Here is a 56,686-nt window from a genome sequence, read left to right as displayed (position 1 = left end):
CGCGCGATCTCCGGCAAGGTGGTCGACGCGCGCACCCTCGGCGAGAACCGGCTGCGGTTGCGCCCCTACCTCGACACCTACACCGTCTTCGGTTACATGCCCGAAGTCGGGCCCGACATCGCACAGTTCCTCCACGCCAACCAGTCGTGGAAATCGTTTGCCTACGTGTCGAAGAAGCTCCTCAAGACGTGGGTCGAGACGGTCCTCTGCCGCCGATCGTTCGACCGGACCAACGGCAATTCGCTCATGGTGCGGATGGTGTCGTCCGCCGCGAAGCTCGGCATCCGGATGTGGACCGAGACGCCCGTGACGAAGATTCTGCAGTCGGAGAACGGCGTCGTCACCGGGGCGGTACTCGGGGGAGTGCACGCGGGAACGGTCGAGGCACGGCTCGGCGTCGTCATCGCGGCCGGCGGCTACTCCTCGGATCCGGCGCTGCGAGCCGAGTACTGGGGTCACGATCCGCACGGCGACAACCACTTCACTCCCACGGTCGGGCACGACGGCGACAACGTGCGACTGGCCGCGCCGCTCGGCGGGCACGTCGACACAGACGTCCACGAGCCGGCCGCGTGGGCCCCGGTGACGGTGTTCACCGGCCTGCGCGGGCAACAGCGGATCTTCCCGCACCTGCGGGCATTCGGCCTTCCCGGACTGATCGCCGTGAACCGCAAGGGTGAACGTTTCGCCAACGAGTCGAGCTCCTACCACGACTTCGGCATGGCGATGATTCAGGACAACGCCGGTCAGGACGAGACATTCGGCTACATCATCGCCGACTCGAAAGCCATGAACAAGTACGGCATCGGCTACGCCAAGCCGTGGCCGATCCCGCAGGGCTATTTCAAGAAGACCGGTTTCCTCCACAAGGCCGACACGGTCGAGGAACTCGCCCGCGAGATCGGTGTCGACGCCGCCGGGCTGAAGAAGACCCTGGCCGAGTTCAACGCGGGAGCGGCCAAGGGCGAGGACCCGAAGTTCAACCGCGGGTCGAACTGGTTCCACCACTTCAAGGGCGACATGGAACACCAGCCCAACCCGAACCTCGAGCCACTCGACAAGGGACCGTACTACGCCGCGAAGATCGAGATGGGCGACCTCGGAGCCTATTCCGGTCTGGCCGTCGACCGGCACAGCCAGGTCCTCGACGACGACAACCAGCCGATCCCCGGCCTGTTCGCCGCCGGTTCCGCGGCGGTGAGCATCTTCGGCGGCGGCTACCCGGGTTACGGCGCCAACATCGGGCCCGCCCTCGTCTTCGGATACACCATCGGCCGGGACGCCGAGATCCTCGCGTCGCTGCGCAGTGAATCCGTCGAGCCGACCGTCCTGGAAGAGGTCTGACGTGCCGTTCTTCCTCGTCCGCTACGTATACACCGGCGACACGGCCGGCCGGGACGAGCACCGTCCCGAACACAAGATCCACCTGCAAGCCGCCGCCGACCGCGGACTGATCCTCGCGTCCGGACCGTTCGCGGCAGGAGAAGAACCCGGCGCGGCGATGATCTACGAGGCCGCGGGCAAGCGGGACGTCGTCGACGTCGTCGAGGGCGACCCGTTCCGGACGCGCGGGTTCGTCGCGTCGTACGACATCACCGAATGGAATCCGATGATCGGCCCGTGGGCCGTCGCTGCAGTGGGAGGCAGGTCGTGACGGGTCGAGTGGCAGGGAAGGTCGCCGTCGTCACGGGGGCGAACGGTGACCTGGGTGGCGCGACCGCGCGGATGCTCGCACGAGAGGGCGCGCTGGTCGCGGCCCTCGACCTCAAAGTGCCTGATGTGCCGTGGGATTCGACGGCGATCACGTCGTTCGCGGTCGACGTCACCGACGAGGCCGGCGTCGCCGAGGCCGTCGCAGCGGTGGTGGAGACTGTGGGTGTTCCCGACATCCTGGTCAACTGCGCCGGCATCATCGGGCGGCCCGCGCCGTCGCACGAGGCGTCGGTCGCCGAGTTCGACCAGATCTTCGACGTCAACGTCAAGGGTGTCTGGTTGACCACCAAGCACGTGCTGCCCCACATGATCGGCCGGAAGAAGGGCAGCATCGTGAACTTCTCGTCGATCCACGGGCTGACCGGAGGCTCCAACGTCCCGCTGTACCACGCGTCGAAGGGTGCTGTGCGACTGCTGAGCAAGGCGGACGCCGTCACGTACGGGCCGCACGGAATTCGCGTCAACTCGATCCACCCCGGGTCGATGCGGACGGCAATGAGTCAGCGGTCCGCCGAGGGCAGCGCGATCGGACCGGAGGAGTACTACCGTCAACTCGTCTCGGGCAACCCTCTCCCGCGGCAGGGGGAACCCGACGAGATCGCGTACGGGGTGCTCTACCTCGCCTCGGACGAGTCCGGCTTCACCACCGGCACCGAACTCGTCGTCGACGGTGGGTACACGGCGCACTGACCCGGTTGTCGCGCCCAATGTCACACTGGTTCAGTCCGACTGCACCGGTGTGACATTGGGCGCGGATGTCAGTCGAAGTGTCGCACCAGACGGCGGTGCCGGTGGGCGAAGAACGCGCGGAGGACGCGGGCGAGCACCGGCGTCAGCGGCACCAGCGGCAGCCTCGGCTCGAACGTGATCCGGTCGTGGACGCCGGTGCTCCCGTCGTCGAAGGGCCGCAGCGTCCGTTCGTGCTCCCACCGGCGCATGCTCAGCATCGTCGACTTCTCGTGGAACCGCCGACACGGTTCGAGTTCGGCGATGGTCAGATCGTCGTAGTCGAACGGGACCAGCCCGAACAGCCGCAGCCACGCCCGCCCGAGCGGTTCGCCGACCGGGACCGAGTCGATGGTGAGCGACTCCCGACCCCGCGGGATGCTCATCGTCATCCACGGACGCATTTCGTCGTTGATCCCCTCCGGGTCGACGACCCTCGCCCACACCTGCCCGATCGGTGCGCCGACGACCGAGCTGCGTTCGATGATCACCGTTCCATCTTCGTTCGACCTCGCATGGGTGTGCAAGCCGCCCTGAAGCCAGGTCCGGTCCTCGGCGCGGGCGCCGGACCGGACCGGTCTATGCCGGCGACTGGCGGGCTTCTGGGCTGGGGTGAGACGCGCGGGCGCAGTGCGTTGCCGTCGCAGCCGGTCTCGCGTCGCCGCCGACGTGGCCTATGCCGCCGACACCGTCGACAGAGAGGGAGCGCGCTATTCGCCGTCCACGTTGAGTCGGTGGGTGTGGGTGATCGGGCACTACGACGCGGACCGCGTGCCTGCAGAGTCCGGCAGCGGAAGCTTGGTTTCCTCGAACCTGTCCGGGGATCCGACGGCACTGAACCGCCGCGGCCGATCCAGGACGCCGCGGGCTGCGTTGCGGGTGGAGGACATCGTCGCCCTTGTGTCCACTCTGCCCGGCAGGCTGTTACTGGCTGGGCGGTGGGGTCCACGAATGGATCTCACTGTGCGAACGACGATACGGTCGACGATTATGGCAGCAAACTCCCATTAAGGATTCTCCCACTCTCACTATATGGCGGAGAGTGGGGCTTGCGGCAAGGCCCCTGACGTGCTGCACAATCGTCCGACGAGAACAACGGATGGGGTTGTTGTGACGAAACCTTTCGAAGTGCACGAGTCGGGCGCGCTCCTTCACGGCACCAAGGCAGACCTTTCGGTGGGTGATGTGCTGGTGCCCGGGTACCTGTCGAACTACGGGGTCGGGCGCCTCGCGAACCACGTTTATGTGACGCAAACATTGGATGCCGCAGTGTGGGGAGCGGAGTTGGCTCTAGGCGAGGGCAGGGGGCGCATCTACATCGTGGAACCGGAAGGCGCATTGGAGGACGACCCCAACGTGACGGACAAGAAGTTTCCCGGAAATCCGACCCGCTCCTACCGCACACGGGAGCCCGTGAGAATAGTCGGCGAGATCACGGACTGGGTGGGGCATTCACCCGAACAGCTCCAAACCATGCGGGACGGTTTGGCCGACCTCGAGCGCCGGGGACTTGCCGTCATCTACGACTAGCTCCCGGACGCGCCGATCGAGTCGGCGCCGCGGGCCCAGGGGAGGGTGTGGAGTTTGGTGTTTGTCCTATGAGCGCCAGGTGATGATGATTAGGCGCCCCTGTCCGGGGTAAACAGGGCTTACGCACCCCGCCGGGAACGGTTCCGTGATGTATCTCGCCGCCCACCGACGCCGAGGTGCGGGGTGACAACTCGGCAACTGCGGGTGAGGGTGATGAAAACCAAAGGTCGTTTGGTGGTGGCGGTCGGGGCCGGCTTTCTACTGAGGGGCTGGACCGCGAAGCTCGCGAGTTCCCCGGAGGTCGCCAAGCTGACCGAGTCTATTCGGGTAGAGCTGATGAACGCCGCGAAAGCCGCGGCGGTCACTGCGACCAGCTCGCGCATCGATTCGCTGAACAACCGGCTCCAGTCGAGCGCCGGACACCTCGTGGGTGACGTGGCCGAGGAGGCCGGAACCAAGCGGAGGTCGGGCGAGAACCGCGACCTCCGCGTAGTCGAGGCGGGAAAGGGCGAGGAGGAACCTGCGGGTGACGAGTCCGCGGAGGACGAACAGGTGTGGGACGGCGGAGAGTTGCCGGAGGACGAAGGAGACGAGCAGCCCGAGGTGACGGGCGAGAACGACGAGGGCGAAGAGACCGAGCAGCCCGAGGAGGAGGAACGGCCGACGCGCCGTTCCCGCACTCGACGGCCCCGGGGCGGGGGCACGGCCAAGGAAGTCCGGGAATGGGCAGTCCAGCAGGGCTACGAGATCTCCTCGCGCGGCCGGATACCCGCGGACATCGAGCAGGCTTTCCTCGATGCCCACTGACGACCGAGCGGACCTCACCGGACTCGACCTCACGGTGGGCGCGCATCGTCTCGAACTGCACATCGGTCTGGTGCTCGGCAGATTCCTCGGACTGTTCCCTAGTTTCCTGAGCCTTTAATTCTGGCGCAGTAGTGTGCGATGGAGTCGAGGATCTGGTCGGCGGTCTTGACCCAGACGTAAGGTCTGGGGTTGTCGTTCCAGGTCTCGATCCATGCTCGGATGTCTTTGTTGAGCTGTTGGACCGAGGTATGCGTGGAGCGTTGGAGCTTCTTGGTGGTCAGTTCGGCGAACCAGCGTTCGACGAGGTTCATCCACGATGAGCTGGTCGGTGTGAAGTGGATGACGAAGCGCGGGTGCGCGAGAAGCCATCGTTTGACCGCGGGAGTCTTGTGCGTCGATGCATTGTCCATCACGAGGTGGACATCGAGATCGTCGGGCAACTGAGCGTCGATCTTGCGAAGAAATGCGATGAATTCTTTTGCGCGGTGGCGTGAATGGAGTGATCCGATCACCTTCCCCGAGGCGATTTCGAGAGCGGCATACAGGCTCGAGGTGCCATTGCGGACGTAGTCGTGACTGGCGCGTTGCGGGGTGGTGGGAAGTATCGGGAATATCGGTTGGGTCCGGTCCAGTGCTTGGAACTGAGTCTTCGCCCCCGCAAGCGGGAGGGACCCCCAGTCGACGCAGAGCACCAGAGCCCGCTCGGGCGGGTTCATGTACAGGCCGACGACGTCACGGACCTTCTCCGTGAACAGTGGATCCTTCGACAGTTTCCATGAGTCCTGTTTGTGCGGGGCCAAACCGAACGCGCGCCACACCCTCGAGACCGTCGATTGCGAGATATCGAGATGCTCCGCCATCGATCGTGTGGACCAGTGTGTGGCATTCTTCGGTGTCGTTTCGAGGGTCGAGGTAATCAGATCCTTGATCTTGTCGTCGTCGATCGTCCGCGGACGGCCCGGGCGTGGTTCGTCGAGCAACCCGTCGCATCGGTCCTCGACGAACCTGTCGCGCCACCGCCGCACCGTGCCTCGGTTCAACCCCAGCCTCTGCGCCACTTCGGTATTGGATCCACCATCGGCAGCAGCGAGGATGATTCGCGACCGTACCGCCAGACCTGCAGCGGTCTTGCGTCGCCGCGACCACCCCTCGAGTTCTACGCGTTCGGTCTCGGTCAGCACAATGTCCGCCGGTCGCGGACCGCGAGTTGCCATGACCAATCTTAACAACCGATGGCTTATTTATGACTCAGGAAACTAGTCTCTGACGCCCGCAGTACAACCGAGACCTTCGGTTGCAGCGGCAGTCGTTTCCCTGTGCGACAGGGCGCGAAACTCGTTGCATTCCGGTCGAATCGGTCCGAGCGTCGGTGTCACCGAGAGTTCACGAGCACGGTAAAGGAGGAGTGTTGTTGTGAGAGCGACCAAGTCGAGCGGAAGTGCCACCGCGGCGGGGCTGTTGGCGATTGTGTTGTGGAGTTCGATGGTCGGAATGATCCGTCTGGTCACCGATAGCCTGGGGGCGATCGGCGGCGCTGCGATGATTTACTCGTGCTGCGCGATTCTGTTGTCGGTGACTGTCGGATGGCCCAAGTTCAAAGACTTCAGTCGGACGTATCTCGTCACCGGTGCCGTGATGTTTGCCGCGTACGAGGTGTGCTTTGCCCTCGCGATCGGACTGGCGGACACTCGAGGCAGGCAATCGAAGTCGGAATCGTGAACTATCTGTGGCCGAGCCTGACGGTGGTGTTCGCGATCGTGTTCGCCGGACAGAAGGCTTCGCGCCTGATCCTGCCCGGCATCGTGCTGTCGGTAGTCGGCATTGCCGTCGTTCTCGGCGGTGACGCCGGACTGGACGTCGCAGGCACCGTCGACAACGTGCGCTCGAATCCTCTGAGCTATGGGCTCGCGTTCGCCGGCGCAGTGATCTGGTCGGGCTACTGCACCGTCACCAAGATGTTCGCGAACGGGAACAACGGCATCACCCCGTTCTTCGTGCTGACGGCTGTGGCGTTCTGGTGCATGTACCTGTCGTCCGATCGCGAGCCGATGCACCTGAGCTTCACCGCGATCGCGGCGACGGTGGTGGCGGCGTGCGCGATCGGCTTCGGCTACGCCTTGTGGAATGTCGGAATCCTCCGCGGAAACATGACCTTGCTCGCCGCTGCCTCGTACTTCACGCCTGTACTGTCCGCCGCATTCTCGTCGTCGATGTTGGCCACGGCACTCGGCCTCACGTTCTGGGTGGGAACCGCTGTGGTGTGCCTCGGGGCAATCCTGTGCTGGTGGGCGACGCGCGGACCGAAGGCGCCCGTCGAAGTTTCCGAAGAGGTCGGGTCGCTCGACGAGCAGAGCATCGAGGAGCAGTTTCTCGACGAGAAGACCATCGACGAGCTCACCGGCGTTCGTTCACTTCTCGGTACGCGAGTGGAATGCGTGGTAACCATCGCCAGTGATCACCGTTCGGCGCCTCGTGTGCCGATCGACGTCGGGTCGGGAAGCTAGCGAGGCTGCGAATATGGCCGCTGTTCCAAGTGATTTCACCGGGACAATCGATTCCTCCGTCGATGATCGGTCGGCTCGACGTACACGGTGCGGGTAGAGCGGCACCTCAGACCGCGCGAGCCGAGCGTTCGACTCTGCACGATCGTAAGTAGTGCCCCCACGTGGCCCGTTCGCCCATCGTGGTGTCGACATAGTCGACGCACCGAGGAGCAGGCACGTGAGCAGTTCAACGATCGAGGCCGAGGCAGTGACCGACCGCGAACTCGAAGACCGGTTCCATCCGATCTTCGACCGGATCGCCGAGGGCGCGCTGGGCCGGGAACGGGATCGCCGGTTGCCGTTCGACGAGGTGGGTCTGCTTCGCGACGCGCGGTTCGGTGCCCTGCGCGTCCCCGTCGAGTTCGGCGGGTTCGGCGCGTCGGTCCGACAGCTGTTCGGTCTGCTGATCGACCTGGCTGCCGCGGAATCCAATCTGCCCCAGGCGCTTCGGGTGCACTGGAGCTTCGTCGAGGACCAGCGCCTCGCCGCCCCGACGGTCAACCGCGAGCGGTGGCTGCGCGCGGCGGCGGAGGGGACACTGGTCGGCAACGCCATCACCGAACCCGGGGTGGGAGCCGCCGACCGGTACCAGACGACGCTGCGCCGCGGCGACGACGGCACCTGGGTTCTGGACGGCGTGAAGTACTACAGCACGGGCAGTCTCTACGCCGATCACATCCTCGTCGCGGCCGACCGCGACGGCGAGCGGGTGTCGGTGCTGGTGGACGCCGACGCTCCGGGCGTGACCCAGACCGACGACTGGGACGGTTTCGGACAGCGGCTCACTGCAAGCGGCACGACCACGTTCTCGGGTGTCGTGGTGCCCGAGGACCGGATCCTCGGGCCCGGATACGGCGCGCCCGGCCGCACCTACGCGACGTCCTACCTGCAACTCGTGCAATTGGCCGTCCTCGCCGGGATCGCCCGCCGTGCGGAAACGGACACGGCGGAATGGGTTCGTGCCCGTACCCGCACGTTCACCCACGCCGCCGCCGACCTGCCCCGGCACGACCCGCTCGTGCAGCAGGTGATCGGCAAGCTGTCCGCCGCCGCATACGGCGCCCGCGCGACCGTGCTCGCCGTCGCCGACGAACTCGACCGCCTGCTCGACGCCGGTGGTGAGGACACTGAGCTCCTGGACCGCGCCGAGGCCGCCGCGGCCCGCGCACAGTCCGTGGTGATCGGCCTCGTCCTCGACGCGACCGCGCAAGTGTTCGAGGTGGGGGGCGCGTCGATCACCTCGTCGGAACTCGGTCTCGACCGGCACTGGCGCAACGCACGCACCATTTCGGCCCACAACCCTCTGATCTACAAGCAGCAGTCGGTGGGGGCGTACGTCCTGAACGGTGACCCGCTGCCGTACGCCTGGAGCGCCGGGCAGCGGCAGAGCGTGCGGGACGCGGACGCGCCGGCATGACCCGGCAGATCCGCTTCAACGCCTTCGACATGAATTGCGTCGCCCACCAGTCGCCGGGGCTGTGGCGGCACCCGGACGACCAGTCGCACCGCTACACCGACCTCGGCTACTGGACCGACCTCGCCCGGCTCCTCGAACGCGGGCTGTTCGACGGCCTGTTCATCGCCGACGTGCTCGGCACCTACGACGTCTACGGCGGAACCGACGAGGCCGCGCTGCGGCAGGGCGCCCAGATCCCGGTCGCGGACCCGTTGCTGCTCGTCTCGGCCATGGCAGCGGTCACCGAACACCTCGGTTTCGGCATCACCACGGGGACGGGATTCGAGCACCCGTATCCGTTCGCGCGCCGACTCTCCACCCTCGACCACCTCACCGGGGGACGGATCGGGTGGAACGTCGTGACGGGGTACCTGCCGTCCGCGGCCCGGAACTTCGGTGACGCCGACCAACTCGACCACGACACCCGGTACGACCATGCCGACGAGTACCTCGAGGTGCTCTACAAGCTGTGGGAAGGTTCGTGGGAGGACGACGCCGTCGTGCGCGACACCGAGCGCGGCGTGTACGTCGATCCGGAGAAGGTGCACCACATCGGCCACCGCGGAACGCATTTCACGGTCCCGGGCATCCACCTGTCGGAACCGTCGCCGCAGCGGTCGCCGGTGATCTACCAGGCAGGGGCGTCGCCGCGCGGTGTCCGGTTCGCCGCCGAGAACGCCGAGGCGATCTTCGTGGGGCCGCCGTCGAAGCGGGTGCTGAAGGACACCGTCGCACGGATCCGCCAGGCCCTCGTCGACGCCGGCCGCGACCCCTATTCGGCGCGGATCTACGCGCTGTCCACCGTCATCACGGGCAGCACCGACGAGGCCGCGGCCGCGAAGCAGGAGGAGTACCGGCGATACGCGGACCTCGAGGGCGCACTGGTCTTCACATCCGGCTGGATGGGGATCGACCTGTCGCGGTACGACCTCGACGACCCGATCGGAAACGTCGAGAGCAACGCCATCCAGTCGGCCGTCGCCGCATTCCAGGAGGCCGCGGACGACGGTCGCGAGTGGACGGTGCGCGATATCGCGGAGTGGGCGAGCATCGGCGGTCTCGGGCCGCGGTTCGTCGGCTCCGGCGAGACCGTCGCAACGCAGTTGCAGGAGTGGGTGGCCGACACCGACGTCGACGGGTTCAACCTGGCGTACGCGATCACGCCGGGTTCGTTCGAGGACGTCGTCACCCACGTTGTGCCGGCGCTGCAGGCCCGGGGTGCCTACCCGACGGGCTACACCGACGGGACCCTGCGCCACAAGCTGTTCGACAAGGGCGACCGGCTTCCCGCCGACCACCGGGGCGCGCGGTACCGCCTCGGCGGCGACCTCTCGACGCGGACCGACCGCTACCGCGCGTACACGAACACCTGAACGACCACCACAACCACCGGGAGGACCCATGAGTACACCCCGCACCGCCGCCGTCGTCGGAGCCGGATTGGCCGGCACCACTGCCGCGCTCGGTCTCGTCGACGCCGGTTTCACCGTCACCCTCTACAGTGACCGCGACCGGGACGCCTTGCGCAACGACGTCCCGGCCACCGGCACCGCCGTCTACTTCGGTAAGTCCCGTGAGGCCGACGCCCGCATCATCGAGGACCTCTACGCCGACGGTCCGCACTCGACCGGGATGAGCACCCGCCTGCACACGGGGGAGGGCGACACCCGCGCCGACGTCCTCGAGTTCGACCCCGACTTCCGGTACGTCGCGCAGGGCGTCGACGTGCGGCTGCGGGCCGACGACCGGCTCGGCCGGTTCCTGGACCGCGGCGGCCGCTTCGAGGTCCGGGCGGTGGACCCCGACGCCCTCGACGCGATCGCCGCCGACCACGACCTGACGCTCGTGGCGACCGGAAAGGGCGGGCTGTCCACGCTGTTCCCGGTGGACACCGAACGGACCGTGTACAGCGAACCGCAGCGCCGACTGCTGCTGGTGACGTTGCAGGGCCTCGGCCACGGCGCGGACACCTTCGGCTACCGGTCCGCGGCGGGCGGCGCGCACAATCTCTTCAACCTGCACACCGACTTCGGTGAGGCCTGGCTCGGCCCATACCTGCACAAGGACGCCGGCGCCACATGGAGTTTCCTCGGATTCGCGAAACCGGGCAGCCCGTGGGAGGAGCGGTTCGCCGCGGTCACCGACGTGCACTCGGCGCGGCAGACCGTCGTCGACTTCTACCGCGACTACTTCCCGCACGACGCCCCCGAGATCCAGCAGTTGCAGGTGATCGAGTCCGACCCGCACTCGTGGCTGAAAGGGGCGGTCACCCCGACGGTGCGCCGCGCGGTCGGGACGACCAGTAGCGGCCACGTGGTCGCGGCGATCGGTGACACCGCGATCGCGTTCGACCCCCTCGCCGGACAGGGCGCCCAGAACACCGCCGTGCAGGTGGCCGCGCTCGTCGACGCGGCGCGTGCGCACGACGGCGAGTTCACCGCCGACTGGTTGTCCGAGCAGTTCGAGAAGCACTGGCACACAAGGGGCCACGCTGCCGCAGAGGTCACCCGGTTGTTCCTCGGCGATCCGAAGTACGCGGTCCACGCCGAATTGCTGTTCCCGGCGGCGACCGTGAGCGAACCCGTCGCCGCGGCCCTGTTCGGGTTCCTCTCCGAACCCGACACGCTGATCGGTATCGACACCAGGGAGGACGTTCTCGCGTTCATCGCCGCCAAGGCCGGGGAACCCGCCGAGGACGTGCTGGCACGATTCGCGCCCAGCACCGGATTCACCGCGTCTCCCGCGGCGGCCCGAGCCTAGGCAACTCCTCGCTGTTCCCACACGATGATCCGGCGCCGGTGGTGGTGGTCGTATCGGCATCGACTCCTCACCCGGCGTCTGTGGGGCCCGTTCCGGGGCGATCCTGCTGTTCGCGACGGCGTCGGGCGCGAAAGTTCGCCACGTTGACACGGTTTCCGCACACCTGGGGCATGCAGAACCGGCGCCGTCCCGCCCGGCTGGTGTCGACGAAAATTCCCTTGCACGAGGGGGATTCGCACGATCGGAACCGGTTCGGCCCCAGCGAAGCCACGGTTCCGAGCAGGCCCGTTCCGATGACGACGGCCAGGTCGTCGGCGAGCGTCGACTCGGGTGCGGTCTCGAGGTGCCACGTCCATGTGCCGTCGTGGCGCCCGAGGAAGGGGACGGTGTGGGCGACGCGTAGGAGTTGGTTGGCTCCGTCGACGATCGCCTCCTCGTTCGGCGCGGCCACGACGTCGCGCACCCGTGTCCGCAGCGCACGGATGTCGTCCAGATCGGTGCCGGTTGCCTGCCGGTCTCCGGGGCCGATGCCGTGCTCGGTGAGGAATGCGTGCAGCGACTCGCCGTCGGTGAGGGCGTCACCGGTCGCGACGAGCACCTCCGGGGCGGTGAGGACGAGCGCCGTCGCCACCGATGCCCCGAAGGTGTAATCGGTGAAAGTCAGTTGCATCACTTACATCCTCCGGCTAGCGTAATGGTTAACATCCTAGTTTAACCATTACGTCTCGGGAGGATGATCATGACTCGACAGCAGATCTCCAGCACGGTCGACACCGACCGGTGGCGCCTGCCCGACCGGCCGACGGTGGACGGCGCCACCATCGCGGCGGGAGTCTTCGGCGACGGACCGCCCGTCGTTCTCGTGCACGGCACGCCCTCGTCGTCGTATCTGTGGCGCGCGGTGATTCCCCGCCTCGCCGAGCGGAACACGGTGTACGTCTGGGATCTCCCGGGCTACGGTGACTCGCCTCCGATTCCCGGCGAGCCGGTGGCGATCCGCACGCACGCGCGCGTGCTCGCCCGGCTGGTCGAGCATTGGGGACTCGAACGGCCTGTGCTGGTCGGCCACGACATCGGTGCGGCGACGGTGCTCCGGGCACACCTCGTCGAGGGAGTCCCGGTCCGGCGCATCGCACTCCTCGACGCGGCGGTGCTCTCGCCGTGGGTGACGCCGGTGGCGCAGCACATGCAACGCCACCTCGACGTGTACCGCACGATGCCGACGCACATCTTTCAGCGGATCACCGAGGCGCACCTCGACACCGCGACGCGCCGTCGGCTGCCGGCGTCCGTCGCGGAGGCCTACCTCGGTCCTTTCGCGGGCGCGAGCGGGCAGCAGCGTTACCTCGACCAGGTCCAATATTTCGACGAACGCGACACCGCCGACGTCGTCGAGAAACTCGGCACCGTGAAGGTGCCGGTGCAGATCGTGTGGGGTGCGGACGACGAATGGCTGGACCGGTCGTTCGCCGACGATCTCGCGGGCCGCATCCCCGGGGCGCGAGCGACGCTCGTGCCCGGCGCCGGGCACTTCCTCACCGAGGACGAGCCCGCCCTCGTGGCGCAGGCTCTCGCCGACTTCCTCGCGCAGTGAACGCCGGTGTCACGGTCGGTCGGGCGTGTGCAGTGGGTCGGCAATCGTGATCTCCGCCGTCGGCGTCAGGACGTTTCGGTGGTAGTCGGAGATCGAATCGACGAGTGCCGACACTGCGGGCGCGGCGAAGTGGTCGGGATCCCAGCCCGCATAGAGGGTGACGGCGAGGATGCCTTCGGGGATCTGGATCGGCACGCGGATGAGGTTGAAGAGGGGTTGATCGGTCAGTACAGCAACCCCCTGGCCCGATGCGGCGAGTGCTCTGGCCACAGATGTCACTGACACAACCCGGGGGTCGACGTAGGCGAGGCCTTGGCCGGCGGTGGCGGTGTCGAATGCGAGTCGGGCAGCGTTGTTGCGGTGCATCAGGATGAGCGATTCTCGAACGAGGTCGGCTAAGGCGACTTGGGTCTGTCCGGCCAGGGGATGTTCCGGTGATGCCAGCGCGCACACCGGGGCGCGGCCGATGACTCGGGTCTCCATCGACCCGGGTGGAGGGAACGTCGAGATGCCGATGTCGGCATCTCCGCGCTGGACCACGTCGTACACGGTGCGGGTATCCCGCTCGATGATGTCGTTCAGTCCTGACCTCAGGTATCGACCAGCGAGATACGGTGCGAGGACGTCGGCGATGGTGGTCGCCGGCGCCGCAATCGTCAGCGGGATGTCGTCGCCTCGGGCGAGGTGCCTGAGTACTGAACTCGCTTGGTCGGCCCGCGCCACGAGGTCGCGGGCGAGCGGCAGGAAACGTTCGCCTGCGACACTCAGACGTAGGGCGCCCGGTCCGCGGCGAAACAATTCGACACCCAACTTCTGCTGCAAATTGTGAAGTTGCCGGGAGAGCGAAGGTTGCGCCACTCTCACCGCGCGGGCGGCCGCCGTAACCGACCCGTGGTCGACGACCGCGAGGAAGTACCGAAGTACACGTATCTCCACCATGCCTCCTAGGCATTGGCCTGCTGCGAAATGGATATTGGACGGTTATAGCAGCACTCTGCACACTTATCTCCACGCACGTGACTGTGAGCCGGCTCATGGCTCCGTTTCTTTCGAGGAGAAGGCATGAACGCTATATCCGGCCCGGTTTCCGAGGCCGTCCCGAACCTTCGCGAGGCTCGGAGAGCAGGCTTCGGCGCGCTGATCGGCACCACGGTGGAGTGGTACGACTTCTTCATCTTCGGTACCGCGGCCGCACTCGCTTTCGGGCCCGTGTTCTTCCCGTCGGCATCGCCGACCGTGGGACTGCTCGCCTCGTTCGCGACGTTCTGGTCAGGTTTCCTGGCCCGTCCTCTCGGGGGTGTGGTGTTCGGTCATCTCGGCGATCGGATCGGCCGGAAGAAGACGCTGATCACCACCCTCGTCCTGATGGGTCTGTCCAGTACCGCCATCGGACTTTTGCCCGGCTACGCGTCGATCGGCATCGCCGCTCCAGTTCTGCTCATCCTGCTCCGGATGATTCAAGGACTCGCGTTGGGCGGCGAGTGGGGTGGTGCGGTGTTGATCGCCGCCGAGCACGCGCCGCCCGGCCGACGGATGCTGTTCGGTGCTTTCGCGCAGCAGGGATCGCCCGTCGGCAACATCTTGGCGACCCTCGCCTTTCTGGGCGTCAGCACACTCCCGGCTGACGATTTCGCCTCCTGGGGCTGGCGGATCCCATTCCTCTTCTCGGCGGTACTGCTTCTGGTCGGGTTGATCATTCGAATCGGCGTAGAGGAATCACCGGAATTCCTTGCAGCGAAGGAGCATGGGGAAATTTCCGAGGCGCCGGCACTCGAAACCATCCGAACCGCTCCCGTCCCGCTCCTTCTCGGAATCGGAGCCGCGGCGATCGGTGTCGGTGGAGCCTATTTCATGGGCACGTTCATGGTTGCGTGGACGACCACGGACCTGGGTGTCAGCCGATCGACGATCTTGTCGGCTTTGCTGCTGGCAACGGTCGTGCAGTTCTTCGTCCAACCCATCGGCGCACTCCTGGCGGATCGCTTCGGGGGGACGCGAATCATGGTGACGGCGCTGGTCGCCACGGTGATTTTGACGCCGCTTGTTTATGCGCTGGTCAACACAGGGGACATTGGTCTGATCTACGTCGGCCTCGCCCTCGGTGCTCTGACGAGTCCGGCGTACTTTGCCGTGTTGGCCGGTTTCCTCGCGCAAGCGTTCGACGCCCGGATCCGCTATACCGGTATCTCTTTGGCTTACCAGTTGTCGGCCACGTTGATCGGCGGAATGGTGCCGTTCATCGCTCAGTGGCTCCTCGCCGGCAGCGGTATCGCCATGGTGGCGTTGTACCACGTGGCCCTCACCTTGCTCACCTTGGCGTGTGTGGTCCTGCTCGCCCGGCGAACGCGAACTCGGCCCGCCCCTCACTCGGAGCGCACAGATGCCAGCCTCAACGTCGCGACCGAGCGTCACGTCGTTGCCGAAGTCGACTGAACACCACCATCACCATCACGATCTAAGGACCATCTCATGAATGCACCCGCACGACCGCGCATCGTTCGCGGACGTCGAATCCTCACCTCCGCTGCGGAATCCGCCAACGCGATCGCGATGATCGGTGACCGTATCGTTGCGCTCGGCGACTCCGACGATCTGCACCGACAATTCCCCACCGCATGGGTCGACGACAGGGGAGACGCCGTGATCTCACCCGGATTTCACGACGCACACCTGCACCTCGCTATGGCCGCCGAGAACGAACTGAAGCTCGACGTGTCACCCTCGCAGGCGTCCACGCTCACGCAGCTACTCGACAAAGTCGGTGCTGCGGCCAAGGAGGACCCTGCACAGGGCTGGGTCCGTGCGGTGGGCTACGACGACGCAAAGATGCCCGAAGGTCGGGTTCTGACCCGCTGGGACCTGGACACCGTCACCGGGAACGTTCCCACGATCGTCCTCCACGTCGCCTGTCATTGGGGAGTGGTCAACTCCGCAGCGCTCGCCGCGGGAGGCATCACCGACAATTCGGAGCCGCCCAGCGGAGGTGACTTCGGACGGGACGGAACTGGTCGGCTCAACGGCATTCTCTATGAGCGCGCTCTCACCGATTTCGCCTACGCCCAGGGCGATGTCGACGGGAGGACGGTCGTACCCGAGTTGGGACTCGACGAGCGGATAGCAGCGCTAGGGAATGTAATTCGCCGTTGGCACGCAGCAGGGTTGACATCGGTCTGCGACGCATTTGCCGGGCCCGCGGACATTCGCCTTTTCGAGGCAGCTCGCGAGCAAGGCCTGTTGACGATGCGTGTCGGATTCCTTCTCGCCGCCGAGCACTACGACTCAGTACACCGGCTCGGCCTACGCTCGGGTTTCGGCGACGACTACCTGCGCTTCGTCGGAGTGAAGGCGCTCGTCGACGGCGCTGTCGGGGGACGAACCCTCCTGCTGGAAGAGCCGGACCACGACACCGGTCATCACGGCATCCAGGTGCTCACCCGTGAGGAACTCGCGGAGGTGGTCCAGAAGGTGCACGGTGACGGCAACCGAGTCTGCGTCCACGCCAACGGCGACCGCGCCATCCGGCTCGTCCTCGACGAATACGAAACCGCGCAGAAGAAGATGCCGCGACCAGGACTGCGGCACCGCATCGAACACTGCAGTGTGGTGGACGAGGGCATCTTGCGGCGCATGAACGAGCTTTCCGCGATCGCGGTCCCCTTCGGCAACTACGTCCATCAACATGGCAGCCATCTGATCGATTGGTACGGCGAGGACCGGGTAGAGCGGATGTTTGCCCACCGGGCGTTCCTCGATGCCGGAGTCGCAGTGGCGGGGTCCTCCGACTTCCCCTGTGGAGCAGTGGAACCCCTCCTGGCGATGCAGAGCATGGTCACTCGAACCGGGTGGGACGGTGCCCTCGTCGGGTCGTCGCAACGTGTCTCGCCGACCGAAGCCCTCGCGATCTACACAGCAGGATCAGCGGTTGCCACCGGCGAGGAAGACCGCAAGGGCACACTCGCCGCAGGCCAGCTCGCCGACTTCGTGGTCCTGGACGAGGATCCGCTGGAAGTGCCGCACGACCAGATCTCGAAAATCGGCGTCCAATCAACGTTTGTCGGGGGCGCGGAGGTATACACGCGAGACTGAGACGATGAGCCGGCGGAGCGAGTGAACCATCGCCTTGCCGGTTCTGTCAGGAGTCGATGCTCTCGGTGCGCACGCTTCCACGCTGTCCTGGCTCGGCACGGTGATCGCGACTCCCGCATTGTGGCTGGTCACTTGCATCGTTGCCATGCGATATGGGGAGACGACCCATCACCGGCGTCCATTCGAGAATTCGATGTTCGGGTACGAGTTCCTGGATGACGAAGGGATCCTGCGTGAAGAGTTGTGCCACCGTTGCGGTGGTGTCGGACTCCACGAGGATGAAGGCACCGCTGTCATCGGCGTACGGACCGCAGGCGATGACGATCTGGCGGTCGACCAATTCGGAGAGCCATGCTCGGTGTTCGGATCGGTACGTGTCACGTCCTGCGGCGGTCTGGGCTGAGTAGGTGTAGTCGACGACGAAGAGTGGCATGGTTTCTGATTCCTCGCGGATTGCTTCGGGGGGTGGATGCAGCAGTCGAGCGGCACACTGCGGTGTGCAGTGTGCCGCCCCATGTCGGTGTTAGCCGAGCAGTTCGTAGATCAGCAGGCCGGACAGGGACAGGATCGAGAGGAATCCCAGGGCGCCGATGATGTTCTTCCACCAGGTGTTGCGGAGGTTGCCCATCAGCTGACGGTTGTTGCTCATCACGAAGAGCAGGAGCCCGAGGAACGGTGCGATCAGCACGGTCAACGCCTGGGCGAAGATGATCAGCTGGACAGGGGATTTCGTGAACAGGATCGTGATCAGGAGTCCGAAGCCGAGGATCACGGCGCTGGTACGTTTGGCTGTCGGTGTGCTGGGCGACGGTCCTTTGCCGAGCGCGTCGGAGAGCATGGTGCCTCCGGCGGTGGCGTTGGCGACCATCGCGGAGAACGCGGCCCCGGACAGCCCGAGCGCGAAGATGGTCGATCCGATCGGGCCGGCGATGGGTTCGAAGATCTTGGCCAGGCCTGCGAGGGTGGTTGCTTCGGTGTTCTGCCGGCCGAGGACAGCGGCGGCGACGATGATCACGAGCGAGGTCATGATGCCGGGTGCCACGATGCCCGGGATGGTGTCGGCGATGGTGGTTTGCCGGTATTCGGCTGCGGTGCGCTTGCGTTCGTGGGTGCCGTAGGACGTGAAGAAAGCGGCGTTGAGGGAGAAGTTGGTGCCGACGAGGGCCACGACGAGCAGTTGTCCACCCGGCGGGATGCTCGGGACGAGTCCGTGCACGGCCTGGAACCAGTCGGGTTGGGCGATGACGGCACTGAAGACGAAGGTGGCCGCGAGGAGGGCGACGATCACCAGCAGGACGCGTTCGACGGTTCGATAGACGTTGCGGAACAACAGGATCAGTCCGACGAAGACTGTGCAGACGGCGGACCACACTATCGGGGACCCGCCGAAGACCATCGACAGTCCCAGGCCGGATCCGACGGCGTTGCCCACGGAGAAACACAGGGTGATGATGAAGACACCGATGCCGGCGGAGACGCCGACGCGTCGGCCCAGGATGTCTTTGACCGAGCTGATCATCGATACGGGCGTGCGGATGCCGAGGCGGACACTCATGTCGGCGTAGACCAGCATGAAAATCGTCGAGACGGCGATCACCCAGATCAGGGAGTAGCTGTACTCGCTGCCGGCCTGGACGGCACTGGCGAGGTTGCCGGGCCCGAACTGCCAGGCTCCGGCGATGAATGCGGGACCGGCCATGGCCAGGGTCCGAACCCAGTACCGCCGCTGGGGCCGGACGCGACCTCCGGGTGGCGGAGGGGTGTCTGCGACCACTGAACCGCCTCCGACGGGATCGGCTGATGTGCGAGATGGCTGACTCATCGGTGAGCCTACTTTCTGGTGTTCGAACCGCAGACGAGGAGTGTGGCGCAACTGACGATGGGGCATCCGACGCTGCCGGCTCGGGAGGGGCGAACGGAACCTGCGGCCGGGAGTGGGCCGGGTCTGCTGCGGGCGGTGCCGGCCGGCCCGGGGTGTCCGGGCCGGGCGGCAGAACCGGCACGCGGCGCGGTGGCACCGCGTGCGGCGGATTCGGTGAATCCGACGTGACGGGTCGAGCGGGGTCAGGCGTGGGCGACGACCGAGGTCAGCTCGGCCGACTGCAGCGCGGCGGCGATTTCGGCACCAGCGCCCTCGGCGAGCGGCAGCAACGGTGAGCGCACGGTGGCGTGTTCGAGGATTCCGCGGGCGACGAGGCCTTCCTTGAGGGCGACGGTGCCTTCCATGTGCGAGCCGCGGTGGTAGACGTTCGCCGTCACCGGCAGGAGGCGGTCGTGGATGGCCCGGGCCGCGGGGTAGTCCTTGGCCTTGCCTGCCGCGATGAGTTCGACCAGCGGCTCGGGCGCGAGTCCGCCGTAGCCGACGAGCAGGCCGTCGACGTCGAAGATGGTGTGCAGAAGGTACTCGTCGTGGCAGCTCAGGATCTGCAGGTCGGGGTTCTCGCGGCGCAGGACCGGGATCTCACGGTCCCAGCGGCGCATGTTCCGCACGCCGTTCTTGGTGGCGAACACACCGGGCTGGGCGGCGATCTCGAGCTGGGTGTCCAGGTTGTACGTGGCCTTGGTGGCGTCGGGGTACTGGAACAGGATCAGCGGCAGCCCGGACCCTTCGTGAATCGCCTTGTACCGATCCTGCGGGGCGCCGTCCTGGTAACCGAACCGCAGCCATCCGTGGGAGGGGTACACCAGGCCGGCCGAGGCGCCCGCGTCGACTGCGCGGCGGGCCTCCTCCACGGAGACCGCGGTGCCTTCGCCGGTGATGCCGGCGATGATCGGCAGCCGGCCGTCGACGGACTCCTTGAAGGCGGCGATGACGCGAACCTGCTCGTCCTGGGTGAGGAAGGTGCCCTCGCCGGCGTGGCCGAGCACGACCAGGCCCTTGACGCCGTCGACACTGCCGAGCCACGAGCCGAGGCGCTGGATGGCGTCGTAGTCGACGGCGCCGTCACGGGTGAAGGGTGTCACCGGCGCCGGTGTGAGGCCGCGGAGGTCGATTGTGCTCATGATCGCTCTTTTCCATCGAAGGAGATTTTTGCAAACGTTCCCGGGAACGTTCCCGTGAACGATTTCATCGTGCGATACGATCGTGTCTGTGTCAAGGGTCACGTTCTGAATCGGATGTGATCAGGCCTTACCTCACGCGCGGAGGGCCGGGCCGAGGCGGTAGAGAGGAAGACCATGGAAGCCAATGGGAGCGCGCCCCAGCGGGCGCGGGACGGTAAGCACGTCGTGACGCTGCGTGAAGTGGCGGACGCGGCGGGGGTGAGCACCTCGACCGTCAGCCGGGTGCTCGACGATCGCGTTCCACCGTCCCGCTCCGCTACCGCCGAACGAGTGCGGGCGGTCGCCGATCAACTGGGCTACCGGCGCAACACCTTCGCGTCGAGCCTGCGCCGCGGGCAGACCGCGACGATCGGCGTCCTCGTCCCACGGTTGAGCGACACCGTCATGGCCTTGATGTACGAGGCGATCAGCCGGGCCGCGACCCGCCTCGGCTACTTCACGGTCGTCGCCACGACGGGGGACAACCCCGCCGACGAGTCCGACGCGGCGAGGACGCTGCTCGCCCGGAACGTAGACGGCCTGATCGTCGCCTCGAGCCGGCGCGACGACCCGCTGCCGCGCGAGCTGCGGGAGCGCGGCGTGCCGCACGCGCTCGTGCTCAGAACCGACGGGATCAGTCCGTCCTCGGTCGGCGACGACGAGGCGGGCGGCTATCTCGCCACCCGTCATCTGATCGACCTCGGGCACACCGACATCGCCGTCCTGTCGGGCCCGTTGTTCGCGTCCACCGCCGTCGGTCGTCTGGCCGGGGCGCGAAAGGCGCTGCGGGAAGCGGGAATCGCGGAAGTGCCCGAGTGGATCGTCGAAACGACGTTCGGCATCGAGGACGGCGAGGAGGCCGGGAACCGGCTCTTCCGCTCCGCGTCCCGTCCAACCGCGGTCTTCGCCGCCAACGACAATCTCGCGCTCGGAGTCGTGGCTGCCGCGCACAGATGCTCGTTGACAGTCGGCGACGACGTCGCCCTGGTCGGCTACAACGACATCCCACTGTCGCAACGTCTTCCGGTCCCGCTCACCTCGGTGCGCACCCCGTTCGACCAGATCGCCGCCACCGCGCTCGATCTGATGCTCGCCACCACCCCCGTCGACGATCCGATCCGGCGCGCGATGCCCACCCTGATCCCGCGACGCTCGTCCGGGTCGCACCGGGCCACCATCGCGGCGGGCCCGCAGACCGCCGGTAATGTGCACCACCGCGAATAGTGACTGACGACTGATGTCGGCGAGGCTGGTCCGTGGGATGATCGAGTCGGGCACTCCGAAGGAGTCCCGAACGACTGCTCACATGGTGGTGAAGGACGGCGGTGCCCCGGGTGCGCGCTGCCGTGGAGATTCGCCGGGTGCGGCACCTGAAAAAGAGGAGCGGACCATGACTGATGTTGCCGTGCAGCGTCGGCCACGAAACCGCAAGCAGCTCATCGTCGCCGCTGCGGAGAAGTAGTTCGAGCGCCGGGGTTTTCACGATGCCGCGATCGCGGACATCGCGGCCGATGTCGGTATCACCGGTCCGGCGTTGTATCGCCATTTCCGAGGTAAGCAGAATCTGCTCGCCGCGGCGGTCGAGTTCGAGATCGAGGTGCTCGAGGCGGCCTACGCTGCCCCGCAGCCGGGGCTTCGGGACCTGCTCGAGTATGCTTCCGCTGCGCAACCATTCGCCCGATCGGACTGTCGGACGCCAGGAGATGATCCTGCCCGACCACGTCCGACAGGTCGGACGGCCGTAGGCGGTCCGCCAGCGGACGCGATGTGTCGTCCACGTCAAACAACGATGGGGGCCTCTCCACAACCATCAGTATCCTTCTTCCTGCGTCCTATCCTGTTGCGGCTCAGTCGGAAATGTGACGATCGATCGCTTCCCGCGCATCGTCCGGGCGATCACGGCGAGGTACTCGCTCGACGACGAGTGCATACGAGCCGGCGACAAGGTTCTCCACCAGGTCGGTCGTCACGCCCGGCCCCGCGGCGATCGAAAGCCAGTGTCGTTTGTCGAGGTATCGTCCGGGGCCGACGCTTTCGTGGGAGCGCTGCAGCGCGCGCCCGTGGTCTGGGTCCACTTTGACGGTGACGATCCGCTCGGCAGGATCCTCGGTGACGATCAGGAACACCTTGCCGGCGACCTTGTACACGTCCAGTCCCTCGGTGAAGGGATACCCGTGGCTGACCCCGGGAAGATCCTCGGCGGTACGCCGAGCGGCCTGCTCTACCCGATGCCCTGAGACCGTCATGCCCGGCCCTGTCCAAACCGATCCGGGTCGATCGGCCGCTGCGTTCTCGGCAGCTTTTCCACGACCAGGAGATACGACTCCGTCACCAGATCGTCGACTAGCTGCGCGTCGATGTCCCCACCTGGCGTCAGCGTGATCCAGTGTTGCTTGTTCATGTGATAGCCCGGCGTGATGTGCTCGTGCGAGGCTTGCAATGCCTTCCCCTCCGCCGGGTCCGTTTTCAAGATCACCATCGGCTCACCTGTCACGTGCGTCAGGAGCATGAATATCTTCCCGCGGACCTTGAACACACCCCATCCGTCGCCGAACGGATGCTCCAACCCCGCCCCGGGCAGCTCCTCCGCCCGCGCGGCCGCACGCTCCTGCAACTTCGTCGCCTCCATGCGAGCTCCTTCCGTCGTAGAAGTACGTACTACCGTACGCACTATGGCTGATCGCATATCGCCACGACCAGAGGTGGGATCTGGCTGATGGTCCGCAAGGGGATCGCGAACGACCCGTCACGAAATGCGCGAATCAGGAAGGCCGCCTTGGATATCGTTGCTGGGGAGGGGCTGCGGGCCGCCACCTCGACCTATTGCTGATCGTGCCGGTGTGGCGTTGGGATCGGTGACCTATCATTTCGTTGATCTGGACGAAATTTTCGCCAGGCGGATCATCCCGTGCCACCGAGTGGGAACTGAGGTTGATTCGCGAGATCTACGCGTACGGCTCTGTCAGCCACCGGGTGCGAAACCTCATCCGTGCCTTCGTAGAAAGCTCCCTCTTAGCTCTGCAGACCCACTTCCCGGAACCGGCAACACGCTCGCTGGAGGCGCTGTGTCGAGGGCTGGTGGATCTACCAGCCCTGGACCCCGAGGCCTTGGATTAGGACATGGTCCGAGACGCAATTGACGCAATCGCCGACAAATTCGGTCCTGTCACCCGCATGGCTGACTCGTCATGCCCGGCAAGTTGTTTACTCGTGCCGTGCCAGTTGACCTGGTTCTGCTTCTGGTTCGCCCACTGACAGCGTGAGTCTATTGCGAGCCTGCTGGGAGACGCGGCGGGCTGCGATCAGCGGTGGTTACATCGGCTGAGGATCCGGGCAGCGGTTGCAGCTGAGGCGGGCACTGGTGTTTCAGGAAGGAGAATGAAGGCGGGGTTGGGTAGCGCTCCGACCTGATGTGCGTCCTCCTACAGGACGGAAGCGGCGTCAAAACTGGGAAGTCAACAGTTGTCGGCGGTGCAATCGCAGCAGTTGATTCCACACCGCGTTGGCGGACTTCCTGCGAGCTCGACAGGCCGTCGCGGGCCGATACTTCACGCGGTTGGGTTCCGCATTGTGAAATCATCTCCGATGCGGGTCAATCGGGTGGAACGGTCAATCGGCAGTCCCTTCTGCATAACCCGCAATGTGGTCTTGATCTTGATTCCGTAATGCGGACCGATTTCCTGGGGATTTGTCGACTCGCTTGACGGCCGAGTTCGGCAACGAGCACAGTCACATCGAATCGTGACTCAGATCACGTCGTAGGTCTGCTGCGGAAGGGGGGCGGTGTTAGATCCCGCCAGCACGTCTTCCGCGCTCTCGCGCCGGATGACTCCGACATCCGCATCCGCATCCGAAGGCCCAACTCGGCTCATTCGGTTGAGCGCAGCCGCATCTCCGCCGCACACCTGTCGTCGCTGAACAGTTTCGGCAACAGACGTCCTGAGAACACATTCGTGTGTCGGTGACCAATTCCAGAAGGGCAGTACATGATTGACAAAGGTGTAAGTGTGGCCACAATGGATGGCGTACTCGAAGAAAAGGCTCCCGCGCTCAGGGGCAATATGGGCACCTTGGGGCTGTTCTTCAGTGTGATGGCCTTCAATGCCCCCCTCGTCGTGGTAATTGGCGTCATCCCATTCATGATTGCCTTCGGGAACGGCATTGGCACGCCGATCCTCTTCGTCATCGGCGGCCTGATCGTGGCGGCTTTCGCCACGGGATTCTTGCGAATGTCGGACGTCATTCAGCGTCCCGGCGCGTTCTATGCATTCGTAACGGCCGGCCTCGGGAAGAGAATCGGTCTCGGATCCGGCCTTGCCATGCTGCTCGCATACTTCTGCGTCTGCGCGGGCTACCTGCCCTTCGGTGGCGTCATATTTGGCACCCTCGTCACGAATACCTTCCACGGCCCTGACCTACCCTGGTATGTCTGGGCGTTCGTGCTCTGGCTGATCGTCGCAGTCCTCGGCTATCTCCGCGTCGACTTCTCGGCAAAGGTCACCGCCGTAGTTCTGTGCGGAGAACTGATCGTCGTCTTCATCTACAACGCGGTGATCTTCGCGCGTGGGGGTGCCGAGGGACTGAGCGCGGCACCCTTCAGTCCTAGCAATTGGTTCGACGGATCGTTGTCCATCGGACTGCTCTTGGCCAGCGGCATGTTCGGCGGCTATGAGGTGACCGTCTTGTTCCGCGATGAAGTGCGCAATCCTGAAAAAACGATCCCCCGGGCAACCTACGGACTCATCGCCTGCGCCGTCGTCATCTACGTGACGACGACGTGGCTGTTCATCAACGCACTCGGAGTTGACGACGCGGCGTCACTGGTCGTGGCCGACCCCACCGGCGCCATGGATTCGACATTCGTCACCTTCGGAAGCCACTTCCTTTTCGATGCTGCCTCGATGTTGGTCATCACCAGCGCTCTCGCTGTGATCGTCTGCGCGCACAACGTCGGCGCGCGTTATTTGTTCAACCTGAGCGCTGACGGAGTCTTTCCCCGTTCCCTGAGCGGTGTGCACCCGCGCCACGGATCACCCTACGTGGCATCGATGGTGATGAGTGCGGCCGCGCTCGCCCTGAACGCCGCCGTAGTCGTACTCCACATCGACGAGATGGCCTTCTATGCCGCGTTGCTGGGTGTTGCTGCGCTGACAGGTATTACGGTGCAGTTCCTCACGGCTGTCGCAGTTCCGGCCTACCTGAAGCGAACAGGCAATCACAAAGACCACGTGATGAAATCAATCGTGCTTCCCCTGGCCGCTGCCGTGGGCTTCGGTACGGTCATGGTGCTGTCCATTCTCAACTTCCACATCCTCACCGGTGGATCGCAGACCATGTCCAACATTCTTCTCGCCTTCGTCTACGGATTCTTCGCCTTCGGTTTCGTGTTGGCACTCGCCTTGCGACGGTGGCGACCGCAGGTCTATCAGCGAATCGGGCGGCAGTAGAAGGCGACAGCTTCCCACCGGACTACCTGATCTCCGTGGTGTCCGTGGCAGGAGATTGGGTGCTCCGGGCGTGCTCTCACGGCCATGTGAGGGCACGCCCGGTCGCTGCGGGTAAATCGACCCGAACACGATTACGTCAAGATAAGAGGTTTCATGACCGACGACCGTAGCAATGCAGGTAACGCTGGAATGTCCCCCGAGGCTTGGGAGGAATGGTTCGCCGACAAGCACATCACGACCGAGGATCGCGCGGCATACGCGGACGCAGACGATACCTGGCCCGAGTACTCACTCGGCTCGAACTCGCGTCCGCGTGAGGGCGTGCCAGCGGGTTCGATCACGGTCCGTCAGCACACGAGCTCGGTCGCGTACCCAGGAATCGAGCGGGACTATCGGGTGTACGTTCCGGCACAGTACGACGGCTCGGAGCCGGCGTCGTTGATCGTCTTCCTCGACGGACTGGAATACCTTGCGGGGGATTTCCGCGCCAACGTGGTGCTGGACAACCTCATTGCCGAGGGCGAAATCCCCCTGACCCTTGCCGTGTTCATCGAGGCGGGAAAGACGGGACCCGGGTACCCGATCTTCGGTGGTGCGGACAACCGAAGCATCGAGTTCGACTCGATCGACGACACCTGGACACGGTTCCTCATCGAGGAGCTGCTCCCGGACGCGGTAGGTGAGCTGAACGTGTCGACGAAGCCACGCGACCACGTCATCGTCGGCTTCAGCTCGGGCGGCAACGCGTCCTTCACAGCGGCGTGGCACCGGCCGGACTTCTTCGGCAATGTCATCACACACTGCGGTTCTTTCGTCGACATCCGCGGCGGCCACAACCACGCACCGCAGGTGAGACGGAACCCGCGCAAGCCGATTCGGATGTGGCTCCAGAGCGGGCGACGCGACGCGCGTGTGGTCTTCGGGGACCTCGCGATCGCCAACCAGGACATGGCAGCGGCACTGGAGTACCGCTATTACGACCATCAGTTCGTCTTCGGCGAGGGCGGCCATACCTTGCGCCACGGTGGTTCGGTGTTTCCTCGGACAATCCGCTGGATCTGGCGCGACCACCAATCCACCACCGGCACGTACTGACCACCACCGGCACTGGGCCCCCAAGAGCGGGCACAACCCACACCTCAACGAGTATCAGGCATTCAACTTCCAACCACTCGATTTCATCGCGCAGCACTGACAGTCGCCATGCCGGAGCTGGTCCGGCGCCGAGGTGCAGATTCGTCGCCGGACCAGCTCAGCGGGCTGTCAATTCTTCTTCGGTAATCGTGGTCTCCGCCGACGCACGCGGCGGCGCCGTTCTGCGGCTCAACAACATTCAGTGCACATAGTTGTGTTGAAAAGTGAATGTTTCCGTCCGCCACCTAGGAAAGAAGCTACCAATGGTTCACAGAGTTTCGAGTCTCACGAAAACCGGGTTCCGTCGCAGCGCTTGCAGCCTTGCGAGTTGCGGCACCGAAGCCGACGATGCATCTACACCAGACGCCAACTCGAACACTGCACTCAGCAACCCTGAGAAACCCATCACCATTACATTCATGCGCCACGGGCAAGTCTGCCGGCAACGTATCCAAGATTATTGATACCTCCACGCCGGGGCCAGCACCGAACAGGGACGGAAGCAAGCTCAGGTTGCCTCCGATGCCCTTGTGGGTCAGGGCTTCGACGGGGTGTACGCCTCGACAATGGTGAGAACACAGCAAACCGCCCAGCCCGGGGCGGAAGCAGTGAACGAGCCGGTCGAGGTGCTCCCGGGTCTCCAGGAAATCGAAGCCGGCGACCTGGAAGGCAGGCCGGAGGCGGAGGCCGTGGCAGCGTATGACGCCCCTTTCTACGATTGGCTACAGGGAAACCGTGACTCACGTATGTCCGGCTCGGTCGACGGCAACGAATTCGACCAGCGTTTCGACAAGGCCGTCGAAGAGATCTACGCGAGCGGTGATACAAACCCCATTGTCTTTGCGCACGGACCTTCGATTCCTACCTGGGTCCTCTTGAACGTGAGGAACCCCGATTTGAGCCCTTTCACAACCGACCCTCTCCCCAACACCGGATACATCGTTGTCACCGGTACTCCGGAGACAGGATGGACGCTGACCGACTGGAATGGAAAGCAGATCTCTCAGTAGGCCGAAGACGTCGCCCGGTGTGATCGGGTACCTGCCCAGGGCGGCAGCACTACTGTCGCCGGCAGAGCGGGCGCAACCCGCCCTGCCGGGGCCACCCCGTGCACCGGTATGCCAGAATTGCACCTCACCGTGATTGGGTGCTTACTTCGTCATCCGAAGCTGGGTTCGATGAAGTGCCGTGCCCGGTGCTACCGAGATTCAGTAGTCCCACGCCAACGACGATGAGCGCTAATCCCGCTATGGCCACACCGGAGAGTGATTCTCGGAAGAACACCACACCGAGGATTGCCACGATCGTTGTTCCTGCAGCGGCCCATATTGCGTAGCCGACGCTAACCGGGAGCCCGCGGTTGAGCGCCAGGCCGAGCAAAGTGAAGCTGCACACGTAGCCGATCACAACCAGGAGGGAGGGCGGGAGCTTGCTGAAGCCTTCGGACACTTTCAATGACAGCGTTGCGACGATCTCGCACACGATGGCGCCGGCGAGCAACACGTAGGCGATCACGCGTCGACCTCCGAAAGCTCACGACGGTCTTGCACCGCTCGGTGCGCGATCCACAACGCGCCATCGTCGATAGTTGTGTTCGTAGACATGCTTTCCTTGCCGGGACCGCTTACGACGACCCATGTGACGGTTACGCGGATGAATTCAAGGTGTGGTGCCGACACTATCGCCCACAACGTGTCCAGATTTCGCCGGCGGTGTTGCCGATGCGTCCGGTGATTGATCCGACGCCGAAGTCAGATGCACCGGGCGCTCAGCCCACCGTCGATTGGCAGAAGAACTCCGTTGACGTAGGCGGCGCGGTCGCTCATGAGGAACAACGCGGCGTTGGCGACGTCCCAGGGAGTGCCCATCTGTCCGGTCGGGCTGGCGGCATGGCGGGCGGCGAGTTCCTTGTCGAGGTCGACCTCGGGTCCCCTCGCCTGGCGTCCGATCGGAGTGTCGATGAGTCCGGGAAGGATGGCATTCGCTCGGATGCCGCGTTTGGCGTAAGTGAGCGCGAGCGAGATCGTCAGCTGATTCACCGCTGCCTTGCTGGCGTTGTACACCGGGTACACGTATCCCGTGTCACGAATGCTGGCCAACGATGACACGTTGACGATCGAGCCCTTCCCGCGGGCGAGCATGTGGGGCAGGGCGTGGCGGATGGTGAGGTAGCAGCTGGTGGCATTAAGCGCCATTCCCTTGTCCCAGCCGGCCCGATCGAGGTCGACGATTTCGCCTGGAATTGTGACACCGACGTTGTTGTGCACCGCCAGCGGCGGCTCCCATTCGGCGGCTATCGCCGAGTAGGCGCGGACCACGTCGTCCTCCGAGGTGACGTCCGCCTGGACGCTGAGTGCCGTCCCGCCTTCGCCGATGATTTGCTGGGTGACGACGTCGGCGGCGTGACCGTCGACATCGATGCAGGCGACCCCCGCACCGGCTCGGGCGAAAGTCATCGCCGCCGCTTGACCATTACTCAGGCTGTCGGCGCGGGACCCGGCACCGAATACGGCGACGACGATGCCGTCGAGTTCACCGGCAGCGGAGGACGAGCGGCTCGCTTCCTCGTGTCGCACCGAGCTGCTGCCAGGTGCTTCGGGTGAGACGTGTTGTGACACTGTATTTCTCCTGTGGGATGGAGCGATCACGCGTAGGGACAGAAAATTAGAACCAGCTGTGCAGTCGTGGCTCGCGGCCGAGTTCTGTTGCGATTGACCGAATTTGCCGAATCATGAGACCAATGTCGGACCCTAACGACACCATACGGAATCCTTGATCGCGTCGAGTAATTGCTTCTTCGGTGCTGCGTGCGACGAGGCCGGCGTGAATGCCGCGTGCTCCGGCCCGCTCTAGGATGTCGAGATTGATCTCCGCAACGCCGGGCCCTTCCCATTCGCCGACAGCCCCGCGGCTCGCCGACATATCTCCGGGACCTAGGAAAATAGCTTCAGTCTGGGCGACCGACAAGATCGAGTCGAGATTGTCATAAGCTTCTTGGGTCTCGATCATCGGCAAGAACATAAGTTCGTCGTTGGCAGACTTCACATAGTTTTCCAACTCCAGGCCCCAGGTGACGCTGCGTTCACCGCCGATGCCCCGTCGCCCGATAGGTGGGTAGTAAATGTGCTGTCGGACGGATTCGACCTGGGCGGCGTTGTTGATGAGCGGAACGATCAACCCGTGGGCGCCTACATCGAGTGCCCGTTTGATCGGTTCGAGGGCTTGGGTGGGGGGTCGGACGAAGACAGACAGTTGGCTACCGCGTGCTGCGGCGAGATGGCTCTGAATGTCTTTGTAATTCAGGTAGCCATGTTCCATGTCGATGCAGATCCAGTCCAGCCCCAGGACTGCAGCAACTTCGGTTACGGCGGCGGCTTCCGAGGTGACCCACATCCCGTAGGCGGTTTCGTTTGCGGCAAGTCTGGCTCGCAGAGCTTCATTCATGGTTCTTGTCCTGTGAATAGGCTTAGTGTTCGGCGGTCACCGATGTGGGAAGTGCGCAGAATTCGAGCAGTTGTCGATTGAACTCGACTGCCTCGCTGACATGTGGTTGGTGTCCGCTATTCTCGAAAATCGTTAAGCGGCTGATGGGAATCTGGTTCGCAACCCACTCCATCCCTTCCGAATGGTAATAATTTGTGAACCGAGAGGTCACAACCCAGGTGGGAACAGGAATTCGCGGTAGGACGTCACGCCAATCAGAGACGAAGTGGTTGAGGAAAAGTCTAGAAACCGCAGCGTGATCGAAGGTCGCCCAAGGTTCTTCCGCCATGGCTGAGCCGGGAGGCAGTGGGGGTTCTTGGTCTTCGTTGCTCCATTTGATACGGAAATTTACACAGTCATCGACATTACTCCAGTTCACGCCTTTGACGCCCCAGTGCCAGTCTTCGTCGTTGACTATCTTCGGCGACTGATCAATATAGACAAAGCGCTCGATCCGATCAGAGCCGGAGATCATGAACATCGCGAGCGATACCGACACTCCCATGGAATGCCCCACCAGGGTCACCTGATCGAGATCCAGCGCCGAAATCAATTCGCGGACGTCCTGACCCATACGTGCGATCGTTTGTCCGTGCAGCGGTTTCTGGGAGTCGCCGTGACCCCGAAGGTCGAGTGCTATTACTCGATGACCGGCAGCCATAAGCGCCTCACGTTGATACTCCCAGTGTCCTCGTCGACAACCGTAACCATGCAGGAAGAGGAAGGCGCGGCCGACGCCTTCATCGTCGTAGATCAACTCAACATCGTCGGACGTAATGAACGACAATCCGTGTCCTGACACCTGACCTCCTTCTAAGGGATTGAGATAAACGGACGAATGCACTCTGCTCCGATGCCGTGGAGCACGAACCTCTGTCACGGTGTAGCTATATGTTCAGCAGTCCTGCAGCGACGAATCCGCCGTCGACTGGCAGGGTATGTCCGGTGATATAACCGGCCTGTTCTGAAGTGAGAAACCCAACGGCGAAAGCGATTTCCTCAGGGTTGCCATACCGCCGCAACGGAATGTGGCTGTAATAAGACTTTCGAGTTTCTTCGCTGTGCGTCACATGGGCGAGAGGCGTCTCGATGGGACCGGGTGCAACAGCGTTTGCCGTGATACCCGCATGCCCGAGTTCGACGGCAAATTGGCGGGTCAAAGCGTCGACGCCGGCTTTAGCTGACCCATATGCGGTGCGGCCGACGCCGGCCCGGATCCCGCTGATCGAGCTGACGTTGACGATCCGCCCCCACCTGTGCTCGGCCATCATCTTCGCCGCCCGTTGGCTGCATCGGAAAGCCCCAGTCAGGTTGATGTTCAACGTTTTTTCCCATACGTCATCGGGAAACGACAAAATATCGTGCACTTGTGAAATGCCCGCGTTGTTCACGAGAATGTCGCATCGGCCATGATTTATAGCGAGATCGTCGAAAGTCGACCGGATCGATTCCTTGTCCCCGATGTCTATGTGCTGAGGTTCGGCGCTGTAAGACTGGGCGTTCAGCGCAGTTGCAACCTGTTCTGCGCTTGAAATATCGCGATCTGCGACGATGATGTGGTGTCCGGCACTTGCGAGAACTTCGGCGCACGCAGCACCGATTCCGGAGCCCGCACCCGTGATTACTGCTATGCGGGTATCCATTGTTTCCTCCATCTGAGCCGTCAGACGGTTTCGGTGATGGGCCGGTCGACCCAGCTCATCAGGTCGCGCAGCTTCTTGCCGGTGACCTCGATGGGGTGCTCGGCGTTGGCCTTGCGCAGGCCCTCGAGTTCGGTGTTGCCGTTCTCGACGTTGGCGACGAGGCGGCGAGTGAACTCACCCGACTGGATGTCGGCCAGGATCGCCTTCATGCGCTCCTTGGTGCCGGCGTCGATGACGCGCGGGCCGGAGAGGTAGCCACCGAACTCCGCGGTGTCGGACACCGAGTAGTTCATGCGGGCGATGCCACCCTCGTACATGAGGTCGACGATGAGCTTGAGCTCGTGCAGCACCTCGAAGTACGCCATCTCGGGCGCGTAGCCGGCCTCGACCATGACCTCGAAACCGGTCTTGACCAGTTCCTCGGTGCCGCCGCAGAGCACGGCCTGCTCGCCGAAGAGGTCCGTCTCGGTCTCTTCCTTGAACGTGGTCTTGATGACGCCGGCGCGGGTGCCGCCGATGCCCTTGGCGTAGGACAGCGCGAGGGCCTGCCCCTCACCCTTCGGGTCCTGGTCGATCGCGATGAGCGCGGGAACACCCTTGCCGTCGACGAACTGACGACGCACCAGGTGGCCGGGGCCCTTGGGGGCGACCATGCCGACGGTGACGAACTCCGGAGCCTTGATCAGGTCGAAGTGGATGTTGAGGCCGTGTCCGAAGAACAGCGCGTCGCCGTCCTTCAGGTTGGGCTCGATGTCGTTCGTGAAGATCGACGCCTGCGCGGTGTCGGGTGCGAGCACCATGATCACGTCGGCCCACTCGGAGACCTCGGCCGGTGTGCCGACGGTCAGGCCCTGCTCCTCGGCCTTCGCGCGGGACTTCGAGCCTTCCTTGAGGCCGATACGCACATCGACGCCCGAGTCGCGCAGGCTCAGCGAGTGCGCGTGGCCCTGGCTTCCGTAACCGATCACAGCGACCTTACGGCCCTGGATGATCGACAGATCGGCATCGTCGTCGTAGAACATCTCGACTGTCATCTTGCTGGATTCCGCGTTGGACACTTTGCTGCTTTCTCTCACTGTGGTGGGCCGGTCCGATGGGACCGGTCCCTTGTTGGAAATGGTGGGGTATGAGGGGTGGTCGGCCGAACACCTCGACGAGCTGAAAGCTCTCAGTCGCTGAGTATTCCGGCGGCGAGGAAACCGCCGTCGACGGGAACGACGTGGCCGTTGATGTAGGCCGCTGCCTCGGAGGCGAGGAAGCCGACGGCCGCGGCCACCTCGTCGGGGGTGCCGTAGCGGTGTGCGGGGAGGTGGTTGTTGTACGCCTCGCGCATCGCTTCGGTGTGCACTTCACGCGAGAGTGACGTTTCGATCGGGCCGGGGGCCACGGCGTTGGCGGTGATGCCGCGGGGTGCGAGTTCGACGGCCATCTGTTTGGTCAATGCGATGAGCGCGGCCTTGGAGGTTCCGTAGGCAGCGCGGCCGGTACCGGCCCGGATCCCGCTGGTGGACGCGATATTGATGATGCGTCCCCACTCGTGGTCGAGCATCAGCCGGGCAGCGTGCTGGCCGCACCGGAATGCCCCGGTGACGTTGATGTTCAAGGTGGCCAGCCAGTGATCGTCGGGGTAGTCGACGAACGGGTAGGTGCTGGCGATGCCGGCGTTGTTGACCAGGATGTCGCAACGCCCGTAGGTGTCGGTCAGCCAGGCGAATCCCTGGGCGATCGATTCGCGGTCGCCGACGTCGAGGCGGAGGGCTTCGGCGACGGTGCCGCGGTCTGCGAGGGTCTTCGCGAGCTGGTTGGCGGCCTCGTAGTTGAGATCGCCCAGGATCACGTGGTTGCCCTGAGTGGCAAGGTGTTCGGCGATGGCCGCGCCGATGCCGGCGGCGGCTCCGGTGACGAGCGCGATGCGTTTGTTCATTGCCTATCTCTGTTCTGTGTGTCAGGTCGACGGTCGAGGGAAGAGTCAGAGCGACTGCTCGAGTGCTTGGGAGCGGGTGCGGCGCGCATCGACCACCATGACGATTGCAGCAGCGACGAGGATGCCGACACCGACGATCCAGAATCCGGATGCGGTGTTACCTTCGGTGGCGACCAGGCCGATGAGCAGGGGTCCGACCAGCCCGCCGAAATTGCCGCACAGGTTCACGAATCCCACCGAGGCTCCCGCCTGATTACGGGGCACGATCTGCATCACCCAGGTCCACCACAGGGCCAGGGCCGCGTAGATCGAGCCGGCAGACAGCACTAGCATCGCGAAACTGAAGGCCACTCCCAGATCGATGAAGTGCTGGGCGAGCATCGCTGTTCCACTGAGTCCGATACACGGGGCGATGAAATAGCCCAAGGAGCGGCCGGTGGTGACAGCGGTCTTGGTGACGACATACATTGCGACGGTTCCGCACAGGAACGGGATGGCAGTGAGCAATCCGACCATCAGCGACCCTTCACCGGTGAGGTCGCCGATCACGGTGGGCAGCCACAAGGTCAGCGCATAGATACCCATCGCCCAGAAGAAATACACCAGCGCCAACAGCCACACGGTCGGGCGGGCGAATACCTGCAACAAGGTTGATTCGTCGGCGGTTTCGACAGTCCGGGTGGCAATAATGTAGTCGCGTTCATCCTCGCTCAGGCGAGGATTGTCCTCGGGGCGCTCGGTGACGGCGAAGTGCAGCCAGACAGCGACGAGGATCGCCGGGATGGCCTGGATGATGAACATCGCTCGCCAATTGGCTAGATCGATCAGCCAGCCAGACAGCGGTGCCATCACTGCCGCCGACAGCGGCACCGTGTACATGGTCAAGGCAACCGCGAGTCCGCGTTCCCGGGAGGGAAACCAGCTGATGAACATGACCGCGAAAGCAGGGAAAATCGCACCTTCGGCCAGTCCCAGCACGACGCGGGCAGCCAGGAGCACCGGGTAGTTGTGCACGACTCCGGTCAGGCCGGCCGCCAGGCCGATGATCACCATGCAGACCACGATGATGGTTTTGGCGTGGCCCCTGTTCGCCCAGGCTCCGGCGGGCATGCCACTGAGGACGTATCCCCAGAAGAAGGCCGAGAACACCACACCCATCGCAGCGGCGCTGAGCTGAAGTTCTTCCGCCAGGTGGGGGGACGCGACGCTGATGTTGGTGCGATCCATGAAACAGATGAAGTAGGTCACGAACAACGGCACACCAACCCGTGACCAGCGGGCCTGCCGGAAGTCGATTCGGGGTGGCTGTTCATTCACCATCGTCTTCGTCATTGGTTGCGGGTCCTGTCTGTGATCGAAGCAAAACAGCGTGTGAGCGGGGAGCGGATACAACGAACGCTGAGCTCGTGACCTCGGTCACGATGTCGAAGCAACTGTGAGCCCGCGTGCCCCGAGGCGTCAACCAAGTCCACAAAAGCCCAGCAAAATGGTCCACATAACGGAATAGTTGACTGAGACCACGGTCACTCCTATCGTGCAATAAGTGCTGATAGGTACTTTCAACACAAAATCGCATTCCACAACTCACTTCTAGGGATTCCATGATGCGGAACGATTCCCCCGCTTCGGCCGCAGCCGACCGACAGCCGACCACCGGAACGCAAAGTGTTCGCCGAGCCCTCAACTTGTTGTCGATGGTCGCCGGGCACGAACGGATGGGCGGGCTCTCGCTGGCGGAGTTGGCCTCCGAGAGCGGGTTGAGTAAGCCCACGGTGCATAGACTCCTCGCGGAATTGGTGAGCAGTTGCTATCTCGAGCAGTCCGAGGACCGTAAGTATCGGCTCGGGTCGGAGGCCTACATCATCGGCAGCGCCGCCGAGCGCCGGCACGGGCTGCAGCAGCAGGCATTGGCATCGGTGGTGCGGCTCGCGCAGGTCTCCGAGGACGCGGCGTTCATCTCGGTGCGCCGCGGAACGCACTCGGTCTGCCTGCACCGCGAGGAAGGGACCTGGCCGATTCGCAGCCACGTGCTGCAGGCAGGGGACCGGTATCCGCTCGGCGTCGGTGCGCATGGAATGGCGCTGCTGGCTGCGATGCCGCCGCAGGAGGCCTCCGCCGTCACCGCAGCCAATGCGGCAGAGCTCGCGGAGAACTACCCCAACCTCACCCCGGACTGGATTCTGGAGCAGGCCGAGCTCGTCCGCCGGCGCGGCGGTGTCGCGGTCAACGAAGGCACCGTGGTTCCCGAGTCGTGGGCCATCGGCATCGCGGTCCCCGACGCCAGTGGCGAACCGGCGATGGCACTGAGCATCGCAGCCATCAGCTCACGTCTGGGTCCTGACCGGCAGGCGCGGCTGGCGATCCTGCTCAAGGAAGAAGCCGCCCGCCTGGCACCGACTCTGCGCCGCAGCGAAGCGCCAAAGCTGCACGCAAAAATCTGAAATGCCCTACAAGCAAACCAGTTTCACATTAATCGTTGGAGGAAACGCATGACCAGTCGAACATCCATCATCGGATGGGGGCACTCGAAGTTCGGCAGACTCGACGAACCCGATGTCACCGCCCTGATCGGCTCGGTGGTCCCGCAAGCGCTGGCGCACGCACAGGTCACGGCAGACGAGGTCGACGGCCTGTTCGTCGGCGTCTACAACAACGGTTTCTCCGATCAGGACTTTCAGGCTTCGCTGGTCTCCCTCACCAACCCCGAATTCCAGTTCACCCCCGCGATGCGGGTGGAGAACGCCTGCGGGACCGGCAGCGCCGCGGTCTACGCGGCATGCGACTTCATCGATTCGGGCCGCGGCGATGTGGCGGTGGTCATCGGCGCCGAGAAGATGACCGGCGTCGACACCCCACGCGCCGGGGAGATCCTGTTGTCGGGCTGCTATCGGCCCGAGGAGTCGAATGTCTCCGGCGGGTTCGCCGGTGTCTTCGCCGGCATCGCGAGCGCATACGCCGACCGCTATGGCGATCCCAGTGCGGCCATGGCGGCCATCGCCGCGAAGAATCACCACAATGGCATGACCAACCCCTACGCTCAGTTACACAAAGACCTCAGCTTCGAATTCTGCAACGAAGTCTCGGACAAGAACCCCTACGTGGCGGCTCCACTGCGCCGCACCGACTGCTCGCTGATCTCCGATGGCGCGGTCGCACTGGTGATCACCAGCGCCGACCGTGCGAGGACCGCACCACGGCGAGTGTCGTTCCGTGCCCGCGCGCACGCCAACGACTTCCTGCCGTTGTCGCGGCGCGATCCGATCGAGTTCGCCGGTGCCCGCCGAGCCTGGAATCAGGCACTCGAACAGGCCGCGACAGCCACCACTGATCTGGACTTCATCGAAACCCACGACTGCTTCACCATCGCCGAACTCATCCACTACGAAGTCTTCGGGCTGGCCGAACGCGGCCACGGCCACGAGGTGGTCGACGAGGGCCTCGCCCTGCCCGACGGAAAGTTGCCGATCAACCGGTCCGGAGGCCTGAAAGCCAAGGGACACCCGATCGGAGCCACCGGCGTGTCCATGCACGCCATCGCTGCCATGCAGCTCACCGGCGAAGCCGGCACTTTCCAGCTGCCCACCGCAGACCTCGGCGGCATCTTCAACATGGGTGGCACAGCGGTCACCAACTACGCATCCATCCTCGAGAGGTGGTAACCGCCATGACCACAGAGACCGCACCATCGCCGGCCAACCGGCAGCGCACCACCAATCTGGCGACCTTCCTCACCCAGACCGCCGCCCGGCTACCCGATCGACCTGCGATCATTCGGGGCGAGCACACCTGGACGTGGTCACAGCTCAACGCACGCGTCAACGCGTTGGCCGCGGCGATGCGAGAGCATGGAGTCGGTCCCGGCTCCAAGGTCCTGTTGCACAGCGCGAACTGCATGGACTCGCTCACCGTCCTCTACGCCACCTGGCGGGTGGGCGCGATCATCGTGCCCACCAACTACAAACTGCTTCCCGACGACGTCGTCCCCCTGGCCGAGCTCGTCGCCCCGGATCTGGTGATCATCCACGCGTCGAGCGACGACCACGCCCGCGCGCTGTCGGACTACGAAATCTGGTCGATCGGCGACGAAGGAGAGACCGCCGAGTTCGCCAGCGCGCACGTGTCACAGATGATCGAGAAGCACACCGGCCGCGGCAATGTCACCGTCGATGAACCCGTCTACGTGAACTCGCCGGCGTGGTACTTCTTCACCTCCGGCACCAGCGGCCGTCCGAAAGCGGCGGTACTCGAGCACGATCAGATGGCATTCGTCGTCACCAACCACATCTGCGACCTGATGCCCAACCTGACCGACCGCGACGCCACGCTCGTGCTGGCGCCGCTCTCACACGGCGCAGGTGTCCACGCTCTGACTCATGTCGCTCGCGGCGCCGCGGTCGTGCTCACCACCAGCGACACCCTCAACCCCGCCGAGGCCTGGGAGCTCATCGACCGGCACTCGGTGTCGACGATGTTCACCGTGCCCACCATCTTGAACAAGCTGGTTCAGACCGCCCCGGCCGATCATGCTCCCGATAACAGCAGCCTGCGCTACGTGGTCTACGCCGGCGCACCGATGTCGTCGCGGGATCAGCGCGTCGCCCTCGACACTCTCGGCACAGTACTCGTGCAGTACTACGGACTGTGCGAGGTCACCGGCAACATCACCGTCCTGCCTCCGGAGTTGCACGGCACCACCGCCGAACCCGACGGAATCCCGACTGCCGGTTACGTGCGTACCGGTATGACGATCAGCATTCAGGACGACGCCGGCCGCGAACTCGAGCCCGGCCAGCGCGGCGAGATCTGTGCCTGCGGGCCAGCGGTGTTCGCGGGCTATCTCAACAACCCGGAGGCAAACGGCAAGGCTTTCCGTAACGGCTGGTTCCGGACCGGGGATCTCGGCTATCTCGATCCGACCGGGCTGCTCTACATTACCGGTCGCGCCTCGGACATGTTCATCTCCGGTGGTTCCAACATCGATCCACGTGAGGTCGAAGAGAAACTGCTCAAGCATCCCGATGTCGTCGCCGCCGGTGTCGTCGGCGCACCCGACGACACGTGGGGAGAGGTCGGCTACGCCTTGTGCGTCAGGCGCCCGGACTCGTCGCTGACCGCCGACGAGCTGCTGAGCTGGTGCCGAGAGAACATGGTGCGCTACAAGATTCCGAAGCGGATCGAGTTCGCCACCGTGCTTCCGACTTCGGGGTACGGCAAGGTCACCACGGCCCTGCTCGAGGAGGAATTCCGCAAGCGCAACTCCTGGCCGAGCGAGGCCTGACCATGACAACCCTCACAGACCGAGTGCTGCCCGAGGTTCGCTACCTGACCCAACCCGGGACACCGCTGCCCCAACGGATCGACGCGTATCCGACCACCCTCCATCCGATCAGCGTCGAACTGCCCGCCGGAACCCCACTGCTGGAAGCGTTGCGGCAGGACGTATTCGAGCAGGGATACAGCAGCGCGTTCGGCGAACTGCGGGGCGGGACGTTCACCTCGTTCGACTACTACATCCCGGCGGTCTGCCAGGCCGGCACCAGCGTCGCGACGTTCAGCGACCCGATCACGGGCCGTAGCCCGGCCACGTTCATGCGCGGCGGACTGACGATCGGGCTGCGGGACGGTGAGGTCTTCACCCACTGCCACGCCCAGTTCGTCGACGCCGACGGGATCATGCGCGCCGGACACCTCATCCCGGAGTCGGTCATTGTCGGTGCCGGGGTGACCGCCGACCTGTACGCCAGCCGTGACGTGGCGATGACCGTTTTACCCGACACCGAGATCAACTTTTCGGTGTTCCAGCCGCAGCCCGCCGCCCCCATGAAACCGGCGGTCAACGCATCCGGTGGCTTGCGCTCAGTCGTCGCCCGGGTCCACCCCAACATCGACATCATCGAAGCGATCGAGAATCTTGCTGAAGAGCACGGTTTCGAGACCGCGGTGATCCGGGGCAAGATCGGTTCCTTCATCGGTGCCACCTTGGTCCAGGGCGACCAGCTCGTCAGCGCCCCGGGGCCCGCCGTTGAGGTCATGTACCTCGACGGAGGAGTTCGCCGCGATGAAACCGGCACTATCCGAGCCGAACTGACCTGCGCTGCTGCAGCTGTCGACGGGAACGTCTACAGCGGCGCACTCGTCCGGGGACACAATCCCATCGCCATGACATTCGAACTCGCCCTGTCCGAACCAGCGGAAGCCACCCAGTGATTACCGACTCCACTGCGATCGACCGGCTCATCGACAGCCTCCCTGCCCAGATCATCACCACCGATCCCGACGTCGTCGCTAGCTACGCCGCAGATCAATCGCAGTTCACCGATCGCGCACTGCCCGTCGCGGTGGCAATGCCCCGGACCACCGAGGAAGTCGCGGCCTGTGTTCGCGTAGCCCACGCCCACGGCGTCGCAATAGTGCCCCGCGGCGCCGGCAGCGGGCTCAGCGGCGGGGCGAACACACCAGCCGACGCGATCGTGCTGAGCCTGCACCGCATGACCGCCATCCGCGAACTCGACACCGACAACCGTATCGTCGTCGTCGAGCCGGGCGTCATCACCGCCGAACTCCGCAACTACGTCAGCAAGGCCGGTCTGTATTACCCGCCCGACCCCGGAAGTGTGGACTTCTGCACGATCGGCGGCAATGTCGCCACCAACGCCGGCGGCATGTGCTGCGTCAAATACGGTGTCACCGGCGATTTCGTTCTTGCGCTCGAATGCGTGCTCGCCGACGGGCGCATCGTGCGAACCGGGCGGCGAACGGTGAAAGGTACCGCCGGCTACGACCTCACCAGCCTTCTCGTCGGATCCGAGGGAACCCTCGCGATCATCACCGAGATCACGCTGCGACTACTCCCGGCTCCGCGCCAGCCGCAGACCCTTGTGGCATCGTTTTCCACCCTCGACGGTGCGGGCAAAGCGGTCAGGGCGATCTCCGGTGCCGGAATCACCCCCTCCATGCTGGAAATTCTCGACCGCACCACCGTCAAGGCAGTCGATGACATGACCAAAATGGGTATCGGCGACGACACGGCCGCGCTGCTGCTCATTCAGCATGATGGAGTCGATGCGCCCAACGTGCTCGCCGACATCGAACAGCACTGCACGAGCCACGGCGCCGGCGAGATCGTTGTCAGTTCCGACCCAACCGAAGCGGAGATGCTGCTCGAAGCGCGGCGTCAAGCCCTACCCGCCCTCGAACGGTTCGGTGACTGGTTACTCGACGACGTCTGCGTACCGTGCTCACGCATCACCGATCTCATCGCGGCGATCGAGCAGATCGCGCAGCAGACCGGACTGACGATCGGAGTGTTCGGCCACGCCGGGGACGGCAACCTTCACCCCACCGTCATCTACGACAAGACTGATGCCGCCAGCCGTGATGCCGCGCTGGAAGCGTTCAATGCGATCACCCAGAAGGCCCTCGAGCTAGGGGGAACCATCACCGGTGAACATGGTGTCGGTCGTCTGAAGGCCGGGTGGCTGCGCAAGGAACTCGATCCCGTGAACATCGAGGTCCATCGAGCGGTCAAACACGCCTTCGATCCCACCGCAGTTCTGAATCCTGCTGCCGTACTGCACATCCGCGGTTGAAGCACCAGACCTGACCACCCACGTCGAAGCGCCGTCGCCCCCCACATCGGTGTCGCACCGAACCAACACTTCGCAAGGACATCATGATCCTCAACCTCGATGACGCACGGACGCCTGCCATCGCACCGGACGCCTGGATAGCACCGACCGCCGTCGTGGTCGGTGCCGTCACCATCGGATCCGAATCCGGAATCTGGTACAACGCCGTGATCCGGGCCGACGACGAAACAGTCACCATCGGATCGGGAACGAACGTGCAGGACGGGTGTGCGATCCACGCCGACCCAGGCAGTCCCGCCACCATCGGTGACGGTGTCTCGATCGGCCACAACGCCATCGTCCACGGATGCACAATCAGCGACAACGTCCTCATCGGCATGGGCGCAGTCATTATGAATGACGCCGAGATAGGGGAGGACAGCCTTGTCGCCGCCGGCGCCCTGGTGCCCGAACGAACCGTCGTGCCACCCCGATCATTGGTCGCTGGAGTGCCGGCCAAGGTCCGACGCCCCCTCACCGATGAGGAAGTCGACAACATTCGGGCGAACGCAGCGAACTACATGACCCGCCGCACAACTCACGCGAACGCTAAGTCACGGTAATAGTCGGCCGGTCACGAGTCGCGCGCAGCAGCGGTAGATGTCTGTCTGCTCAGGTCGCCGATCACAATGATCAGTCACGTCGGTCCATCATCGTGATCGGCGGCGGCCGCCGCCTGCCCGGCATCGGTTCCCGACAAGGCCGGAGCGATCATCACCAATGCCGAGTAGGTCTCCGCTACTCTGGTGCACAACGGCTCCGTCCACCTCCACCCGAGATGCGGCCTGATTGAATTCTTCACCCGCCCTGTGCGGTTAAAAGGTGCGTCAGGTACGCCAGGTCTTGCTCCGGCGGTAATCCGCGGCAGTGCGTGACAGATGCGACCCGTTGCTTGCTGGGGCGCTCTGAGTGTCGGGTAACCGACCCGATCTGACGTCTTCCTCGGTGCCCGCGGTCAGAAGACCCATTGTTTGGCCCAGGTCTGGCGCGGGCCAGACCGCATCGCCGGGAACACAGGTCAGCAGGTTCGATTCACTTCGATCGTGGTGATGCAATTCTGCACATCCCCATTGCAGGTTAGGTGATTCCACGATCATCCATACGCGGGCACACTGATTACCGTTCCCGGCGGAGAGCGACGCGAAGCGCCATGATCCCCGGGGTTCATCCACGAGCCGTTTGTTCGAATCGATGCCCCAGGTGGGTTTTCTCGGCCCCGTGCGTGGAATGTCGGCTATCACACCGCTAGGAGTACACGATGAGCAAGATCGCTTTCCTCGGGCTCGGTAACATGGGCTTGGGTATGGCCACGAATCTGGTGCGCAACGGCCACACGGTCATCGGATTCGACCCCTCCCCGGCGGCAGCGGAGGAGGCAGCATCACACGGAATCGACTCTGCTGCATCTCCTGTAGACGCAGCGGAGCGTGCCGACGTGATCATCACCATGCTGCCCAGCGGCAAGTATGTACTCGACGTCTACGCCGATCTGGTCCCGGCCGCAGCGCAGGGAACCCTCTTCCTCGACTGCTCGACGATCGATGTCGCCGACGCGCGGGCAGCAGCTGAACTGGCCGTCGGCGCCGGGCATCGTGCGGTGGACGCACCGGTGTCCGGAGGAACCGTCGCCGCCGACGGCGGGACGCTCACCTTCATGGTCGGCGGCCCGGCCGACGCGGTGGACCAGGCCAGCTCGCTCCTGGACGCCATGGGGTCCCGCATCGTCCGATGCGGTGACTCCGGAGCAGGTCAGGCCGCGAAGATCTGCAACAACATGATCCTGGGGATCTCCATGATCGCCGTCAGCGAAGCATTCGCGCTGGGCGCGCAGCTGGGCCTGACCGACCAGGCCCTGTTCGACGTCTCGTCGACCGCGTCCGGTCAGTGCTGGGCGTTGACCACGAACTGCCCGGTTCCCGGACCGGTTCCCACCAGCCCCGCCAACCGCGACTACGCCGGCGGGTTCGCGAGCGCGTTGATGCTCAAGGACCTTCGACTCGCGCAGGCCGCCGCGGCGGACAACGACGTCGACACGGCGCTCGGACGGCGCGCAACCGAACTCTACGAACAGTTCGTCGCCCACGATGGTCCCGGTCGTGACTTCTCTGCGATTGTGACGGCCATCCGTGCCGGTGCATACGACGCGCAGGAACAACAGTCGTAGCCCTCCCACGTAGACCTCGCCCCGTGCCGCGGCACCGGGTGTGAGGCGCTGCTCGATGTGAAAGGAATTCGTTGTGCGCATCATTCTGACAGGGCCGCCGGGAGCCGGTAAAGGCACTCAGGCGCAGTTGCTTTCGACGGCGCTGCAGCTCCCCCATATCTCGACTGGTGACCTGTTCCGTTCCCATATCGCGCAGGGCACGGAACTCGGGCAGACGGCGAAATCGTTCCTCGACGCCGGCGAACTGGTCCCGGACGAGGTCACCATCGGGATGGTGGCGGAGCGCCTCGCTGCCGGCGACACGGGCACGGGATTCATTCTGGACGGCTTCCCCCGCACCGTGGCCCAGGCGACCGCGCTCGATGAGCTCCTCGGCCGGCAGCTGAGCCAGATCGACGCCGTCCTGGATTTCTCGATAGCGGACGATGCAGTCGTCGAACGGATGCTGGCCCGTGGCCGCGCCGACGACACCGAGGACGTCATTCGTCGACGTCTGCGGGTCTATCACGACGAGACCCGACCGCTGCTCGACTACTACTCTCCGCTTCTTCTGTCGGTCGATGCAGAAGGTGAGGTCGACGAGGTCTACGCCCACGCGATCGGCGCGCTGTCCGAGCGCGGAAGCGTCGCTCCGTCCACCTGAACGCTGTTCCCTGCATCCCAGCAGAGCCATCCATATATCAAGGAGATTCCGACATGACCTCCACACAAACCTCACTCGCTGAGCTCCACATTCCCGAGGCCCGCGACTATCCCATGTTCGTCGACGGGGCCTGGGTGGACGCCATTTCCGGTCAGTGGAGTGAGGTGACCACCCCGATTCTGCGTGAGCACGTGATCGGCCGTGTCCCGTCCTCGGGCACTGAGGACGTCGATCGCGCGGTGCGTGCTGCGCAGAAAGCCTTCCCTCGGTGGCGGTCTCAGCACTTCACGGCGCGAGGCCGGATCCTGAGCCAGATCGCCGACGCCATCGATGCGCGCGCGGAGGAACTGGCTCGCCTCACCGCCCTCGACACCGGCAACGCGCTGCGCACCCAGGCGCGTCCCGAGGTTACGACCCTGGCGAACCTGTTCCGGTACTTCGCCGGTGTCGCCGGCGAGATCAAGGGCACGGTTCTGCCCGCCGGTGACGATCAGCTTCAGTACTCCCGGCAGGAGCCGCTCGGCGTCATCGGATGCATCCTGCCCTGGAATTCACCGCTGATGATCGCCGGATTCAAGATCCCCGCCGCCCTCGTTGCCGGGAACACCGTCGTGGTCAAGGCGGCCGAGGCGGCCCCGCTGAGCGTGCTGCTCCTCGCCGAGATCTGCGCCGAGTTCCTGCCCGCCGGTGTGCTCAACGTCATCACCGGATCCGGCAGGGTCGCCGGCGAAGCACTGGTCCAGCACCCCGACGTCGACAAGATCTCCTTCACCGGCTCGACCGAGGTGGGGCGTCATGTTGCCCGCGAGGCCGGTGGCCGTCTCGCACACGTCTCCCTCGAACTCGGCGGCAAGAATCCCTCCATTGTCTTCCCCGACGTGGACATCGACGACGACTTCATCAACCAGCTGCTCCTGTCGACCCGAGTGCACCGGCAGGGCCAGAGCTGCACCGCCGGTTCCCGGTTGTTCCTGCACCAGGACGTCTACGACGAGGTCCTCGGCCGGCTCGTCACCACCCTGGCCGGGCTGAAGGTCGGGAACCCATTGGACGAGGCGACGGACATGGGCGCCATCGTCAACGACAAGCAGTTCGCCTCGGTCTGTGGGTTCCTCGACGACGGCCTCAGCTCGACCAAGGTCGCCACCGTCCTCGACGGCTCACCGGACAAGCTCGGCAACTCCGACGGCTACTACATGGGACCGACCGTGTTCTCCGGCGCCGACAACTCCTGGCGCCTGTCCCGGGAGGAGATCTTCGGACCCGCGCTCGTCGCGATCCCGTGGAACGACCACTCCGACGTCATCGAGATGGCCAACGATTCGCACTACGGTCTGGCCGCATACGTGTGGACACACAACCTAGATCTGGCGCTGTCCACCGCCCACGCCCTCGAAACCGGGTGGGTGCAGGTCAACCAGGGCGGCGGGCAGATGGTCGGCCAGTCCTACGGCGGATACAAGCAGAGTGGCCTCGGCCGCGAAGTGTCGCTCGAGGGCATGATCGCCGGCTTCACCCAGACCAAGCAGGTCAACGTGCGCCTGCGCACACTCTGAGAAGGGAGCACACCATGACCGTCGGACCACTGAACGACATCCTCGTGCTCGACCTCTCCCGCGCTTTGGCGGGACCCATCGCCGCGATGATGCTCGGTGACCTCGGCGCCCGCGTCATCAAGGTCGAAGCCCCGGGCACCGGCGACGACTCCCGCACCTGGGGACCGCCGTTCGTCGGGCCGGCCGACGACCCGCAGTCGTCGTACTTCATGTCGGCGAACCGGAACAAGGAATCGATCGTGCTCGACCTCAAATCCGAGCACGGCAAGGGTGCACTCCGCCGCCTGATCCGGCGCGCGGACGTACTGATCGAGAACCTGCGGCCAGGCGCGTTCGACCGGCTGGGATTTCCGGTCGACGTCCTCGAAGAGCTCAACCCGCGGCTGATCACGTTGTCGATCACCGGCTTCGGGCACGACGGGCCTGAAGGGTCCCGCGCGGGCTACGACCAGATCGCTCAGGGCGAGGCCGGGCTGATGTCGGTGACCGGTGACCCCGACGGTGAGCCGACGCGGATCGGAGTCCCGATCGCCGACGTCCTCGCCGGTGTCCACGGCGCCACGGGTGTGTCGGCCGCGCTGGCATCGAGGGAAAAGACCGGCAAGGGCATGGTGGTGCGGACGTCCCTGTTGGCCGCCGCGGTCAGCGCCCACACCTTCCAGGGCACCAAGTGGACGGTCGGTGGACAGGTCGCGCAGCGGTCAGGCAACCATCACCCGCAGATCGCACCGTACGGAAGCTTCCGCTGCGCCGACGGCTACGTTCAGATCGCGGTCGGCAGCGAGGCGATCTGGGCGAAGTTCGCACCGGTGGCCGGTCTGTCGGCCCAGGATCCGCGGTTCGCGGTCAACCGGGACCGGGTCGCGGCGCGGGAGGCGTTGATCGCCGCGATCGAGGCCGATTTCGCCGGCCGCACGCGGGTCGATGTCCTCGCCGCGCTCGAGGCCGCGGGTGTTCCGGCGGGGTCGATCCGCACGATCGACGAGGTCTACGAGTGGGAGCAGACCCGCAGCCAGGGACTACTCCTCGAGGTCGAGCATCCGGTGGTGGGACCCGTCCGGTTGCCGGGTCCGTCCCTGCGGATGGAAACGGCCGACGGTGCGTCGTTGGTGCGGTCCGCGCATGCTGCCCCGCCGGTACTCGGACAACACACCGAACAGATTCTCGACTGGCTCGACTCTGTCGACGCCACCGATCCGCTCGATGCGATGGTGCCCGCGCGGGCATGAATTCGGTGAGAGTCCGACTGGCGCACCGGTCAGCGGCGTTGCAGGAGTCTGTGTCCTGCGGCGCCGCCCCTGGTGCGCCCGGCAACTACACGGTGGGGACCAGTTCGTCTCGCCGACTGCGCGCCTCGTCCTGAATCGCCTGCCGAACGGCCTGGACCGCGGGATTGGTGAGGCTTTCGCGGCGTGCGGCCAGGGAGAAGGCGAGCCGGACGTCGACGGTGTCCGGCAAGATCCTGCGCAGGTCGGCGTGCTGGTCCGCCATGAACGCCGGCAACAGCCCGATGCCGCCGCCGCAGCGTGTGGCAGCGACATGAGCGAAGATGTTGGTGGACATGAACTTTGCGACGACACCGGGCAGGTGCCGGCTCAAGTCGAGATCCCCGACCTGCAGCAAGGAGTCGACGAAGAACACCAACGGGTGCGCTGTCAGCTCGTCCAGGCTGCCGGGTTCGCCGTGCTCGCGAAAGTATTCCTCGCTGCCGTACAACCCCAGCGAGTACTGGCAAACACGTTCGGAGACCAGCCGACTGGTGATCGGTGTGCCCACCGCGACCGCGAGATCGAACCCTGATTGGTACAGATTCAGTTGCCTTGTGTCCGTGATTAACTCGACGACAAGGTGCGGGTGACTCATCCGCAGCTTGGCCAATGCTGGGGCGACGAACAACGACCCGAATCCGTCCGGAGCAGTGATCCGAATTGTTCCCCGGAGTGAATTCTCACCGATGCCGAGGACCACGTCGGCGGCTTCCTGAACGGCTTCCTCGATCAGTCGCGCCTTCTCCGCGATCGATCGGCCGACATCGGTCAACTCCCAACTGTCGGCACTGCGCTGCAGAAGACGGACACCCAGAGCCTTCTCGAGGGCGCGTACACGCCGCGAGACGGTGGTGTGGTCGACACCCAGGTCCAGTGCCGCGGATTGGCGGCGACCGGTTCGCGCCACGGCGAGCAGGTACCGAAGGTCATCCGAGCGGATGTTGCGGACGTCGATCACGGCCGGCCTCCCGGCAGGTCGGCCACCGCGGGGTGGTCTCCGCCCGCTGCGGCGGTCGATGCACGTCGGGTCGCGGAGAGGAGCTGGTGCAGATCGTCGTGGAGACGGCGCATTACCTGCGGGTCCACGAGGGCGAGGGCGTCGAGGGCCCGGGTCGCCGAGGTTGCCACTTCGCGCCCCTTGTCGGTGATCGTGACGAGGGTCGAACGGCGATCGGCGCGATTGATCGTCCGTACGGCCAACCCGGAACCTTCGAGTCCTTCGATCAGCGTTCCGATGGTGGTGGGATGCCTGTCCAGGGCGCGGACGATCCGCACCATGGGCAGCGGAGCGTCCGCGGCGACCATCATGGCCAAGACCTCGTACCGGGCGAAGGACAGTCCGAGTGGACGCAACGTGGAGTTGAGTTGATGGCCGATCAGCTTCTGGGTTTGCAGTACGGCGGCGATCAGCGATGCATACGGCGCCACGGAGTCGGCGGCCGGCGCCGAGTGGGGTGGTTGCGCAGTGGCCACCTGAAGCCTCCTAGTTGTCCGGAATGGGCATCGAATGAACGCCCCGAGTGGGTATTTCACGAAACCCGCGTTCGGCAGACGGGACTGTGTCGGCACGTCCCGGGTCGAAGCGTTTCCGTTTTGGAGTGGGTCACACCCACTGGCAATTTACCTGGATGTCCAACTATAGTACTTCCAACTTCCCCGATCTGAAAGGGTCCACATGTTCACCTTGACCGATGACGAGCGGGCGATCAGCGACACTGCCCGCGACTTCGCGGCCGAGCATCTCGCGCCTCACGCCGTGGAGTGGGATCAGGCCAAGCATTTCCCGGTGGATGTCCTGCGTAAGGCGGCGTCGTTGGGGATGGGTGGGATCTACATCCGCGAGGACGTGGGGGGATCCGAGCTCACTCGTGTCGACGCCGCCCGCATCTTCGAGCAGCTCGCGAAGGGGTGCCCGTCGATCGCCGCCTACATTTCCATCCACAACATGGTCACGTGGATGATCGACAGGTTCGGCACCGACGAGCAGCGCCGTGCGTGGGTGCCGGGGTTGTGTTCGATGGATCAGCTGGGCAGTTACTGCCTGACCGAGCCGGGTGCCGGTTCGGATGCGGCGGCGCTGAGCACCAGGGCGGTCCGCGACGGCGACGACTACGTGCTGAACGGGGTCAAGCAGTTCATCTCCGGTGCCGGCACGTCCGAGGTGTACGTGGTGATGGCCCGCACCGGGGAGGGCGGGCCGCGGGGGATTTCGGCGTTCATCGTCCCGAAGGGGTCGCCGGGTCTGTCGTTCGGGCCGAACGAGGTGAAGATGGGCTGGAACGCTCAGCCCACCCGTCAGGTGATCTTCGAGGACGTGCGGGTGCCGGCGGCGAATCTGCTCGGTTCCGAGGGCGGTGGCTTCCGGATCGCGATGGCCGGCCTCAACGGTGGCCGGCTCAACATCGCGGCGTGCTCGGTGGGCGGCGCGCAGACCGCGCTGGAGCGGGCCGTCGCCTACCTGACGGACCGGAAGGCGTTCGGGTCGCCGCTGATCGACTCGCAGGCGCTGCAGTTTCAGCTCGCCGACATGCGCACCGAACTGGAGGCGGCCCGCACCCTGCTGTGGCGGGCGGCGGCCGCGCTCGAGGACGGCGCCCCCGACGTCGTCGAACTGTGTGCGATGGCCAAACGCTTCGCCACCGACACCGGTTTCGAGGTGGCCAACAAGGCGCTGCAACTGCACGGCGGTTACGGCTATCTTGCCGAGTACGGAATCGAGAAGATCGTCCGGGACCTGCGCGTCCACCAGATCCTCGAAGGCAGCAACGAGATCATGCGGGTGGTCATCGCCCGCAGCGTCGTCGGAAATAGCGGAACGGCAGGGTGACCTACGTGAATTCTGAATCTGAGGTAATTGTCGAGAAGCGGGACGGGCTGGGCCGCATCGTGCTCAATCGGCCCAAGGCGATCAACGCCCTCAATCATGCGATGGTGCGGCAGATCGCGGCGGCCCTGACCGAATGGTCCGGCGACGACGAGGTGCGGGCGGTGGTGATCACCGGTGCGGGTGAGCGTGGCCTGTGCGCCGGCGGCGACATCGTGTCGATCTACCACGACGCCAAGGACGGGGGCACCGGTTCGCGGGAGTTCTGGCGCGAGGAGTACATCCTCAACGCGGCCATCGCGGGCTACGGCAAACCGTATGTGGCGATCATGGACGGCATCGTGATGGGCGGCGGGGTCGGGGTGTCGGCGCACGGCAGCGTGCGGATCGTCACCGAGCGGTCGATGATCGGGATGCCCGAGACCGGTATCGGTTTCGTCCCCGATGTCGGGGGCACCTACCTGCTCGCCCGCACCCCGGGCGAGCTCGGCACGCACATCGCCCTGACCACCGCCCGGCTCAGTGCCGGCGACGCGATCGCGTGCGGGTTCGCCGACCACTTCATCCCGTCGGAGAAGATCGAGCAGTTCCTCGACGCGCTGTCGGCCACGTCGGTTCAGGAGGCGCTCGCACAGTTCACCGAACCGGCACCGGTCTCGGAGTTGCTGGCGCAGCAGGGCTGGATCGACGCCGCGTACTCCGCGGATTCCGTCGCCGAGATCGTGTCCCGGTTGCGCGGCAGTGGGGTGCCCGAGGCTCAGAAGGCGGCCGAGCAGGTGCGGGCGAAGTCGCCGACCGCGTGCGCGGTCACCCTGACATCGCTGCGCCGCGCACGGCAGGCCGGCAGCCTCGAGGAAGTACTCAATGACGAGTTCCGGGTGTCCGTCGCCTGCCTGAGCTCGCCCGACCTCGTCGAGGGCATCCGGGCGCAGGTCGTGGACAAGGACCGCAACCCGCAGTGGTCGCCCGCCACCATCGAGGAGGTCGACCCAGCGCGGGTCGACGCGTTCTTCGCCCCACTCGGCGACCTCGAACTCGGCCTCACCCCACCCACCACCACCGGAGACAACCAGTGACCGACTACGACACCATCCTCCTCGACCGCAAAGGCCGGGTCGGGATCATCACCCTCAACCGCCCGAAAGCACTCAACGCGTTGAACACCCAGCTTCTACGCGAACTCGTCACCGCCGTCGAAGAACTCGACACCGACAGCGACATCGGGGCCATCCTCGTCACCGGCTCCGACCGCGCGTTCGCCGCCGGCGCCGACATCAAGGAGATGCAAACCAAGTCGTACATGGACGTCTACCTGGACGACTTCTTCTCCATCGGCGACCGCATCGCCGCCGCGCGCAAACCCATCATCGCCGCAGTCGCGGGATACGCCCTCGGCGGCGGCTGCGAGCTGGCAATGATGTGCGACATCCTCCTCGCCGCCGACACCGCCAAGTTCGGTCAGCCCGAGATCAAGCTCGGCGTCATCCCCGGCATCGGCGGCTCACAGCGACTCACCCGCGCCATCGGCAAGGCGAAGGCCATGGAACTGTGCCTGACCGGCCGCACCATGGACGCCGAGGAAGCCGAACGCGCCGGCCTGGTGTCCCGGATCGTCTCTGCCGCCGAACTATTCGACGAAGCACTGAAGACGGCCACCACCATCGCCGAGATGTCACTGCCCGTCGCGATGATGGCGAAGGAAGCCGTCAACCGTTCCTTCGAGACCACCCTCACCGAAGGGATCCGCTTCGAACGGCGGCTCTTCCACTCCACCTTCGCCACCGAGGACCAGAAGGAAGGCATGGCCGCGTTCGTGGAGAAGCGGTCACCGGTATTCACACACCACTAGTCCCCACAGACGCTGGTGCAGGTGGGCTGCCCGAGCGGTCGGCCCACCTCTGTGCGCCCAGTCAGTCCACGGTTTCGAGTACCTGCGTCTGCGTCATGGCGATGGAGTGGTCGAAGCAGTCACTGATGGGTAGTGGTGAGGACGTCGGATAGTGGACCCTGCGCGACTATGACACCCTCCCGCACGAGAACGGCATGTGTGGTCGTAGTTGGAATCTCCGCGAGATGATGAGTAACGAGAATGCCGGCGCGGTCGGGGTCCTGGGGCGCGCACATCGTCAAGCGATGTCGGAAGCTGTTCACGTGCCGCCAGATCGAGGACCGTCGCCGGCTCGTCGAGCAGCAACAGGTCGGGCTCGGATCGGCGCATTCGTCGCCGACGCGCTGAACTCGCGGAACGAGGTGATCGTCGCGTCGCGGTCCAGCGCTCTCGACGTGGACCTGCGCGACCGACGGTCGATCGACCGCATGTACGACCGAGTCGGCACCGTCGACGCCGTGGTGAGCGTCGCGGGCGTCACCCCGTTCCCGTCGTTCGGCGACACCACCTCGGCCGGCTTCCGGCAGGGCTTCGACGACAAACTGCTCGGGCAGATCGAACTGGTTCCCTGGGGGCTGCCCTTCGTCGCCGACGTAGCACGTGCCTTCGTCAAATCAGTGCACGGAATCCACACCGGCCAGGTGTACGAACTCGGCTGACGCCGGTCTCACGAGCGACGCTGCGGAACCACGCTTTCCGCAGCGTCGCGTCGTCGAGGCGTTACTTCCCCCCGACGATGCCGCTGTCGAGGAGTTTGGCGATGTCGGAGTCGGAGCTGCCGAGGAGGTCCCTGAGCACGCTGCCGGTGTCGTCGCCGACTGCGGAGGCGGGTGCGACGGTGCTGTGGTGGCCGTCGAACGACGCCGGATGCCCGGAGGCGAGGTAGGTGCCGATGCGCGGCTGATCGAGGGGGGCGAACATCGGGTTCTTCTCGAGCTCCCCGGACTTCACGACTTCCTCGAAGGTGCGGTAGCGCTCGGCGAGGACGGACGTCTTCGAGAGTGCCTCGGCCACTTCGGCCGCGGTGTGTTCGCGGAACCAGCGGGCGAACAGGGCGGTGAGGACGTCGCGGTGGGTGAAGCGATCGGTGTCGCGCGCGAAGTCGACGTTGAGTGCGGTGGCGAGTGCCTCCACGGCGGCGGTGGTTCCGGTGACGGCAACCAGGTCACGGAAGTGGCGCGGGGTGAGGGCGACGATCATGAACCGTTCGCCGTCGCTGGTGGTGAAATCCGTTCCGTACGTGCCGTAGACGGAGTTTCCGGTCGCCGGCCTGCCGGTGCCGTTGATCTGGACTTCGGTGAGGTAGCCCAGCGTGCCGGCGGTGGCGAGCGCGACGTCCTCGAGCGGCAGGCGGATGTGGGTGCCCTCGCCGGTGGCGTCGCGGTGCCGGACGGCGGCCGCGACGGCCAGCGCGGCATACAGCCCACACACCACGTCCCACGCGGGCAGGACGTGGTTGACGACGCCGGCATGATCGGTGGGACCGGTGATGGACGGGAAACCGAGCCCCGCGTTGACGGTGTAGTCGACGGCGGGGAAACCGTCGGTGCCACCGAGGACTTCGAGGGTGATGACGTCGGGGCGCAGGGCCTTGAGCGCGTCGTGGGCGAGCCAGTCACGACCACCGGAGTTGGTGACGAGAATTCCGCCACCCGCACCGGGGGCCGCGACCAGTTGCTGAACGAGCTGCTGCCCCTCGGGGCTGCGCATGTCGACGGCCACGGACCGCTTGCCGCGGTTGAGACCGGTCCAGTAGATGCTCTCACCGTCACTCGTGACCGGCCAGCGCTTGTAGCAGGCGGAGCCGCCGATGGGGTCGACCCGGATCACCTCGGCCCCCAGTTGAGACAGCGTCAGCCCGCACAGGGGCGACGCGACGAAGCTGGAGACCTCGACGATCCGAAGTCCGGCAAGGGGAGTGTGGGCAGTCACGAGAGAAGCTCCTTGATGGTGGAGGTCAGGCCATGAGGGCGGTGAAACGCCAGTCGAGGACGGGAACGTCGGACGCTGCGGCATTGTGCGCGAACACGAGTGAACGCAGATGCAGAACTCCGCCACCGCCCGGCAACGCCTCGGCGCTCTCGATCTCGAGTTCGCTGGTGAGGGTGTCGCCCTCGTGGACGGGACCGGTGTGGTCGCAGGACTTCCAGCCCAGGACCGTGACGAGGTTGGGCAGCGCGCGCGTGGCCTGCCCGAGCGCGATGCCGATGGTGTGCCCGCCGTAGACGAGCCGCCCGTCCGCGCCGACCCGTTCGTCGTGATGGGTGGCCGCGATGTTGAGGGTGAGGCGCGCCAGTTCGGGGGCGCTCGAGACCACGTCGCCGCTGCTCCGCAGGACCGCCCCGGCGAGGTCGGTCGAGAAGTGCTGTCCGGGAACCTTGTCTCGGTAGCGGTCGAGGTCCCAGCCCTCGGGTGCGGCGAAGGACTGCTCGGTCTGCGGACCGATCGCGGACAGGTCGTCGGACTTGCGGACGCGGTCCTCGTCGGGGTTCTCGCTCAGCGGGAGCATGGCGCAGCGGTAGAAGTCGAGGACGGTGCGGCCGTCCTGGTCCGTCGACGTCATGCGGAGTGCCGCCAGCCCGGTGGGTTTGCGTCCGGGCTTCGCCGAATTCTCGCGCAGGCCCACCACTTCGGTGCGGGTGTACAGGGTGTCGCCGAGGTGCGGGAAGTGATGGAAGCGGAGGCCGCGGTAGAACAGGTTGGCCTTCACGTGGTGCGTGGCGAGCGTGGACTGTCCGATGGCGACGTCGCAGACGAGGCCGGGATTCGCCACGGCGTCCCCGGATCCGGTGACGGCCCGGGACAGGTGCGCGTCGAGGGGCAGCCGCAGGCGGTCGCCGAGGATGGCTTGATGGGCGGCGGCGAGGCCGCTGGTCAGGGTGACGGCGGGGGCGGTGTCGAACACCTGCCCGACCTCGAGCTCGTCGAAGTACGGTCCACCGACGTACGTCTGCGTGATCGTCACTGCGCACCTACCTGGGCGAGGACCCGTCGTGCGGCCACCGCGACGGCCTCGTCGAGCATCTGCCCGTCGAGTTGCGCGGCCCCGCTGCCCGCGGCCTCGGCGGCGGCGAGTGCGTCGATCACACGGCGCGCGTCCTCGACTGCGGTGTCGGTGGGGGTAAAGGCTGAAGCGGCCGATTCGACCTGGGCGGGGTGGATGACCCATTTCCCGTCGAACCCGAGTGCGCTGGTCCATGCGGCCGAGTGGCGGAAGGCGTCGTCGTCGGCGATACCGAGGAAGGGTCCGTCGATCGCCTGGATGCCTGCGGCGCGGGCGGCGACGAGGACGCCGTCCTGGATCGCGAGCCAGTGCTCGGGGAGAGCGGATCGGGAACGGCCCAGAGCCGCCCCGAGATCGGCGTAGCCGATGATGACGGACTCGAGCCGGGCGACGGACCGGGTGATGTCGCCGATGTTCTGCACGCCGACCGGAGTTTCGACGAGAGCCTGCAACCCGATGTCGGTGCCGGCGAGAGCCTGATCGGCGTGCGCCAGATCCTGCGCCGTCTCCGCCTTGGGAACCACGATGCTCGTGAGAGCGGCACCGAGGGAAGCGCACAGGGCGAGGTCGTCCTCGGACCACGGTGTGGTCAGTGCGTTGATGCGGACCGAGACGGCCCGGGAGCCGTCGGACTCGCGCACGAGACGGCGCACGAGGTCGCGGGCGTCGGCCTTCCTGGCCGGGGCGACGGCGTCCTCGAGGTCGAGGACCACCTCGTCGGCGGTCGACGCGAGCGCCTTGACGGCCTTGCGTTCGTCGGATCCGGGGGCCACCAGAACGGCGCGCCTGCGGGTGAGGTTCTGCACGATGCTTCATTCCTAGGGTCCGGGAGCCCGGTTCGGGCTGGATATGTACGGCCAGCCCGGTAGGGCTGCGCTGCTGATGCTGGCAGCGGCGTAGCCGTCATGTCAAGACCGATCGTTGACTTTAAGCAGACATTGTCGGATTATGGCCGTACAAATGATGTGCGAGTGCGAGGTGGAGTGATGGGCAAGCTGAACGAGGAAGAGGCGTACCTGGTCGAGACGGTGCGCGCCTTCGTCGACCGCGACGTGAAGCCGACGGTGCAGGCGGTGGAGCACGCCAACGAGTACCCCGAGAAGTGGATCGAGCAGATGAAGCAGATCGGGATCTACGGTCTGGCGGTCCCGGAGGAGTACGGCGGATCTCCGGTGTCGATGCCCTGTTATGCGCAGGTGACCCAGGAATTGGCCCGCGGGTGGATGAGCCTGGCCGGGGCGATGGGCGGGCACACCGTCGTGGCGAAGCTGCTGTCGCTGTACGGCACCGAGGAGCAGAAGCGGCAGTATTTGCCGAAGATGGCGACCGGTGAGATCCGGGCCACGATGGCGCTGACCGAGCCCGGCGGCGGGTCGGATCTGCAGGCGATGTCCACCAACGCCAAGTCCGACGGCGACGATCTGGTGATCACCGGGTCGAAGACGTGGATCTCCAACGCCCGCCGGTCCGGGCTGATCGCGCTGCTGTGCAAGACCGATCCGGCCGCGTCCCCCAAGCACAAGGGGATTTCGATCGTCCTGGTCGAGCACGGTCCCGGTCTGACGGTGTCACGGGATCTGCCCAAGCTCGGCTACAAGGGTGTCGAAACCTGTGAGCTGTCGTTCGACAACTACCGGATCTCGTCGGACGCGATCCTCGGCGGGACCCCGGGCAAGGGGTTCGCGCAGATGATGAAGGGCCTCGAGACCGGCCGCATCCAGGTGGCCTGCCGGGCCCTGGGTGTGGCCACGGCGGCACTCGAGGATTCTTTGGCGTATGCGCAGCAGCGGGAGAGTTTCGGCAAGCCGATCTGGAAGCACCAG

Annotated in this window: 53 protein-coding genes and 4 pseudogenes (2 of these 57 only partly in view); 34 read left to right on the top strand and 23 right to left on the bottom strand. The window is 65.2% G+C overall.

Annotated features, from left to right (window positions below):
• The 3 genes in view from chcC2 to ACLIVD_RS33255 are tightly spaced (at most 1 nt apart) and all read left to right on the top strand, a layout consistent with a single transcriptional unit that may run on beyond the window.
• On the top strand, window positions 1–1,344 hold the 3' portion of the coding sequence (gene chcC2, locus ACLIVD_RS33265; RefSeq protein ID WP_491931390.1) for a 4-oxocyclohex-2-ene-1-carboxylate 5-dehydrogenase. It extends 390 nt beyond the left edge of the window; the window shows 1,344 of its 1,734 coding nt (coding positions 391–1,734); its start codon lies beyond the left edge, outside the window; its stop codon occupies window positions 1,342–1,344.
• A 1-nt stretch (window position 1,345) separates the two neighbouring features.
• Window positions 1,346–1,654: a YciI family protein gene (locus ACLIVD_RS33260; RefSeq protein WP_283351218.1), complete on the top strand. Its 309-nt coding sequence runs from the start codon at window positions 1,346–1,348 to the stop codon at window positions 1,652–1,654.
• Window positions 1,651–2,403, top strand: a complete 753-nt coding sequence (locus ACLIVD_RS33255; protein ID WP_491931389.1) for an SDR family NAD(P)-dependent oxidoreductase — start codon at window positions 1,651–1,653, stop codon at window positions 2,401–2,403. The genes ACLIVD_RS33260 and ACLIVD_RS33255 overlap by 4 nt, the downstream gene beginning before the upstream one ends.
• Before the next feature lie 68 nt (window positions 2,404–2,471).
• Here the strand turns inward: ACLIVD_RS33255 and ACLIVD_RS33250 are convergent, their stop codons facing one another.
• Window positions 2,472–2,930, bottom strand: coding sequence for an Rv1443c family protein (locus ACLIVD_RS33250; protein WP_283351220.1), 459 nt, complete (start codon window positions 2,928–2,930; stop codon window positions 2,472–2,474).
• Between the two features lie 541 nt (window positions 2,931–3,471).
• On the opposite strand from ACLIVD_RS33250, the gene arr reads away from it, so the two are divergent.
• The 3 genes from arr to ACLIVD_RS33235 all read left to right on the top strand — a co-directional run bounded on the left by arr (window position 3,472) and on the right by ACLIVD_RS33235 (window position 4,894).
• Entirely contained in the window at window positions 3,472–3,969 is a 498-nt protein-coding gene (gene arr, locus ACLIVD_RS33245) for an NAD(+)--rifampin ADP-ribosyltransferase (RefSeq protein ID WP_491931388.1), read from the top strand.
• A 213-nt stretch (window positions 3,970–4,182) separates the two neighbouring features.
• The gene (locus ACLIVD_RS33240; RefSeq protein ID WP_491931387.1) at window positions 4,183–4,776 is read left to right on the top strand and encodes an Lsr2 family DNA-binding protein; all 594 of its coding nucleotides are present in this window, start codon (window positions 4,183–4,185) and stop codon (window positions 4,774–4,776) included.
• Window positions 4,766–4,894, top strand: coding sequence for a hypothetical protein (locus tag ACLIVD_RS33235; RefSeq protein ID WP_283332208.1), 129 nt, complete (start codon window positions 4,766–4,768; stop codon window positions 4,892–4,894). The genes ACLIVD_RS33240 and ACLIVD_RS33235 overlap by 11 nt, the downstream gene beginning before the upstream one ends.
• Here ACLIVD_RS33235 and ACLIVD_RS33230 read toward each other — a convergent pair.
• Complete coding sequence (locus tag ACLIVD_RS33230; RefSeq protein ID WP_491931386.1) at window positions 4,875–5,990, bottom strand: IS630 family transposase; 1,116 nt, start codon at window positions 5,988–5,990, stop codon at window positions 4,875–4,877. The genes ACLIVD_RS33235 and ACLIVD_RS33230 overlap by 20 nt on opposite strands.
• A 277-nt stretch (window positions 5,991–6,267) precedes the next feature.
• Here ACLIVD_RS33230 and ACLIVD_RS33225 point away from each other — a divergent pair, with 277 nt between their 5' ends.
• From ACLIVD_RS33225 to ACLIVD_RS33205, 5 genes are all read left to right on the top strand, one after another.
• On the top strand, window positions 6,268–6,495 hold the full coding sequence (locus tag ACLIVD_RS33225) for a hypothetical protein (RefSeq protein ID WP_491931385.1): 228 nt from the start codon (window positions 6,268–6,270) through the stop codon (window positions 6,493–6,495).
• Window positions 6,492–7,280, top strand: a complete 789-nt coding sequence (gene yddG / locus ACLIVD_RS33220) for an aromatic amino acid DMT transporter YddG (protein ID WP_491931384.1) — start codon at window positions 6,492–6,494, stop codon at window positions 7,278–7,280. The genes ACLIVD_RS33225 and yddG overlap by 4 nt, the downstream gene beginning before the upstream one ends.
• A gap of 217 nt (window positions 7,281–7,497) precedes the next feature.
• The gene (locus tag ACLIVD_RS33215; RefSeq protein WP_491931383.1) at window positions 7,498–8,736 is read left to right on the top strand and encodes an acyl-CoA dehydrogenase family protein; all 1,239 of its coding nucleotides are present in this window, start codon (window positions 7,498–7,500) and stop codon (window positions 8,734–8,736) included.
• The gene (locus tag ACLIVD_RS33210) at window positions 8,733–10,148 is read left to right on the top strand and encodes an LLM class flavin-dependent oxidoreductase (RefSeq protein WP_005563103.1); all 1,416 of its coding nucleotides are present in this window, start codon (window positions 8,733–8,735) and stop codon (window positions 10,146–10,148) included. The genes ACLIVD_RS33215 and ACLIVD_RS33210 overlap by 4 nt, the downstream gene beginning before the upstream one ends.
• Before the next feature lie 28 nt (window positions 10,149–10,176).
• Window positions 10,177–11,535, top strand: coding sequence for a styrene monooxygenase/indole monooxygenase family protein (locus tag ACLIVD_RS33205; RefSeq protein WP_491931382.1), 1,359 nt, complete (start codon window positions 10,177–10,179; stop codon window positions 11,533–11,535).
• Window positions 11,536–11,602: 67 nt separating this feature from the next.
• On the opposite strand, the gene ACLIVD_RS33200 is transcribed toward ACLIVD_RS33205, so the two are convergent.
• Window positions 11,603–12,205, bottom strand: coding sequence for a CGNR zinc finger domain-containing protein (locus tag ACLIVD_RS33200; RefSeq protein WP_491931381.1), 603 nt, complete (start codon window positions 12,203–12,205; stop codon window positions 11,603–11,605).
• 69 nt (window positions 12,206–12,274) lie between these two features.
• On the opposite strand from ACLIVD_RS33200, the gene ACLIVD_RS33195 reads away from it, so the two are divergent.
• Window positions 12,275–13,129, top strand: a complete 855-nt coding sequence (locus ACLIVD_RS33195) for an alpha/beta fold hydrolase (protein WP_491931380.1) — start codon at window positions 12,275–12,277, stop codon at window positions 13,127–13,129.
• Between the two features lie 9 nt (window positions 13,130–13,138).
• On the opposite strand, the gene ACLIVD_RS33190 is transcribed toward ACLIVD_RS33195, so the two are convergent.
• Window positions 13,139–14,068 carry a LysR family transcriptional regulator gene (locus ACLIVD_RS33190; RefSeq protein WP_005256640.1) on the bottom strand — a complete coding sequence of 310 codons (930 nt, stop codon included), beginning with the start codon at window positions 14,066–14,068 and terminating at the stop codon, window positions 13,139–13,141.
• A gap of 123 nt (window positions 14,069–14,191) precedes the next feature.
• Between ACLIVD_RS33190 and ACLIVD_RS33185 the strand changes: the two genes are divergently transcribed.
• Window positions 14,192–15,562, top strand: coding sequence for an MFS transporter (locus tag ACLIVD_RS33185; RefSeq protein ID WP_491931379.1), 1,371 nt, complete (start codon window positions 14,192–14,194; stop codon window positions 15,560–15,562).
• A gap of 36 nt (window positions 15,563–15,598) precedes the next feature.
• The gene (locus ACLIVD_RS33180; protein ID WP_491931378.1) at window positions 15,599–17,215 is read left to right on the top strand and encodes an amidohydrolase; all 1,617 of its coding nucleotides are present in this window, start codon (window positions 15,599–15,601) and stop codon (window positions 17,213–17,215) included.
• A 157-nt stretch (window positions 17,216–17,372) separates the two neighbouring features.
• Here the strand turns inward: ACLIVD_RS33180 and ACLIVD_RS33175 are convergent.
• The 3 genes and pseudogenes from ACLIVD_RS33175 to ACLIVD_RS33165 all read right to left on the bottom strand — a co-directional run.
• Window positions 17,373–17,648, bottom strand: a pseudogene (locus tag ACLIVD_RS33175) (YciI family protein); the annotation flags it as partial.
• A gap of 90 nt (window positions 17,649–17,738) precedes the next feature.
• Window positions 17,739–18,914 carry an Nramp family divalent metal transporter gene (locus ACLIVD_RS33170; RefSeq protein WP_280781145.1) on the bottom strand — a complete coding sequence of 392 codons (1,176 nt, stop codon included), beginning with the start codon at window positions 18,912–18,914 and terminating at the stop codon, window positions 17,739–17,741.
• 365 nt (window positions 18,915–19,279) lie between these two features.
• Window positions 19,280–20,218 (bottom strand): dihydrodipicolinate synthase family protein, encoded by a 939-nt coding sequence (locus tag ACLIVD_RS33165; protein WP_491931377.1) that lies wholly within the window; start codon window positions 20,216–20,218, stop codon window positions 19,280–19,282.
• Between the two features lie 174 nt (window positions 20,219–20,392).
• Between ACLIVD_RS33165 and ACLIVD_RS33160 the strand changes: the two genes are divergently transcribed.
• Both ACLIVD_RS33160 and ACLIVD_RS33155 read left to right on the top strand, forming a co-directional pair.
• Window positions 20,393–21,481: a LacI family DNA-binding transcriptional regulator gene (locus tag ACLIVD_RS33160; protein ID WP_283351299.1), complete on the top strand. Its 1,089-nt coding sequence runs from the start codon at window positions 20,393–20,395 to the stop codon at window positions 21,479–21,481.
• 250 nt (window positions 21,482–21,731) lie between these two features.
• A pseudogene (locus ACLIVD_RS33155) lies at window positions 21,732–21,824 on the top strand (TetR family transcriptional regulator); the annotation flags it as partial.
• A 280-nt stretch (window positions 21,825–22,104) separates the two neighbouring features.
• Here ACLIVD_RS33155 and ACLIVD_RS33150 read toward each other — a convergent pair.
• Both ACLIVD_RS33150 and ACLIVD_RS33145 read right to left on the bottom strand, forming a co-directional pair.
• Entirely contained in the window at window positions 22,105–22,503 is a 399-nt protein-coding gene (locus ACLIVD_RS33150; protein ID WP_283351300.1) for an MmcQ/YjbR family DNA-binding protein, read from the bottom strand.
• Window positions 22,500–22,886, bottom strand: a complete 387-nt coding sequence (locus tag ACLIVD_RS33145; protein ID WP_283351301.1) for an MmcQ/YjbR family DNA-binding protein — start codon at window positions 22,884–22,886, stop codon at window positions 22,500–22,502. The genes ACLIVD_RS33150 and ACLIVD_RS33145 overlap by 4 nt, the downstream gene beginning before the upstream one ends.
• 1,387 nt (window positions 22,887–24,273) lie before the next feature.
• Between ACLIVD_RS33145 and ACLIVD_RS33140 the strand changes: the two genes are divergently transcribed.
• The 3 genes and pseudogenes from ACLIVD_RS33140 to ACLIVD_RS33130 all read left to right on the top strand — a co-directional run.
• Window positions 24,274–25,704 (top strand): APC family permease, encoded by a 1,431-nt coding sequence (locus ACLIVD_RS33140; RefSeq protein WP_283351475.1) that lies wholly within the window; start codon window positions 24,274–24,276, stop codon window positions 25,702–25,704.
• Window positions 25,705–25,857: 153 nt separating this feature from the next.
• A complete protein-coding gene (locus tag ACLIVD_RS33135; protein ID WP_491931376.1) occupies window positions 25,858–26,799 on the top strand; it encodes an alpha/beta hydrolase in 942 nt (313 codons plus the stop codon).
• Between the two features lie 536 nt (window positions 26,800–27,335).
• Window positions 27,336–27,848, top strand: a pseudogene (locus ACLIVD_RS33130) (histidine phosphatase family protein); the annotation flags it as partial.
• A 124-nt stretch (window positions 27,849–27,972) separates the two neighbouring features.
• On the opposite strand, the gene ACLIVD_RS33125 reads toward ACLIVD_RS33130, so the two are convergent.
• From ACLIVD_RS33125 to ACLIVD_RS33090, 8 genes are all read right to left on the bottom strand, one after another.
• On the bottom strand, window positions 27,973–28,353 hold the full coding sequence (locus tag ACLIVD_RS33125; RefSeq protein ID WP_283351303.1) for a DMT family transporter: 381 nt from the start codon (window positions 28,351–28,353) through the stop codon (window positions 27,973–27,975).
• Window positions 28,354–28,589: 236 nt separating this feature from the next.
• Window positions 28,590–29,456 carry an SDR family NAD(P)-dependent oxidoreductase gene (locus ACLIVD_RS33120; protein WP_491931375.1) on the bottom strand — a complete coding sequence of 289 codons (867 nt, stop codon included), beginning with the start codon at window positions 29,454–29,456 and terminating at the stop codon, window positions 28,590–28,592.
• Window positions 29,457–29,502: 46 nt separating this feature from the next.
• Window positions 29,503–30,282: an HpcH/HpaI aldolase family protein gene (locus ACLIVD_RS33115; protein WP_491931374.1), complete on the bottom strand. Its 780-nt coding sequence runs from the start codon at window positions 30,280–30,282 to the stop codon at window positions 29,503–29,505.
• A gap of 22 nt (window positions 30,283–30,304) precedes the next feature.
• Complete coding sequence (locus ACLIVD_RS33110; protein WP_317568753.1) at window positions 30,305–31,123, bottom strand: alpha/beta fold hydrolase; 819 nt, start codon at window positions 31,121–31,123, stop codon at window positions 30,305–30,307.
• Between the two features lie 85 nt (window positions 31,124–31,208).
• On the bottom strand, window positions 31,209–31,964 hold the full coding sequence (locus ACLIVD_RS33105; protein ID WP_317568754.1) for an SDR family NAD(P)-dependent oxidoreductase: 756 nt from the start codon (window positions 31,962–31,964) through the stop codon (window positions 31,209–31,211).
• 20 nt (window positions 31,965–31,984) lie between these two features.
• The gene (gene ilvC, locus ACLIVD_RS33100; RefSeq protein WP_491932949.1) at window positions 31,985–32,998 is read right to left on the bottom strand and encodes a ketol-acid reductoisomerase; all 1,014 of its coding nucleotides are present in this window, start codon (window positions 32,996–32,998) and stop codon (window positions 31,985–31,987) included.
• 134 nt (window positions 32,999–33,132) lie between these two features.
• Window positions 33,133–33,888: an SDR family NAD(P)-dependent oxidoreductase gene (locus tag ACLIVD_RS33095; RefSeq protein WP_317568755.1), complete on the bottom strand. Its 756-nt coding sequence runs from the start codon at window positions 33,886–33,888 to the stop codon at window positions 33,133–33,135.
• Between the two features lie 45 nt (window positions 33,889–33,933).
• Window positions 33,934–35,136 carry an MFS transporter gene (locus ACLIVD_RS33090; protein ID WP_491931373.1) on the bottom strand — a complete coding sequence of 401 codons (1,203 nt, stop codon included), beginning with the start codon at window positions 35,134–35,136 and terminating at the stop codon, window positions 33,934–33,936.
• Between the two features lie 356 nt (window positions 35,137–35,492).
• Here ACLIVD_RS33090 and ACLIVD_RS33085 point away from each other — a divergent pair, with 356 nt between their 5' ends.
• The 10 genes from ACLIVD_RS33085 to ACLIVD_RS33040 all read left to right on the top strand — a co-directional run bounded on the left by ACLIVD_RS33085 (window position 35,493) and on the right by ACLIVD_RS33040 (window position 47,108).
• On the top strand, window positions 35,493–36,329 hold the full coding sequence (locus ACLIVD_RS33085) for an IclR family transcriptional regulator (protein ID WP_317568757.1): 837 nt from the start codon (window positions 35,493–35,495) through the stop codon (window positions 36,327–36,329).
• A 48-nt stretch (window positions 36,330–36,377) separates the two neighbouring features.
• The gene (locus ACLIVD_RS33080) at window positions 36,378–37,547 is read left to right on the top strand and encodes an acetyl-CoA acetyltransferase (protein ID WP_317568758.1); all 1,170 of its coding nucleotides are present in this window, start codon (window positions 36,378–36,380) and stop codon (window positions 37,545–37,547) included.
• A gap of 5 nt (window positions 37,548–37,552) precedes the next feature.
• On the top strand, window positions 37,553–39,166 hold the full coding sequence (locus tag ACLIVD_RS33075) for an AMP-binding protein (protein WP_283351311.1): 1,614 nt from the start codon (window positions 37,553–37,555) through the stop codon (window positions 39,164–39,166).
• A 2-nt stretch (window positions 39,167–39,168) separates the two neighbouring features.
• Entirely contained in the window at window positions 39,169–40,095 is a 927-nt protein-coding gene (locus tag ACLIVD_RS33070) for a PCC domain-containing protein (protein WP_491931372.1), read from the top strand.
• A complete protein-coding gene (locus tag ACLIVD_RS33065) occupies window positions 40,092–41,477 on the top strand; it encodes an FAD-binding oxidoreductase (protein WP_491931371.1) in 1,386 nt (461 codons plus the stop codon). Before ACLIVD_RS33070 ends, ACLIVD_RS33065 begins: the two co-directional genes overlap by 4 nt.
• An 83-nt stretch (window positions 41,478–41,560) precedes the next feature.
• On the top strand, window positions 41,561–42,079 hold the full coding sequence (locus ACLIVD_RS33060; protein ID WP_491931370.1) for a gamma carbonic anhydrase family protein: 519 nt from the start codon (window positions 41,561–41,563) through the stop codon (window positions 42,077–42,079).
• A gap of 695 nt (window positions 42,080–42,774) precedes the next feature.
• The gene (gene mmsB / locus ACLIVD_RS33055) at window positions 42,775–43,680 is read left to right on the top strand and encodes a 3-hydroxyisobutyrate dehydrogenase (protein WP_491931369.1); all 906 of its coding nucleotides are present in this window, start codon (window positions 42,775–42,777) and stop codon (window positions 43,678–43,680) included.
• Window positions 43,681–43,753: 73 nt separating this feature from the next.
• Window positions 43,754–44,323 (top strand): adenylate kinase, encoded by a 570-nt coding sequence (locus ACLIVD_RS33050; RefSeq protein ID WP_491931368.1) that lies wholly within the window; start codon window positions 43,754–43,756, stop codon window positions 44,321–44,323.
• Window positions 44,324–44,376: 53 nt separating this feature from the next.
• Window positions 44,377–45,879, top strand: coding sequence for an aldehyde dehydrogenase family protein (locus ACLIVD_RS33045; protein ID WP_491931367.1), 1,503 nt, complete (start codon window positions 44,377–44,379; stop codon window positions 45,877–45,879).
• Window positions 45,880–45,893: 14 nt separating this feature from the next.
• The gene (locus ACLIVD_RS33040) at window positions 45,894–47,108 is read left to right on the top strand and encodes a CaiB/BaiF CoA transferase family protein (RefSeq protein ID WP_491931366.1); all 1,215 of its coding nucleotides are present in this window, start codon (window positions 45,894–45,896) and stop codon (window positions 47,106–47,108) included.
• Window positions 47,109–47,193: 85 nt separating this feature from the next.
• Here ACLIVD_RS33040 and ACLIVD_RS33035 read toward each other — a convergent pair whose 3' ends face one another.
• Complete coding sequence (locus ACLIVD_RS33035) at window positions 47,194–48,105, bottom strand: LysR family transcriptional regulator (RefSeq protein WP_491931365.1); 912 nt, start codon at window positions 48,103–48,105, stop codon at window positions 47,194–47,196.
• A complete protein-coding gene (locus ACLIVD_RS33030; protein WP_491931364.1) occupies window positions 48,102–48,620 on the bottom strand; it encodes a MarR family winged helix-turn-helix transcriptional regulator in 519 nt (172 codons plus the stop codon). The genes ACLIVD_RS33035 and ACLIVD_RS33030 overlap by 4 nt, the downstream gene beginning before the upstream one ends.
• A 202-nt stretch (window positions 48,621–48,822) precedes the next feature.
• On the opposite strand from ACLIVD_RS33030, the gene ACLIVD_RS33025 reads away from it, so the two are divergent.
• From ACLIVD_RS33025 to ACLIVD_RS33015, 3 genes are read left to right on the top strand one after another with little or no spacing between them, the layout of a single operon-like run.
• Window positions 48,823–49,974 (top strand): isobutyryl-CoA dehydrogenase, encoded by a 1,152-nt coding sequence (locus ACLIVD_RS33025; protein WP_283332169.1) that lies wholly within the window; start codon window positions 48,823–48,825, stop codon window positions 49,972–49,974.
• A gap of 5 nt (window positions 49,975–49,979) precedes the next feature.
• Window positions 49,980–51,047, top strand: a complete 1,068-nt coding sequence (locus ACLIVD_RS33020) for an enoyl-CoA hydratase/isomerase family protein (protein ID WP_491931363.1) — start codon at window positions 49,980–49,982, stop codon at window positions 51,045–51,047.
• Window positions 51,044–51,820, top strand: coding sequence for an enoyl-CoA hydratase (locus tag ACLIVD_RS33015; RefSeq protein WP_491931362.1), 777 nt, complete (start codon window positions 51,044–51,046; stop codon window positions 51,818–51,820). The genes ACLIVD_RS33020 and ACLIVD_RS33015 overlap by 4 nt, the downstream gene beginning before the upstream one ends.
• A gap of 61 nt (window positions 51,821–51,881) precedes the next feature.
• Here ACLIVD_RS33015 and ACLIVD_RS33010 read toward each other — a convergent pair.
• Window positions 51,882–52,180, bottom strand: a pseudogene (locus ACLIVD_RS33010) (ABC transporter ATP-binding protein); the annotation flags it as partial.
• Between ACLIVD_RS33010 and ACLIVD_RS33005 the strand changes: the two are divergent.
• Window positions 52,123–52,518: a Rossmann-fold NAD(P)-binding domain-containing protein gene (locus ACLIVD_RS33005; RefSeq protein ID WP_491931361.1), complete on the top strand. Its 396-nt coding sequence runs from the start codon at window positions 52,123–52,125 to the stop codon at window positions 52,516–52,518. The pseudogene ACLIVD_RS33010 and the gene ACLIVD_RS33005 overlap by 58 nt on opposite strands.
• A 61-nt stretch (window positions 52,519–52,579) precedes the next feature.
• Here the strand turns inward: ACLIVD_RS33005 and ACLIVD_RS33000 are convergent, their stop codons facing one another.
• The 3 genes from ACLIVD_RS33000 to ACLIVD_RS32990 are packed head-to-tail and all read right to left on the bottom strand — an operon-like array spanning window position 52,580 to window position 55,669.
• The gene (locus ACLIVD_RS33000; protein ID WP_491931360.1) at window positions 52,580–53,791 is read right to left on the bottom strand and encodes a CoA transferase; all 1,212 of its coding nucleotides are present in this window, start codon (window positions 53,789–53,791) and stop codon (window positions 52,580–52,582) included.
• A gap of 25 nt (window positions 53,792–53,816) precedes the next feature.
• A complete protein-coding gene (locus ACLIVD_RS32995; RefSeq protein ID WP_491931359.1) occupies window positions 53,817–54,824 on the bottom strand; it encodes a MaoC family dehydratase in 1,008 nt (335 codons plus the stop codon).
• Window positions 54,821–55,669 (bottom strand): HpcH/HpaI aldolase/citrate lyase family protein, encoded by an 849-nt coding sequence (locus ACLIVD_RS32990; protein ID WP_491931358.1) that lies wholly within the window; start codon window positions 55,667–55,669, stop codon window positions 54,821–54,823. Before ACLIVD_RS32990 ends, ACLIVD_RS32995 begins: the two co-directional genes overlap by 4 nt.
• Window positions 55,670–55,849: 180 nt before the next feature.
• Here ACLIVD_RS32990 and ACLIVD_RS32985 point away from each other — a divergent pair, with 180 nt between their 5' ends.
• Window positions 55,850–56,686 carry the 5' portion of an acyl-CoA dehydrogenase family protein gene (locus tag ACLIVD_RS32985; RefSeq protein ID WP_491931357.1) on the top strand. Its footprint extends 315 nt past the window's final position, so 837 of the gene's 1,152 nt are visible here — the first part of the coding sequence; its start codon is at window positions 55,850–55,852; its stop codon lies off the right edge, out of view.

Source organism: Rhodococcus sp. G6(2025), assembly GCF_058628105.1.
Note: the sequence above shows the minus strand (reverse complement) of the source record. Positions and strands in the feature narration are given on the sequence as shown.

Bases quoted from the DNA above. Each gene is read 5' to 3' on its own strand.
- arr (WP_491931388.1), top strand. From the start codon at position 3,472: ATGGCGGAGAGTGGGGCTTGCGGCAAGGCCCCTGACGTGCTGCACAAT.
- ACLIVD_RS33240 (WP_491931387.1), top strand. From the start codon at position 4,183: ATGAAAACCAAAGGTCGTTTGGTGGTGGCGGTCGGGGCCGGCTTTCTA.
- ACLIVD_RS33235 (WP_283332208.1), top strand. From the start codon at position 4,766: ATGCCCACTGACGACCGAGCGGACCTCACCGGACTCGACCTCACGGTG.
- ACLIVD_RS33230 (WP_491931386.1), bottom strand. From the start codon at position 5,990: ATGGCAACTCGCGGTCCGCGACCGGCGGACATTGTGCTGACCGAGACC.
- ACLIVD_RS33225 (WP_491931385.1), top strand. From the start codon at position 6,268: ATGATCCGTCTGGTCACCGATAGCCTGGGGGCGATCGGCGGCGCTGCG.
- ACLIVD_RS33210 (WP_005563103.1), top strand. From the start codon at position 8,733: ATGACCCGGCAGATCCGCTTCAACGCCTTCGACATGAATTGCGTCGCC.
- ACLIVD_RS33205 (WP_491931382.1), top strand. From the start codon at position 10,177: ATGAGTACACCCCGCACCGCCGCCGTCGTCGGAGCCGGATTGGCCGGC.
- ACLIVD_RS33200 (WP_491931381.1), bottom strand. From the start codon at position 12,205: ATGCAACTGACTTTCACCGATTACACCTTCGGGGCATCGGTGGCGACG.
- ACLIVD_RS33195 (WP_491931380.1), top strand. From the start codon at position 12,275: ATGACTCGACAGCAGATCTCCAGCACGGTCGACACCGACCGGTGGCGC.
- ACLIVD_RS33190 (WP_005256640.1), bottom strand. From the start codon at position 14,068: ATGGTGGAGATACGTGTACTTCGGTACTTCCTCGCGGTCGTCGACCAC.
- ACLIVD_RS33185 (WP_491931379.1), top strand. From the start codon at position 14,192: ATGAACGCTATATCCGGCCCGGTTTCCGAGGCCGTCCCGAACCTTCGC.
- ACLIVD_RS33180 (WP_491931378.1), top strand. From the start codon at position 15,599: ATGAATGCACCCGCACGACCGCGCATCGTTCGCGGACGTCGAATCCTC.
- ACLIVD_RS33170 (WP_280781145.1), bottom strand. From the start codon at position 18,914: ATGGCCGGTCCCGCATTCATCGCCGGAGCCTGGCAGTTCGGGCCCGGC.
- ACLIVD_RS33165 (WP_491931377.1), bottom strand. From the start codon at position 20,218: ATGAGCACAATCGACCTCCGCGGCCTCACACCGGCGCCGGTGACACCC.
- ACLIVD_RS33160 (WP_283351299.1), top strand. From the start codon at position 20,393: ATGGAAGCCAATGGGAGCGCGCCCCAGCGGGCGCGGGACGGTAAGCAC.
- ACLIVD_RS33150 (WP_283351300.1), bottom strand. From the start codon at position 22,503: ATGACGGTCTCAGGGCATCGGGTAGAGCAGGCCGCTCGGCGTACCGCC.
- ACLIVD_RS33145 (WP_283351301.1), bottom strand. From the start codon at position 22,886: ATGGAGGCGACGAAGTTGCAGGAGCGTGCGGCCGCGCGGGCGGAGGAG.
- ACLIVD_RS33140 (WP_283351475.1), top strand. From the start codon at position 24,274: ATGGATGGCGTACTCGAAGAAAAGGCTCCCGCGCTCAGGGGCAATATG.
- ACLIVD_RS33135 (WP_491931376.1), top strand. From the start codon at position 25,858: ATGACCGACGACCGTAGCAATGCAGGTAACGCTGGAATGTCCCCCGAG.
- ACLIVD_RS33115 (WP_491931374.1), bottom strand. From the start codon at position 30,282: ATGAATGAAGCTCTGCGAGCCAGACTTGCCGCAAACGAAACCGCCTAC.
- ACLIVD_RS33105 (WP_317568754.1), bottom strand. From the start codon at position 31,964: ATGGATACCCGCATAGCAGTAATCACGGGTGCGGGCTCCGGAATCGGT.
- ilvC (WP_491932949.1), bottom strand. From the start codon at position 32,998: ATGACAGTCGAGATGTTCTACGACGACGATGCCGATCTGTCGATCATC.
- ACLIVD_RS33095 (WP_317568755.1), bottom strand. From the start codon at position 33,888: ATGAACAAACGCATCGCGCTCGTCACCGGAGCCGCCGCCGGCATCGGC.
- ACLIVD_RS33085 (WP_317568757.1), top strand. From the start codon at position 35,493: ATGCGGAACGATTCCCCCGCTTCGGCCGCAGCCGACCGACAGCCGACC.
- ACLIVD_RS33080 (WP_317568758.1), top strand. From the start codon at position 36,378: ATGACCAGTCGAACATCCATCATCGGATGGGGGCACTCGAAGTTCGGC.
- ACLIVD_RS33075 (WP_283351311.1), top strand. From the start codon at position 37,553: ATGACCACAGAGACCGCACCATCGCCGGCCAACCGGCAGCGCACCACC.
- ACLIVD_RS33070 (WP_491931372.1), top strand. From the start codon at position 39,169: ATGACAACCCTCACAGACCGAGTGCTGCCCGAGGTTCGCTACCTGACC.
- ACLIVD_RS33060 (WP_491931370.1), top strand. From the start codon at position 41,561: ATGATCCTCAACCTCGATGACGCACGGACGCCTGCCATCGCACCGGAC.
- mmsB (WP_491931369.1), top strand. From the start codon at position 42,775: ATGAGCAAGATCGCTTTCCTCGGGCTCGGTAACATGGGCTTGGGTATG.
- ACLIVD_RS33045 (WP_491931367.1), top strand. From the start codon at position 44,377: ATGACCTCCACACAAACCTCACTCGCTGAGCTCCACATTCCCGAGGCC.
- ACLIVD_RS33040 (WP_491931366.1), top strand. From the start codon at position 45,894: ATGACCGTCGGACCACTGAACGACATCCTCGTGCTCGACCTCTCCCGC.
- ACLIVD_RS33025 (WP_283332169.1), top strand. From the start codon at position 48,823: ATGTTCACCTTGACCGATGACGAGCGGGCGATCAGCGACACTGCCCGC.